The sequence below is a fragment of the Nocardioides rubriscoriae genome (genome assembly GCF_008087085.1).
GTDB classification, from domain to species: domain Bacteria; phylum Actinomycetota; class Actinomycetes; order Propionibacteriales; family Nocardioidaceae; genus Nocardioides; species Nocardioides rubriscoriae.
This window is the reverse complement of record NZ_VIYJ01000003.1, coordinates 1-55,723: the sequence shown is the minus strand read 5'-3', so window position 1 is coordinate 55,723 and position 55,723 is coordinate 1. Positions and strand designations below refer to the sequence as shown.

The 55,723-nt window shown below is 72.9% G+C and carries 51 protein-coding genes and 1 pseudogene (1 of these 52 cut by a window edge); 21 read left to right on the top strand and 31 right to left on the bottom strand.

From position 1 onward, the window contains the following. The 3 genes from FZC61_RS06830 to FZC61_RS06820 all read left to right on the top strand — a co-directional run. On the top strand, positions 1-1,123 hold the 3' portion of the coding sequence (locus tag FZC61_RS06830; RefSeq protein ID WP_148613423.1) for an acyl-CoA dehydrogenase family protein. Its footprint begins 53 nt before the window's first position; only the last 1,123 of its 1,176 coding nucleotides appear in the window; the start codon falls outside the window, past its left edge; it ends in the stop codon at positions 1,121-1,123. 198 nt (positions 1,124-1,321) lie between these two features. Beyond that, a complete protein-coding gene (locus tag FZC61_RS06825; protein WP_211357144.1) occupies positions 1,322-1,804 on the top strand; it encodes a nucleotidyltransferase domain-containing protein in 483 nt (160 codons plus the stop codon). Further along, entirely contained in the window at positions 1,801-2,196 is a 396-nt protein-coding gene (locus FZC61_RS06820; RefSeq protein WP_148613421.1) for a hypothetical protein, read from the top strand. Before FZC61_RS06825 ends, FZC61_RS06820 begins: the two co-directional genes overlap by 4 nt. A 73-nt stretch (positions 2,197-2,269) precedes the next feature. Here FZC61_RS06820 and purT read toward each other — a convergent pair whose 3' ends face one another. Next, on the bottom strand, positions 2,270-3,427 hold the full coding sequence (gene purT, locus FZC61_RS06815; protein ID WP_148613420.1) for a formate-dependent phosphoribosylglycinamide formyltransferase: 1,158 nt from the start codon (positions 3,425-3,427) through the stop codon (positions 2,270-2,272). Between the two features lie 23 nt (positions 3,428-3,450). Beyond that, positions 3,451-4,485: a zinc-binding dehydrogenase gene (locus FZC61_RS06810; RefSeq protein WP_148613419.1), complete on the bottom strand. Its 1,035-nt coding sequence runs from the start codon at positions 4,483-4,485 to the stop codon at positions 3,451-3,453. 54 nt (positions 4,486-4,539) lie between these two features. Here FZC61_RS06810 and FZC61_RS06805 point away from each other — a divergent pair, with 54 nt between their 5' ends. Genes FZC61_RS06805 through FZC61_RS06795 form a run of 3 tightly spaced genes read left to right on the top strand, consistent with a single transcriptional unit; the run spans position 4,540 to position 7,839 of the window. Further along, entirely contained in the window at positions 4,540-5,727 is a 1,188-nt protein-coding gene (locus FZC61_RS06805) for a cytochrome P450 (protein WP_211357143.1), read from the top strand. Further along, on the top strand, positions 5,717-6,811 hold the full coding sequence (locus FZC61_RS06800) for a TIGR03857 family LLM class F420-dependent oxidoreductase (protein WP_148613418.1): 1,095 nt from the start codon (positions 5,717-5,719) through the stop codon (positions 6,809-6,811). Before FZC61_RS06805 ends, FZC61_RS06800 begins: the two co-directional genes overlap by 11 nt. Then, on the top strand, positions 6,808-7,839 hold the full coding sequence (locus FZC61_RS06795) for a phosphotransferase family protein (protein WP_211357142.1): 1,032 nt from the start codon (positions 6,808-6,810) through the stop codon (positions 7,837-7,839). The genes FZC61_RS06800 and FZC61_RS06795 overlap by 4 nt, the downstream gene beginning before the upstream one ends. 25 nt (positions 7,840-7,864) lie before the next feature. Here the strand turns inward: FZC61_RS06795 and FZC61_RS06790 are convergent, their stop codons facing one another. Then, positions 7,865-8,221, bottom strand: a complete 357-nt coding sequence (locus FZC61_RS06790) for a YciI family protein (RefSeq protein WP_170286011.1) — start codon at positions 8,219-8,221, stop codon at positions 7,865-7,867. A 59-nt stretch (positions 8,222-8,280) separates the two neighbouring features. On the opposite strand from FZC61_RS06790, the gene FZC61_RS06785 reads away from it, so the two are divergent. Continuing rightward, a complete protein-coding gene (locus FZC61_RS06785; RefSeq protein WP_148613416.1) occupies positions 8,281-9,702 on the top strand; it encodes an amidase family protein in 1,422 nt (473 codons plus the stop codon). Here FZC61_RS06785 and FZC61_RS06780 read toward each other — a convergent pair. Continuing rightward, the gene (locus FZC61_RS06780) at positions 9,681-12,542 is read right to left on the bottom strand and encodes a fibronectin type III domain-containing protein (RefSeq protein ID WP_148613415.1); all 2,862 of its coding nucleotides are present in this window, start codon (positions 12,540-12,542) and stop codon (positions 9,681-9,683) included. The genes FZC61_RS06785 and FZC61_RS06780 overlap by 22 nt on opposite strands. A gap of 255 nt (positions 12,543-12,797) precedes the next feature. Between FZC61_RS06780 and FZC61_RS06775 the strand changes: the two genes are divergently transcribed. Then, positions 12,798-13,664 (top strand): patatin-like phospholipase family protein, encoded by an 867-nt coding sequence (locus FZC61_RS06775; protein ID WP_170286010.1) that lies wholly within the window; start codon positions 12,798-12,800, stop codon positions 13,662-13,664. Between the two features lie 198 nt (positions 13,665-13,862). Next, a complete protein-coding gene (locus tag FZC61_RS06770) occupies positions 13,863-14,153 on the top strand; it encodes a hypothetical protein (protein WP_148613413.1) in 291 nt (96 codons plus the stop codon). Between the two features lie 95 nt (positions 14,154-14,248). Here FZC61_RS06770 and FZC61_RS06765 read toward each other — a convergent pair whose 3' ends face one another. Together FZC61_RS06765 and FZC61_RS06760 are read right to left on the bottom strand one after the other, a co-directional pair. Continuing rightward, positions 14,249-14,905: a response regulator gene (locus FZC61_RS06765; protein ID WP_148613412.1), complete on the bottom strand. Its 657-nt coding sequence runs from the start codon at positions 14,903-14,905 to the stop codon at positions 14,249-14,251. Continuing rightward, positions 14,902-16,044 carry a sensor histidine kinase gene (locus tag FZC61_RS06760; protein WP_148613411.1) on the bottom strand — a complete coding sequence of 381 codons (1,143 nt, stop codon included), beginning with the start codon at positions 16,042-16,044 and terminating at the stop codon, positions 14,902-14,904. The genes FZC61_RS06765 and FZC61_RS06760 overlap by 4 nt, the downstream gene beginning before the upstream one ends. 132 nt (positions 16,045-16,176) lie before the next feature. Between FZC61_RS06760 and FZC61_RS06755 the strand changes: the two genes are divergently transcribed. Both FZC61_RS06755 and FZC61_RS06750 read left to right on the top strand, forming a co-directional pair. Then, positions 16,177-18,348: an MMPL family transporter gene (locus FZC61_RS06755; protein ID WP_148613410.1), complete on the top strand. Its 2,172-nt coding sequence runs from the start codon at positions 16,177-16,179 to the stop codon at positions 18,346-18,348. A 10-nt stretch (positions 18,349-18,358) separates the two neighbouring features. Next, positions 18,359-19,060 carry a dienelactone hydrolase family protein gene (locus FZC61_RS06750; RefSeq protein WP_148613409.1) on the top strand — a complete coding sequence of 234 codons (702 nt, stop codon included), beginning with the start codon at positions 18,359-18,361 and terminating at the stop codon, positions 19,058-19,060. 182 nt (positions 19,061-19,242) lie between these two features. Here FZC61_RS06750 and FZC61_RS06745 read toward each other — a convergent pair whose 3' ends face one another. Next, a complete protein-coding gene (locus FZC61_RS06745; protein WP_148613408.1) occupies positions 19,243-19,869 on the bottom strand; it encodes a hypothetical protein in 627 nt (208 codons plus the stop codon). Positions 19,870-20,381: 512 nt separating this feature from the next. On the opposite strand from FZC61_RS06745, the gene FZC61_RS06740 reads away from it, so the two are divergent. Continuing rightward, on the top strand, positions 20,382-21,179 hold the full coding sequence (locus FZC61_RS06740; protein ID WP_148613407.1) for an aldo/keto reductase: 798 nt from the start codon (positions 20,382-20,384) through the stop codon (positions 21,177-21,179). Positions 21,180-21,195: 16 nt separating this feature from the next. Here the strand turns inward: FZC61_RS06740 and FZC61_RS06735 are convergent, their stop codons facing one another. From FZC61_RS06735 to FZC61_RS06700, 8 genes are all read right to left on the bottom strand, one after another. Continuing rightward, positions 21,196-22,863 carry a formate--tetrahydrofolate ligase gene (locus tag FZC61_RS06735; protein WP_148613406.1) on the bottom strand — a complete coding sequence of 556 codons (1,668 nt, stop codon included), beginning with the start codon at positions 22,861-22,863 and terminating at the stop codon, positions 21,196-21,198. Positions 22,864-22,903: 40 nt separating this feature from the next. Then, positions 22,904-23,326, bottom strand: a complete 423-nt coding sequence (locus FZC61_RS06730) for a BLUF domain-containing protein (protein WP_148613405.1) — start codon at positions 23,324-23,326, stop codon at positions 22,904-22,906. A 20-nt stretch (positions 23,327-23,346) separates the two neighbouring features. Further along, entirely contained in the window at positions 23,347-23,730 is a 384-nt protein-coding gene (locus FZC61_RS06725) for a carboxymuconolactone decarboxylase family protein (protein WP_148613404.1), read from the bottom strand. Between the two features lies 1 nt (position 23,731). After that, complete coding sequence (locus FZC61_RS06720; RefSeq protein ID WP_148613403.1) at positions 23,732-24,562, bottom strand: NAD(P)-dependent oxidoreductase; 831 nt, start codon at positions 24,560-24,562, stop codon at positions 23,732-23,734. Between the two features lie 85 nt (positions 24,563-24,647). After that, positions 24,648-25,382, bottom strand: coding sequence for an SDR family oxidoreductase (locus FZC61_RS06715; protein ID WP_148613402.1), 735 nt, complete (start codon positions 25,380-25,382; stop codon positions 24,648-24,650). A gap of 79 nt (positions 25,383-25,461) precedes the next feature. Continuing rightward, entirely contained in the window at positions 25,462-26,916 is a 1,455-nt protein-coding gene (locus FZC61_RS06710; RefSeq protein ID WP_148613401.1) for an aldehyde dehydrogenase, read from the bottom strand. Beyond that, complete coding sequence (locus FZC61_RS06705; RefSeq protein WP_211357141.1) at positions 26,913-27,536, bottom strand: nuclear transport factor 2 family protein; 624 nt, start codon at positions 27,534-27,536, stop codon at positions 26,913-26,915. Before FZC61_RS06705 ends, FZC61_RS06710 begins: the two co-directional genes overlap by 4 nt. After that, the gene (locus FZC61_RS06700) at positions 27,533-27,733 is read right to left on the bottom strand and encodes a ferredoxin (protein ID WP_148613400.1); all 201 of its coding nucleotides are present in this window, start codon (positions 27,731-27,733) and stop codon (positions 27,533-27,535) included. The genes FZC61_RS06705 and FZC61_RS06700 overlap by 4 nt, the downstream gene beginning before the upstream one ends. Before the next feature lie 125 nt (positions 27,734-27,858). On the opposite strand from FZC61_RS06700, the gene FZC61_RS06695 reads away from it, so the two are divergent. Beyond that, positions 27,859-28,206, top strand: coding sequence for a GIY-YIG nuclease family protein (locus tag FZC61_RS06695; RefSeq protein WP_148613399.1), 348 nt, complete (start codon positions 27,859-27,861; stop codon positions 28,204-28,206). Positions 28,207-28,235: 29 nt separating this feature from the next. On the opposite strand, the gene FZC61_RS06690 is transcribed toward FZC61_RS06695, so the two are convergent. The 4 genes from FZC61_RS06690 to FZC61_RS22970 all read right to left on the bottom strand — a co-directional run bounded on the left by FZC61_RS06690 (position 28,236) and on the right by FZC61_RS22970 (position 34,608). Next, positions 28,236-29,579 (bottom strand): cytochrome P450, encoded by a 1,344-nt coding sequence (locus FZC61_RS06690; RefSeq protein ID WP_148613398.1) that lies wholly within the window; start codon positions 29,577-29,579, stop codon positions 28,236-28,238. Beyond that, positions 29,576-30,814 (bottom strand): cytochrome P450, encoded by a 1,239-nt coding sequence (locus FZC61_RS06685; protein ID WP_246142575.1) that lies wholly within the window; start codon positions 30,812-30,814, stop codon positions 29,576-29,578. Before FZC61_RS06685 ends, FZC61_RS06690 begins: the two co-directional genes overlap by 4 nt. Before the next feature lie 100 nt (positions 30,815-30,914). Continuing rightward, positions 30,915-33,323 (bottom strand): hypothetical protein, encoded by a 2,409-nt coding sequence (locus FZC61_RS06680; protein WP_148613397.1) that lies wholly within the window; start codon positions 33,321-33,323, stop codon positions 30,915-30,917. 43 nt (positions 33,324-33,366) lie between these two features. Further along, positions 33,367-34,608, bottom strand: a complete 1,242-nt coding sequence (locus FZC61_RS22970) for a hypothetical protein (protein ID WP_246142574.1) — start codon at positions 34,606-34,608, stop codon at positions 33,367-33,369. A gap of 165 nt (positions 34,609-34,773) precedes the next feature. On the opposite strand from FZC61_RS22970, the gene FZC61_RS06670 reads away from it, so the two are divergent. Next, positions 34,774-35,742, top strand: coding sequence for a haloalkane dehalogenase (locus tag FZC61_RS06670; protein WP_148613396.1), 969 nt, complete (start codon positions 34,774-34,776; stop codon positions 35,740-35,742). On the opposite strand, the gene FZC61_RS06665 is transcribed toward FZC61_RS06670, so the two are convergent. Then, positions 35,721-36,575, bottom strand: a complete 855-nt coding sequence (locus tag FZC61_RS06665; protein ID WP_148613395.1) for a helix-turn-helix transcriptional regulator — start codon at positions 36,573-36,575, stop codon at positions 35,721-35,723. The two genes, FZC61_RS06670 and FZC61_RS06665, sit on opposite strands and share 22 nt — an antisense overlap. A 100-nt stretch (positions 36,576-36,675) precedes the next feature. On the opposite strand from FZC61_RS06665, the gene FZC61_RS06660 reads away from it, so the two are divergent. From FZC61_RS06660 to FZC61_RS06645, 4 genes are all read left to right on the top strand, one after another. Continuing rightward, on the top strand, positions 36,676-37,458 hold the full coding sequence (locus tag FZC61_RS06660) for an SDR family NAD(P)-dependent oxidoreductase (RefSeq protein WP_148613394.1): 783 nt from the start codon (positions 36,676-36,678) through the stop codon (positions 37,456-37,458). Positions 37,459-37,674: 216 nt separating this feature from the next. Next, entirely contained in the window at positions 37,675-38,517 is an 843-nt protein-coding gene (locus FZC61_RS06655) for an SDR family NAD(P)-dependent oxidoreductase (RefSeq protein ID WP_148613393.1), read from the top strand. After that, positions 38,510-39,301 carry an Fpg/Nei family DNA glycosylase gene (locus FZC61_RS06650; protein ID WP_148613392.1) on the top strand — a complete coding sequence of 264 codons (792 nt, stop codon included), beginning with the start codon at positions 38,510-38,512 and terminating at the stop codon, positions 39,299-39,301. The genes FZC61_RS06655 and FZC61_RS06650 overlap by 8 nt, the downstream gene beginning before the upstream one ends. After that, on the top strand, positions 39,280-39,873 hold the full coding sequence (locus FZC61_RS06645; protein ID WP_170286009.1) for a 4'-phosphopantetheinyl transferase family protein: 594 nt from the start codon (positions 39,280-39,282) through the stop codon (positions 39,871-39,873). Before FZC61_RS06650 ends, FZC61_RS06645 begins: the two co-directional genes overlap by 22 nt. Here the strand turns inward: FZC61_RS06645 and FZC61_RS06640 are convergent. The 3 genes from FZC61_RS06640 to FZC61_RS06630 are packed head-to-tail and all read right to left on the bottom strand — an operon-like array spanning position 39,818 to position 42,476. Continuing rightward, positions 39,818-40,624: a hypothetical protein gene (locus FZC61_RS06640; protein ID WP_148613390.1), complete on the bottom strand. Its 807-nt coding sequence runs from the start codon at positions 40,622-40,624 to the stop codon at positions 39,818-39,820. The genes FZC61_RS06645 and FZC61_RS06640 overlap by 56 nt on opposite strands. Before the next feature lie 5 nt (positions 40,625-40,629). Then, a complete protein-coding gene (locus FZC61_RS06635) occupies positions 40,630-41,493 on the bottom strand; it encodes an ABC transporter permease (protein ID WP_148613389.1) in 864 nt (287 codons plus the stop codon). Next, complete coding sequence (locus FZC61_RS06630) at positions 41,490-42,476, bottom strand: ABC transporter ATP-binding protein (RefSeq protein ID WP_148613388.1); 987 nt, start codon at positions 42,474-42,476, stop codon at positions 41,490-41,492. Before FZC61_RS06630 ends, FZC61_RS06635 begins: the two co-directional genes overlap by 4 nt. Before the next feature lie 103 nt (positions 42,477-42,579). Between FZC61_RS06630 and FZC61_RS06625 the strand changes: the two genes are divergently transcribed. Together FZC61_RS06625 and FZC61_RS06620 are read left to right on the top strand one after the other, a co-directional pair. Then, the gene (locus tag FZC61_RS06625; protein ID WP_148613387.1) at positions 42,580-44,037 is read left to right on the top strand and encodes a DUF1254 domain-containing protein; all 1,458 of its coding nucleotides are present in this window, start codon (positions 42,580-42,582) and stop codon (positions 44,035-44,037) included. Further along, a complete protein-coding gene (locus FZC61_RS06620; RefSeq protein ID WP_148613386.1) occupies positions 44,034-45,668 on the top strand; it encodes a hypothetical protein in 1,635 nt (544 codons plus the stop codon). Before FZC61_RS06625 ends, FZC61_RS06620 begins: the two co-directional genes overlap by 4 nt. A gap of 20 nt (positions 45,669-45,688) precedes the next feature. Here the strand turns inward: FZC61_RS06620 and FZC61_RS06615 are convergent, their stop codons facing one another. The 6 genes from FZC61_RS06615 to FZC61_RS06590 form a co-directional block, all read right to left on the bottom strand. Next, positions 45,689-46,747, bottom strand: a complete 1,059-nt coding sequence (locus FZC61_RS06615; protein WP_148613385.1) for an LLM class F420-dependent oxidoreductase — start codon at positions 46,745-46,747, stop codon at positions 45,689-45,691. 100 nt (positions 46,748-46,847) lie between these two features. Next, on the bottom strand, positions 46,848-48,971 hold the full coding sequence (locus FZC61_RS06610) for a GAF domain-containing SpoIIE family protein phosphatase (protein ID WP_148613384.1): 2,124 nt from the start codon (positions 48,969-48,971) through the stop codon (positions 46,848-46,850). A 152-nt stretch (positions 48,972-49,123) separates the two neighbouring features. Further along, positions 49,124-49,825: a DUF1097 family protein gene (locus FZC61_RS06605; RefSeq protein WP_148613383.1), complete on the bottom strand. Its 702-nt coding sequence runs from the start codon at positions 49,823-49,825 to the stop codon at positions 49,124-49,126. A gap of 51 nt (positions 49,826-49,876) precedes the next feature. Further along, entirely contained in the window at positions 49,877-50,911 is a 1,035-nt protein-coding gene (locus tag FZC61_RS06600) for an NAD(P)-dependent alcohol dehydrogenase (RefSeq protein WP_246142573.1), read from the bottom strand. Next, positions 50,908-51,714, bottom strand: a complete 807-nt coding sequence (locus tag FZC61_RS06595) for a metal-sulfur cluster assembly factor (protein ID WP_148613382.1) — start codon at positions 51,712-51,714, stop codon at positions 50,908-50,910. The genes FZC61_RS06600 and FZC61_RS06595 overlap by 4 nt, the downstream gene beginning before the upstream one ends. Next, positions 51,714-52,757 (bottom strand): amidohydrolase family protein, encoded by a 1,044-nt coding sequence (locus FZC61_RS06590; protein WP_148613381.1) that lies wholly within the window; start codon positions 52,755-52,757, stop codon positions 51,714-51,716. The genes FZC61_RS06595 and FZC61_RS06590 overlap by 1 nt, the downstream gene beginning before the upstream one ends. 196 nt (positions 52,758-52,953) lie before the next feature. Between FZC61_RS06590 and FZC61_RS06585 the strand changes: the two genes are divergently transcribed. Beyond that, on the top strand, positions 52,954-54,414 hold the full coding sequence (locus FZC61_RS06585; RefSeq protein WP_148613380.1) for an AAA-type ATPase lid domain-containing protein: 1,461 nt from the start codon (positions 52,954-52,956) through the stop codon (positions 54,412-54,414). 10 nt (positions 54,415-54,424) lie between these two features. On the opposite strand, the gene FZC61_RS23910 is transcribed toward FZC61_RS06585, so the two are convergent. Both FZC61_RS23910 and FZC61_RS23905 read right to left on the bottom strand, forming a co-directional pair. Continuing rightward, positions 54,425-55,111 carry a PLP-dependent transferase gene (locus FZC61_RS23910; RefSeq protein ID WP_211357140.1) on the bottom strand — a complete coding sequence of 229 codons (687 nt, stop codon included), beginning with the start codon at positions 55,109-55,111 and terminating at the stop codon, positions 54,425-54,427. 79 nt (positions 55,112-55,190) lie between these two features. Then, positions 55,191-55,487, bottom strand: a pseudogene (locus FZC61_RS23905) (PLP-dependent transferase); the annotation flags it as partial. Positions 55,488-55,723 lie beyond the last annotated feature (236 nt).

Below are 55,723 nucleotides of genomic sequence, written 5' to 3'. Positions count from 1 at the left end.
GGTGCGCGACATCTGCACCCAGGAGCTCGCACCCCAGGTCGCCGAGGCCGAGGCCACCGAGACCTTCCCCCGCGACGTGTTCCGCATGCTCGGCAAGACCGGGATCCTCGGCCTTCCCTACCCCGAGGACGTCGGCGGCGGCGGGCTCTCCTACGAGGTCTACCTCCAGGTGCTCGAGGAGATTGGCGCGGTCTGGGCCTCGGTGGGCGTCGGGGTGTCGGTGCACGCGCTGTCCTGCTTCGGGCTCTACACCCAGGGCACCGAGGAGCAGAAGCAGCAGTGGCTGCCCGACATGCTCGCCGGCGACCTGCTCGGCGCCTACTGCCTGTCGGAGGCCCACGCCGGCTCCGACCCCGCCGCCATGCGCACCACCGCACGGCGTGACGGCGACGGCTACGTGATCGACGGCGCCAAGGCCTGGACCACCCACGGCGGCAACGCCGACTTCTACAAGGTCATGGCCCGCACCTCCGACGACGGCGCCCGCGGCATTTCGTGCTTCCTGGTCCCCGGCGACGCTCCCGGGCTGTCCTCGGACCCGCCCGAGCGCAAGATGGGCCTGACCGCCTCCCACACCACGACCATGCGCTTCGACGGCGTCCGCGTCCCCGCCGAGCGCCGCCTCGGTGCCGAGGGCGACGGCCTCAAGATCGCCCTGGCCGGCCTCGACGCCGGCCGTCTCGGCATCGCCGCCGTCGCCACCGGCCTGGCCCAGGGAGCGCTCGACCACGCCCTGGCCTACGCCCGCGAGCGCACCACCTTCGGCAAGCGCATCCTCGACCACCAGGGTCTCGGGTTCCTCCTGGCCGACATGGAGGCCACGATCCAGACCGCGCGCGCCACCACCTTGCACGCCGCCCGCCTGCGCGACGCCGGCCTCCCGTTCGGCCGCGAGGCGTCGGTCGCCAAGCTCGTCGCCACCGACGGCGCCATGAAGGTCACCACCGACGCGGTCCAGGCGCTCGGCGGCGCCGGCTACACCCGCGACTACCCCGTCGAGCGCTACATGCGCGAGGCCAAGGTCATGCAGATCTTCGAGGGCACCAACCAGATCCAGCGCATGATCATCGCCCGCTCGCTCGACAAGAAGACCGGCGGCGACGGGGAGATCAGCTCGCTCTGAACGACTACCTGTCGCATCGCTTGATGCGTGATGTAGTCATGTGACTGCTAAGATAGTCATATGGACTTCGCGCAACCGTTGAGCGCTCTCTTCCCGGGGGCGTCGGCTTCGGTGTTGACGGTCCTGCTGCGCACCCAGGTCCCCTTGTCGGGACGCCAGGTGCACGCGATGGTCGCCGACCGACACAGTCTGAGACCCGTGCAGGAGGCCCTGCACCGGCTGTCGGCAGCAGGCGTGCTCGAGTCCCAACGGGTAGGGGCATCAGTCATCCACCGGGTCGCGGACGACCACTACGCGATCGACCTGCTCCGGCGCCTCGCCGACCCGCTCGACGCGCTCCGCCGAACGGTCGCGACCTGGTCGCAGGACCTGCCGGCCGATCGGGTCGACTCCGTGCTGCTCTTCGGGTCCACGGCGCGCGGCGAGAGTGGCCCGACGAGCGACGTCGACCTGGCCGTCGTCGCAAGCGACCCCGACACCGACAACGAGCTCGCCACCACGCTGTCGGACCTGGTGAGCTCACGGTTCGGCAACGACTGCGACGTGCTCGTGTTCACCCCCGCCCAACTCGCCACGATGCACGCAATGGGAGAGCGCGTCGTCGTCGACATCATGCGTGACGGCATCGTGCTCCATGGTGACAAGCCGTCCTTCACTCGGACCGCCGCCGCGTCACGATGAGCACTGCAGAGCACCGCGCGACCGCCCGCGACTACCTGGACAAGGCGCGTCAGTTCCTCCTCGTCGCCGAGTCCGCCCTCAACGGCGCTGACAACGCGGCTGCCTCCAACGCGGTGCACGCCGGCATCAGCGCCAAGGACGCGATCTGCACAGTACTCAGCGGGCGCACCGCCAAGACCGACGACCATCGGCAGGCAGTCACCGAGCTCAGGACCGCACTCGGTCACCGACCGGAGGCAGCCGGAGCAGCGAAGGCACTGAGATCCCTTCTGTCCACCAAGACTCCGGCGCAGTACTCGAGCAAGCTCGTCGACCACACCAAGGCGAGCAAGGCGGTGTCGGACGCCGAGTTGCTCGTCGAGCTCGCTGCTCGCGTCCTGGCCGGGTCCTGACCGGGTCCTGACCGGGTGGGTGTCCTTGCTCGCACAGCTACTGACCAAAGTCGGCACACACCGTCAGCGGAGGTCAGCGCATGCTGACCCGTACGGCGGCCGCGGCCTCTCGCGCCCGCTCGCGCGCCTGGTCGATGGTGTCGCCCTGGGCGAGTGCGACGGCGAGCCGGCGTCCGGGGTGCGAGGTCGGCTTGCCGAAGACCCGCACCTGCGCGGTCGGCACCGCCAGCGCGGCGTCGAGGCCGGCGTACGACGGGGTGCCGGACTCGGTGCCGAGCACGACCGCGGAGGCCGACGGGGTGGTCACGGCGACGTCGTCGGGGCGCACCGGCAGGCCGAGGATCGCGCGCACGTGCAGCGCGAACTCGCTGGTCGGCTGGCTGATCATCGTGACCATGCCGGTGTCGTGGGGCCGGGGCGATACCTCGCTGAAGAGCACCTCGTCGTCGGCGGTGACGAAGAGCTCGACGCCGAAGAGGCCGTGACCGCCGAGGGCGGCGACGACGGTGCGGGCGATCTCCTCGCCGCGCTCGAGCGCGACGGCGCTCATCGGGTGCGGCTGCCACGACTCGCGGTAGTCGCCGGCCTCCTGCACGTGCCCGACCGGCGGGCACACGGTGATGCCGCCGGCGTGGCTGACGGTGAGCAGGGTGATCTCGTAGACGAAGTCGACGAAGCCCTCGACGATGACCGGCCGACCCTGCACCCGAGCGTTGTCGCGGGCGTAGGCCCAGGCGGTCAGCGGGTCGTCGCCGGGGCGCACCGTCGACTGGCCCTTGCCGCTGGAGCTCATCACGGGCTTGACCACGCACGGCGTGCCGATCTCGGCGACCGCGGCGACGTACTCTTCCTCGCTCGAGGCGAAGCGGTACGGCGAGGTGGCCAGGCCCAGCTCCTCGGCGGCCAGGCGCCGGATGCCCTCGCGGTCCATGGTCAGACGGGTCGCCCGGGCGGTCGGTACGACGTGGGTGCCGGCCTCCTCGAGGGCCAGCAGCGCCTCGGTGGCCAGGGCCTCGACCTCGGGCACCACGAGGTCGGGCTGCACCTCGTGGACCAGCGCGCTCAGCGCCTCGGGGTCGGTCATGTCGAGCACGCGGCGGTGCGGGGTGACGAGCATGGCGGGCGCGCCGTCGTAGCGGTCGGCGGCGACCACCTCGATGCCGAGGCGGGCAGCCTCGAGGGCCACCTCGCGGCCGAGCTCGCCGGAACCGAGGAGGAGCAGTCGCGTCATGGGGACAAGCCAACCAGATGGCGTCAGCGGGTGGGTTCGGCCACCGTCATCCCGGCCACCGTGGCCCGGTCGAGGTCGGGCAGCAGCGACGCCGCCTCCTCGAGCCCGACGGTGCGCTCGACGAGCAGCTCGGGTCGCAGCCGCCCGATCTCGATGAGCGCGAGCATCGCGGGGTAGTCGGCCGCGGCCATGCCGTGGCTGCCGAGCAGGTCGAGCTCCCACGCGATCACGCGGTCCATCGGCACCCGTGGGTGGCCCGCGACGGGCGGCAGCAGGCCGACCTGCACGTGTCGGCCGCGCCGGCGCAGGCTGTGGATCGCGTCGGCGCAGGTCTGCTCGCTGCCGACGGCGTCGACGGCGACGTGGGCGCCGCCGGTGAGGTCGGTGACGGCGGCAGGCACATCCACCCCGTCGGCGAGGACGACGTGCTCGGCGCCCAGCGTCGTGGCCACCGCGAGCGCCTCGGCGGTGCGGTCGACCGCGACGACCCGGGCGCCCAGGGCCCGCGCCACCATCACCGCGCTGAGCCCGACACCCCCGGCGCCGACGACCGCGACCCACTCCCCCTGGAGCACCCGCGCCCGTCCGACCAGCGCGCGGTACGCCGTCGCGAACCGGCACCCCAGGCTCGCCGCCGCGACGAACCCGACCCGCTCGGGCAGGGCCACGAGGTTGACGTCGGCGGCGTGGAGCGAGACGCGCTCGGCGTACGAGCCCCAGTGGGTGAAGCCGGGCTGCTGCTGGTCGGGGCAGACCTGCGCGTCGCCCGCGCGGCACCAGTCGCAGCGCCCGCAGCCGCAGACGAACGGCACGGTGACGCGGTCACCGACTCCCCACCGCTCGACCCCGGCGCCGGTCTCGACGACGACGCCGGCCAGCTCGTGGCCGGGCACGTGGGGGAGTGCGATGTCGTCGTGGCCGGCCCAGGCGTGCCAGTCGCTGCGGCACAGCCCTGTCGCGCGCACCTCGACGACCACCCCGCCCGGCGGGGCGACGGGGTCGGGCACCTCGCGCACCTCGGGTCGGGCTCGGACGGCGTCGACGACCACGGCTCGCACCCGGCGAGTCTCGCACCCTAGTCAGCTGGACACGTGTCCAGATACGTTGGACAGGTGTCCAGCCCCCCGATCGACCGCCTCCCGATCGACTACGACCCGACGGACGCCGCGCTCGACGTGGCGCCGTACGACGTGTGGCGGCGGATGCGCGACGAGGCGCCGGTCTACCACCACGAGCGGCTCGGCTTCTGGGCGCTGTCGCGCTACGACGACGTGGCCATGGCCCTGCGCGACACCGCGACCTTCAGCTCGGCGCACGGCAACGTGCTGGAGTTCCTCTCCGAGCAGGAGCTGCAGTCGGGGATGATGATCCTGACCGACCCGCCGGCCCACACCCGGCTGCGCTCGCAGGTCGCCCGCGCCTTCACCGTTCGACGCACCGCCCGGCTCGAGGGCGAGATCGCGGCGATCTGCGACGACCTGCTGGCGCCCTGGACCCCCGGCGAGCCCTTCGACCTCGTGCAGGACTTCGGCGCGCTCCTGCCGTCGATGGTGATGACCCGGCTGCTCGGCGTCCCCGAGGACGACGGCGAGCAGGTCCGCACGGTCATCGACACGATGTTCTACGCGCTGCCCGACGTCGGCATGTTCAACGACGTCGCCGGGGCCGCGATGGGCGAGCTCGACGCCTACCTCACCGACCTGCTCGAGCGGCGGGCCGCCCTTCCGGCCGACGACCAGGCCGACGACCTGCTGTCCGGCCTCCTGCGCAGCGACCTGACTCGGCGCGAGTGCGTCGAGTTCGCGATGCTCCTGGCGACCGCGGGCACCGAGACCGTCGGCCGCCTGATCGGCTGGGCCGCGGTGCTGCTCGACCAGCACCCCGACCAGCGCGCCCTCCTCGCCGCCGACCCGTCCCTGGTGCCCCGCGCCGTCGAGGAGCTGCTGCGCTTCGAGGGGCCCTCCCCGGTGCAGGGGCGCTGGACCAAGCGGGCGATGACCCTGCACGGCGTGACGATCCCGGCCGGCTCCAAGGTCCTGCTGCTCACGTCGTCGGCGGGCCGTGACGAGCGCGCCTACCCCGACGCCGACCGGTTCGACGTACGCCGGGTGATCGAGCACCACGTGTCGTTCGGCTACGGCGTCCACTTCTGCCTCGGGGCCGCGCTGGCGCGTCTGGAGAGCCGGGTCGCCCTGACCGCACTGCTCGCCCACCACCCGACGTGGGTGGTCGAGCACGAGCGCTCGGTGCGCGCCCACACGTCCACCGTCCGAGGCTGGGAGCACGTCCATGTCCACTGAAGCCCTGACCGAGCTGGGGTTCTACGGCCTGGCGGGCCACTCCGCCTCGCCGCGCGACCTGCTCGACGAGGTGCGCCTCGGCGAGCGGCTCGGCCTCGGCAGCGTGTTCCTCTCCGAACGCTTCAACGTCAAGGACGCAGGCGTGCTGGCGGGCGCCGCCGTGGCTGCGAGCAGTGCTCTCGGGGTCGGCACCGCCGCGACCAACCACTCGACACGCCACCCGCTGGTCACCGCGACCATGGCCACGACGCTGCACCGCATGTCGGGCGGGCGCTACGCCCTGGGCCTCGGCCGCGGGTTCGACCTGCTGTGGGACGTGATGGGGCTGCCGCGGATCACCTCGGCGCAGCTCGAGGACGCGATCGGCATCTACCGACGGCTCTGGCACGGCGAGGGGTTCGGCCACGACGGCCCGGCCGGCCACTACCCCTACCTCAGCCAGGACAGCTCCTTCGACGAGGACGTCCCGGTGATGCTCATGGCCATCGGCGACCGGTCGCTCGAGCTCGCCGGCCGGGTCGCCGACGCCGTCGTGCTGCACACCTTCCTCACCGACGAGACCCTCGCCCACTCGGTCGCCGTCGTACGCCGCGCGGCCGAGGAGGCCGGCCGCGACCCCGCCTCGGTGCGCGTCTGGGCGGTGCTCGCCACGGTCGAGGAGTCGATCCCCGAGGAGCAGCGGCTGCGCAAGCTCGTCGGGCGGCTGGCGACCTACCTCACCGGCTACGGCGAGGTCCTGGTCAGGGCCAACGGCTGGGACCTGGCCGACTACGAGCGCTTCCGCGGCGACCCGCTGGTGCAGGGCTACCCCGGCGCCTTCGACGCCATCGGCACGACCGACGAGCTGCTCCACCTCGCCGAGGTGCTGCCCGACGCCTGGCTGGCGGCCGCCGCGACGGGCTCGGCCGCGCAGTGCGCGCGCCGGGTGGTCGACCAGCTCGACGCGGGCGCCGACAGCGTGATCCTGCACGGCGCGACGCCCACCGAGCTGGCGCCGGTCCTCGAGGCCTACCGGGCGATCCGGCCCACCGCGCTGGAAGCATCGTCAGCACTGCCCGCCAACCCCGGCTGGGGCCGACGGTGATCGCGGGCGTCGACGACCTCGACGCGGCGTGGCTCTCAGAGGCGCTCGGCGCGAGCGTCGACACCGTCACCGCCACCCGGGTCGGCACCGGGCAGATGGGCGAGTGCCACCGGCTCACGCTGACCGGTGACGGGGTGCCCCCGAGCGTGCTGGCCAAGCTGGGCTCCGCCGACCCGGCCGCCCGCGCACTGGTCGGCGGCGCCTACCGCGGCGAGGTCCGCTTCTACGAGGAGATCGCGCCGACGGTCGCCATCCGGGTGCCGGCCTGCCACCACGCGGCGTACGACGAGGCGAGCGCGCAGGTCGTGCTGCTGCTGGAGGACCTCGTCGACCACGAGCAGGGCGACCAGCTCGCCGGCTGCACGCCCGGGCAGGCCCACGACGCGGCCCGCAACCTGGCGGGCCTGCACGGCCCGCGGTGGTGCGACGCGTCGCTGCTCGACCTCGAGGGCCTGAGCCTGAGCCAGCAGGAGGACGCCGACCTGCTCGCCGAGATCTACGCCCCGTCGGTCGAGCTCTACCTCTCCGACGCCGGTCGTGGGCTGTCGGCCGAGGACCAGGAGACCCTGCGCGCGAGCGCCGTGCGGGCCGGCCCGTGGCTGCTCGCGCGCGCCACCCGATTCGCGCTGGTGCACGGCGACTACCGGCTCGACAACCTGATGTTCCGCACCGACGGCGGGCCCGGCTGCGTGGCCGTCGACTGGCAGACCACGTCGCTCGCACCCCCGCTGCGTGACCTCGGCTTCCTGCTCGGCACCGGCCTCGACCCGAGCCTGCGCCGCGCCCACGAGGCGGCGGTCGTGGCGACGTACCACCAGGGCTTGCTGGGCCACGGCGTCACCGGCTACGACCTCGACGAGTGCTGGCTCGACTACCGCACCTCGATGCTGCAGGGCCCGCTCATCGCGGTGCTCGGCTGCGTCTACACCGGCCGCACCGAGCGCGGGGACCGAATGTTCGCCACGATGGTCGAGCGGTCGTGCGCCGCGATCCGCGACCTCGGGACGCTCGAGCTCGTGGGTGGGTGACGGCTCGTCGGTCGCCCGACTCCGGTCAGTCCTCGTCGACCGGACGGACCTCCACCACCGGGTGCACCCGGGTGAGCACCCGCGCCGCCTCGACGAGGGTGTCGAGGTCGTCGCAGGTGACGAGGAAGAAGCCCGCCAGCTGCGCGGGCCCCGCGGCGTGAGGGCCGTCGGTGACCACCGGGTCCGGCCCCGACCCGCGGCGCAGGGTGCGGGTCGCGCTGCTCGGGGCGAGGCCGGCACCGCCGGTGATCCGGCCGCCGGCGGCGGCCAGGAGGCGGGCGAACTCCGCGTCGGTGTCGTAGGTGACCTGCTGCGTGGCCTGGTCGGCAGCCTGCCACTCGACCTCGTCGTCGGCGGGGAACAGGACGACGTACGCGGGCATGGCGGGTTCCTTCCACGGGGGTGCGGTCGGCACCATCCGACACCACGTAGGTTCGCGGCGTGAAGCAGACGTCCCGCGAGCAGGTCGAGCACACCCTGGCCCGTATCGCCGAGATCGACCCCCACATCCGTTCCGTGTGCACTCTCGACCCCACGGCGCTGGACCAGGCCGACGCCTGCGACCGCGAGGCGGCCACCGGGGTGCGGGGCCCGCTGCACGGCCGGCCGGTGCTGGTGAAGGACAACATCGACACCGCCGGGCTGGCCACGACCGCCGGGTCGCTCGCGCTGGCGGCGGCCGACCCGCCGGCCGCCGACGCCCCGCTCGTACGCCGCCTGCGCGCGGCCGGGCTGGTCGTCGTCGGCAAGGCCAACCTCAGCGAGTGGGCCAACTTCCGCGACGACGAGTCGACCTCGGGCTGGAGCGGCTACGGCGGCCTGACCCGCAACCCCTACGCCCTGAACCGCTCGGCCGGGGGCTCGAGCTCGGGCAGCGGCGCGGCGGTCGGTGCGGGCCTGGTGCGCCTGGCCGTCGGCACCGAGACCGACGGCTCGATCACCTGCCCGGCGGCGTTCAACGGCTGCGTCGGGCTCAAGCCCACCGTCGGCACCGTCTCGACGCGCGGCGTCGTGCCGATCGCGGCGTCGATGGACTCCCCCGGCCCGATGACCGCGACCGTCGCCGAGGCCGCCGCCCTCCTCACGGCCATGGCCGAGACCGGCGTCGACTACGCCGCGCACGCGGTCGAGGGCCGCCTGGCCGGCAAGCGGATCGGCGTACCGCGCGCCCCGTGGTGGGGCTACTCCGCCGGCGCCGACGCCGCGGGCGAGGAGGCGCTGCGCCTGCTCTCGGCGGCCGGCGCCGTCGTCGTCGACGACGTCGACCTCGGCGCCCTGGCCACGGTCGGCTGGGACGACGAGCTCGCGGTGATGCTCGCGGAGTTCCCCGCCGGCCTGCTCGACTACCTCGCGACCCGCACCGGTGACACCCCGCGCACCGTGGCCGACGTCATCGACTTCAACCTGCGCCACGCCGACCGCGAGCTGTCGCGCTTCGGGCAGTCGCTGCTCGAGCGGGCCCTGACCGTGCCCGGCGTCAACAGCAGCGAGTACGCCGCCGCCCTGGCCCGCTGCCGCCAGGTCTCGCGCACCGACGGCATCGACCGCGCACTGGCCGCGCACGACCTCGACGCGCTGCTGACCCCGGCGTACGCCCCGGCCCCGCCGATCGAGACCGCTGACGACGAGCTGCTCGATGCCGGGTCGTGCTCGCAGCCGGCCGCCATGGCGGGCTACCCGCTGCTCACGGTGCCGGTCCAGCTCGCGGACGGGCTGCCCGTCGCGGTCGCGTTCTGGGGCACCGCGGGCAGCGAGCCCACGCTGATCGAGGCCGCCGCCGGCCTCGAGGCCGCCCGTGACCGCTCGCTCGGTCCGCTCCCCGCGCCCGACCTGGTCGCGGGTCAGGACCTGCCGGCGGGCTGAGGCTCCCTGCTCTCGACCACGAACGACCAGGAGATGGTCGTGCTGCCGTCGCCGGTGGCCCCGCAGGAACACTCGCCGATCCTCGACCTGAACTCGTAGGTGTCGGTGCCCTCGACCTGCCACCGGCAGGCGGTGGGGGTGCACCCGTCCAGCGCGGTCGTCGTGGCGTCGGAGCTGGCCAGCCTCGCCTGGTCGGGCGACCACCAGTAGCTGTTGGCCGCCAGGTTCTCGAGGTTGAGGTAGTAGACGTCGCTCTGCCACGGCTCCCAGCCGCACGACGCCGACCCGGAGTAGGAGTCCCGCAACGGCACCCGGGGGTACTCGTTGGCGTAGTCGGTGTCCCACGCCCCGAGCGACCACCACCACCACGTGTCGGTCCAGTCGCCCACCGGCAGGTCGTTCCAGCCGTAGCTGTAGTCGAGCAGGTCCGCCTGAAGTCCCTGGTCGGCCAGCGGGGCGGTCGCCACCCCGGACTGCCAGAACGCTCCCCCGAACTGCACCGGCCCGACGGTCTGCTGGGTCCAGGTCTCGCTGCAGCCGTAGCCGCTCCAGTGGTAGCCCTGCTGCGCGTCGTAGCTCCAGGAGTCGAAGACCATGGGCGCCTGCAGGAAGTCGCGCACGTCGGGGTCGCTGGCGAAGCGCGGCACCCAGTCACCACCGCCGTCGGCCACCCGCAACGACGCGGCGCTGGTCTCCGACGAGGTGGAGCTGTACGACGTCTCGGGGTCGGAGTCGTCGCAGTAGCCGTCGTTGTCGCACCCGCCCGACCAGCTCGACGAGACCTGCACCGAGCCGCTGGCGATGCGGTACTCCGCCGGGGCGCAGGTGCTGGGATAGGTCCAGGGGCTGCTGCCCCAGTCGGCGCTGCCGTTGAGGAACGGGACGTCCAACGACGTGGTGACCTCGTGGTCGCCGAGCCACGCCTTGGCCTCCAGCCCCACGCTGACGCTGCGCTGGGCGCTGACCTCGAGGCAGTTCTGCCCGAGGACCGCGGTGGCGTGGGCGTCCAGGGCCGTGAACGTCGCCTGCGCCCCCACCAGGGCACCGGCCTTGGGGTTGCCGCTGCCGATGCCGATCTCGATGACGGCGCCGATGTTGAGCGACAGGTCGCCGGCCACCGTCACGTCCGCGTGCGGGTCGATCGAGGTGACCAGGCGCCCGTCGATGTAGTCGTCGCCGCCGAGCCCGAAGTAGCCGTCGAACTCCGCACCGAGGCTCGCCGTGACCCCGACGCTCTCGTGCACCGTGCCGCTGACCCCGACCGACCCGGTCGGCTGGGCGGTGAGGACCATCGGCACCGGACCGGCCATGAACCAGATGGCGAGCTTGGGGAGGTCGAGCTCGCAGCCGGCGCTGCCCTCGATCGTTGCGCTGGCCTCGAGGTTGGCCACCACCCCGAACTCGCCGTCGAACGACGCCCCGACCGGGATGTTCTTGCCGAAGATCTCGGTCGTGGTGAGTGTGGCGTGCAGGTCGCCGTACGGGTCGAGGTCGCGGTCGATGGCGAGGGTGCCCTCGACACCGCTGTCGCAGGAGATGACGCCGCGGTCCGCGTCAGGTCCCCGCGCACCGGGCCCGGCCGGCCCGAGCCGCCGGCCCGGCAGCGACGCGAAGCTGGGCACGTCGATGTCGAGGTAGTCGAACGCGTCCGCGAGCCCGGCCGGCACGAGCGCGACCGATCGACCGTCGGCCGCGACGCTGCTGACCTTGCCCAGGTAGCCGGTCGGCAGGTCGGTGTCGGGCGGGAGCACCCAGCTCTGGCCGACCACCGGAGTGCGGCCCGCCGGCACGGAGACCGTGACCCGACCCGCGGCCGCACTGGTCACGACCTGGTCTGGGTCGGTGATCATCACCGTGGCCGGGTCGGTCACCACGGCTGCCGTCTCGCCCGAGACGACGACGGGAGGCGGGGTCACGACCGTCGACACCGGCCCGACCCAGCTGCTCGACCCGGGCGACTGGGCGAAGACGGAGTAGGTGACCGTCTGGCCCGCGATCACCTCTGTGTCGGTGGCGGTGAGGCCGTCGACCGGGACCGCGCTCCCGGCCGTCGCCGACGCCGGCGCGACCGTGCCGGGTGCCCGGCGTACGACGTAGACGGCGCCGTCCGCCGGTGCGGTCCAGGCGAGCTGAACCCGGGTCGGCTCGATCGCCGTCACGTGGAGGTCACGCACCGAGGGCACCGCGCTGTAGGCGACGGTCGCCGTCGCCGTACCCCCCGGGGCCACCGAGAGCACCGCTCTGTCGGCGATGCCGGCGTAGAGCGCTGACTCGCCGACCACGTCACGGGGCGCCACGCGCCAGCTCCCGGCCGGGACCGAGAGCCGCACGGTGGCAGACGTGCCCGCGGGGGGCTTGGTCGCGACCCGGGACTGGCTGCCCGACTGCAGGCCCACGGTCCCGGGCACGCCGTCGGGGGCGTCGATGACGAGCACGAGGGTCCCGGTCGACGCCTTCTTGGTGTAGCTGACGGTGAGCGCGCTGGTCCTGCCCGCACGGACCTGGACGACCTGCCTGGTCGACGAGCCGGCGTAGAGGGCCGAGCCGGCGCTGACCTGCTGCGGGGACACGCGCCACCGGCCCACCGGCACCTGCATGCGCACCCGGATCGTCGTGCCGCGGGCCGCCTTGGTGAACGTCCTGGTCTTGCCCGCTGACGTGAGCCGCACCTTGCCGGGCACCCCCGCCGGCGTCCTGATGGTCATCACCACGGTCCCGACCTTCGGCACCGCGGCCCTGGGGATCGGACCGGCGGCGGTGGCGGTCAGGTGGGTCACGCTGACCAAGGCCGTCAGCAGCGTGAGAGCGACGGCCCTGCTGAGCCAATGCCGAACGTCCATGACAGCCCCCCGTCATCACGTACCAGCTAGGCCCGAGAGGCGCGTGTATGTGACGAACGTAACACGATCTCGTCGCGTCGGCGGTGCCTGATTTCTGCCGTCCGGGAGGGCACCGTCGGCGGACCGGGCGCGGGCCTGACCCGGGCGGGTGGGTGAGGAATGGCCGGTCGGCGGCGCCACTGCCCTACAGAGGACCCGCGGACTGCCGATCCTCTCCTTGCACGACCCGACCAGAGCCAACCGGAGGTGAGCACGATGAACCGACCACGACGAGGCCGTCCCGCGACACCCCAGGGCAGCACCGGACGCCACATCTTCGTGCTCTCCGGAGGCGGGTCTCGCGGCGGTGCGCAGGTCGGCATGCTGCGAGCCCTGATGGGCGCCGGGATCGTGCCCGACGTGCTGGTGGGGGCCTCGGTCGGCTCGCTCAACGCGGCATTCGTCTCCCGCGCACCCACCCTGGACCGGGTCGACGAGCTCGCGGGGCTGTGGCGGGGCATGAGCGGGCGGACCCTCATGGGCCGCCGACACGTCGCCGCCCTCAACGTCGCCCTGCGCCGGCCCTACCTGTTCCAGCCCACGGCGCTGCGCACGCTCATCACGACGTGGGTCGGCGACGGCCGCATCGAGGAGCTGCCGACGCTGCTGCGGATCGCCACGACCGACCTGTCGACCGGACGCGCCGCCCACCACGACGTCGGCGACCTGACCGACACGATCCTGGCGTCCGCGGCCCTGCCCGCGGTGTTCCCTCCCGTCCACCTCCCCGGCCCCGACGGTCCGAGACTCCACGTCGACGCCGGCGTCTCGGCCAACATGCCGTGGGCCGGAGCCTTCGAGATCGCCCGGCCCGGCGACACCGTCTGGGGCCTCGACGTGACGCGGACGGCGCCGCTGCGGGTCATGCACAACCCGCTCGACGTCCTCATCGCCTCCCTCGTCGCGACCGTACGCCGCCAGGAGCCGCCCGCCGCCCCGGCCGGCGTGACGGTGCGGCACCTGCACCTCGACAACGACTTCGACTGCGGTCGCGTCTTCGACTTCAGCCACACCGGCACGTTGTTCCGGCTCGGCGAGCAGGCTGCGACCGCGGCGCTGGTCGCGACGGCTGCGGCGGCCTGAGCAGCAGTCGTCGGTCGGTTGATGGTCGCGGACGTGCGGCCCCGCCTGAGTCTTGCCCCCAGTGACGTCGAATTTTCGAGTCCGGGGCACATCAATGCGCCGCGAGTGAGATAGGACCAGTCCTTGGCCAAACCTCTAGTTGCTCTCGCCTGTGGTCTCTAGCAGCGGATACTGCCAGACTCGGTCTGGGAGGTTCTCATGACCAACTACACCCGCGCGGTCTATGACCACCTGCGCACACAGGGCGTTGTGGGTGGGCCCGAGTTCAAGACCGACATCCACCCGTGGCTCATGCACGAGTTCGACCTTGGTGCCGACGAGGCGCACTTAGTCCGCGCGCGAGTGATGCGCGAACTCAAGGAACGAGGAATGGTCGAGCGCATCAATATTCGTGGCAACCTACGGATCCTGACCGAGTACTACCCGGACCCGTGCAGCGAGCCCGACGGCAAGTTCGTCGACAGTGGCTTGAGACCCGTCGAGACGTGACCCACCCTGGCAGCGGTTGACGGACCTCGCGACTACATCGGCCCCCGGACCAGGCGCGGGCGAAGCGCGTGGCCGCAATTGACGCCTAACCGGCCCTACCCCCCGACCCGCCCGGTCTCGTACGCCCACATCGCGACCTCAACGCGGTTGCGGGCGCCAAGCTTGGTCATCAGGGCGGCGACGTGGGTCTTCACCGTGCTCAGGGTGATGTGCAGCTCGTCGGCGATCTCGGCGTTGGTGCGGCCGCGGGCGACGGTGAGGAGCACCTCCTCCTCGCGCTCGGTGAGCGGCTCGATCGGCTGAGCAGGCGGGGTGGCGCGCTCCAGGCCGGCCAGCGTGGTGAGCAGGCGGCGGGTGATGGTCGGTGAGATGAGGGCGTCGCCGTTGGCGGCCGCGTGGATCGCCTGGACCAGCAGCTCGGGCCCCGCGTCCTTGAGCAGGAAGCCGCGGGCGCCGGCCTTGAGGGCGCCGTGGACGTACTCGTCGAGGTCGAAGGTCGTGATGACCACGACGGCCAGGGGGTCCTCGACGCCGGGGCCGGCGAGGATGCGGGTGGCCTCGACGCCGTCGAGGCCGGGCATCCGGATGTCGAAGAGGCAGACGTCGGGGCGCAGCTCGCGGGCCACGGCGACCGCCTCGTGACCGTCGGTCGCCTCGCCGACGACCTCGATGCCGGGCTGGGCGTTGAGGATCATGGTGAGCCCGGTGCGGATCAGGGGCTGGTCGTCGGCGACGACCACCCGGATGGTCACCGCCGCACCTCGCGCGCCATCTCTCGCGGCAGGGTCGCCTCGACGGTCCAGCCGCCGAGCGGGTCCGGCCCGGCCTGGCAGGCACCGCCGAGCAGCCTGGCGCGTTCGGCCATCCCGAGCACGCCGTAGCCCACGCTCGTCGCGGGGCGGGCGGCCTGGCCGTCGTCGTGCACACGCAACCGTACGACGTCGACGTCGCCGGTGACCTCCACGCTGATCGCCGTGGGGTGCAGCGCGTGGCGGATCGCGTTGGTGACCGACTCCTGGCAGATCCGGTAGACCGCCGTCTCCACCGGTTGCGGCAGACCGGCGAGGTCGCCGCCGCGGTGCACCTGCACGACGTGGCTCATCCGGGTCAGCTCGTCCAGGTCGCCGACGCCTCGCTGCGGCGCGTAGTCGGCCGCCTCGCCGTCGCGCAGCACTCGGACCATCGTGCGCATCTCGTACAGGGTCCGCGACGCCTCCGCCTCGATCACCGCCAGCGCCTCGACCGCCGAGGCCGGGTCGGTGGCGGCCACCGCGCGGCCCGCCTGGGCCTGGATCGCGATGGCCGACACGTGGTGCGCGACGGTGTCGTGCAGCTCGCGGGCGAGCTCACCGCGCTCGAGCGCCCGGACCTGCTGCACCTCGCGCTGGCGCGCCACCGCGCGGTAGCGCATCGCGGCCCCGAGGGCGAACGACGCGACCAGCACGGTGGTGCCGCCGATCACGTCGCCGGCGGTCTCGCTGGTGGCGAGACCCACGACGGCCGGGACGGCGACGATCGCCGTACCGAGCAGGGCCTCGGGGCCGGACGCCCAGCGGTACAGGGCGTAGGGCAGCAGCAGCAGGCTGACCATGGCGTAGAGCATCACGTCGTCGGTGTCGCCGAGCAGCATCGGCAGGTGCAGCACCATCGCGCCGCCGAAGCCGACCGCGGTCGCCAGGAGCGGGTGGGTACGCCGCCACAGCAGGGCCGGGATCACCAGGACCGCGACCACGGTGGCCAGGGGCCGCGCCGGCACGTCGGAGCGGAAGATCGCCTCGCCCGCGGCCGCGACCAGCAGCGCGCCGACCAGGGTCCAGTCCCACCACGCCCGCGGCGGCGGGTCCGGGGCACGGGGCTCGGCGAGGACCGAGCGGATCGAGGCGGCGAGCACCGCTCCAGCCTAGAGAGCGGGAGCCCTCGTCGTACGGGTCGCGAGGAGGAGCCGCGTGTCGTCCTTTCGGCCGAGTCACCGCTCCCTCGAGGGCCCGATGTACGCCGGTCCGCGCCGGGCCACCGTGGAGGCATGTCGCACCTCCTCCACCGGCTCGGCCGGTCTGCTGCCACCCGGCCCTGGCTCGCCATCGGCACCTGGGCCGCGCTCGCGCTCGTCGTCATCGCCTCCTCGGTCGCCTTCGGGCGCGACCTCGAGGAGAGCTTCGAGGCCCCCGGCCTCGACTCCTACCAGGCGGCGCAGCTGCTCGCCGAGGCCCGGGCCGACGAGGGCGGCGTCACCGCCCACGTCGTCGTCGAGGCCGAGGACGCCGCAGCGCAGGTGGCGACCGTGGAGACCGCCCTCGAGGCGCTCCCACGCGTGCTCGGCACGACCAGCGAGGTCTCGCCGGACGGCACGATCGCGCTCGTGCGCGTGCAGTACCCCACGGTCGACCGGCTCGACGCCACCGACCTCGACCACCTCAAGGACGCCGTCGCCGACCTGCGGGACGACTCGTCGCTGACGGTGGACTCGGTGGAGGCCGGTGGCGACCTGTTCTTCGCGTTCGAGGAGGCCCCCACCGGGCTCGGCGAGGTCGCCGGGCTCGTCGTCGCGATGATCGTGCTGCTGGTCGCCTTCGGCTCCTTCGTCGCGATGGGCCTGCCGATCGGGATGGCGTTGTTCGGCCTGGTCGTCGGCATCACCTCGATGAAGCTGGTGACCTACCTGATCGACATCCCGGCGTGGGCTCCGCAGCTCGCGGCCATGGTCGGGGTCGGCGTCGGCATCGACTACGCGCTCTTCCTGGTCACCCGGCACCGCGAGAACCTCGCGCGGGGGATGCCGGTCGCCGAGTCGGTCGGCCGAGCCCTGGCCACCGCCGGACAGGCGGTGATCTTCGCCGGCGGCACCGTCGTCGTGGCGATCCTCGGGTTGCTCGTCGCCGGGATCCCGTTCGTGACCGGTGGCGGGGTCGCCATCTCCGCGATGGTGCTCGTGATGGTGCTCGCCTCGATCACCCTGCTGCCGGCCCTCCTCGGCCTGGCCGGGCACCGGATCAACGGGCGCCGACGACGCGACGACGACCGCGCGCACCGGCCGAGCACGAGCTGGTACCGGTGGGGCGCCCACGTGACCCGCCACGCGACGGCGTACCTCGTGGGCGCGGCGACCCTGATGGTCGCCCTGGCCACTCCCGTGCTCGCGCTCGACCTGGGCTTTCCCGACGACGGCACCAAGCCCGCGTCGAGGACCGAGCGCCGGGCCTACGACCTGATTGCCGACGGGTTCGGCGCCGGGGCCAACGGACCGCTGGTGGTCGCGATCGACATCTCCCGGGACAGGTCCGTCGTGGGCCCGCTCGCAACGGCCGTGGCCGCCGACCCCGGCATCACCTCGGTCGCCGAGCCGACCGTCGACCCCGAAGCAGGCGTGGCGACCCTGGTGGCGCAGCCGACCACGTCGCCCCAGGACGAGGCCACCCAGCAGACCATCGCAAGACTCCGCACGCAGGTGCTGCCGACGGTGCTCGACGGCACCGCGGCGACCGCCCACGTCGGCGGCCAGACCGCCACCTTCGCCGACCTCGGCGACCGGGTGCAGGAGCGGATGCCGCGCTTCGTGGCGGCGGTGCTGCTGCTGTCGTTCCTGTTGCTGACGCTGCTGTTCCGGTCGGTGCTGGTGCCGCTGAAGGCGGTGGTGATGAACGTGCTGAGCGTCGGCGCGGCGTACGGCGTGTTGGTGATGGTCTTCCAGTGGGGCTGGGGGGCCGGCCTGATCGGCGTGGAGTCGACGGTGCCGATCGTGTCGTTCATCCCGCTGTTCCTGTTCGCGATCCTCTTCGGGCTGTCGATGGACTACGAGGTGTTCCTGCTGTCGCGGGTGCGCGAGGAGTACCGCCGCCACGGCGACAACACCGGCGCCGTGATCGCGGGGATCGCCGGCACCGGGCGCACCATCACCGCGGCCGCGCTGATCATGGTGGCGGTCTTCTCGGGCTTCGTCCTGGGCAGCGACCCGGTGGTCAAGATGATGGGCGTCGGCCTGGCCACGGCGATCCTGCTCGACGCGACCGTCGTACGCCTGATGCTCGTCCCGGCCACCATGAGGCTGCTGGGCGATGCGAACTGGTGGCTGCCGCGCTGGCTGGACCGGCTCCTGCCGCACCTGGACGCCGAGCCGGCGGGCGAGCCGGTGGAGGAGCCGGTGGGGCAGTCGGTGGCGGTGCCGTCCTCGAAGGTCGGGCCACCAGCCGGGTCCTAGGATCGGCGGCATGACCCACGAAGAGAACGCCCGCCAGAACGTCACCTTCCCCAGCAACGGCGGCCACGCCCACGGCTACCTCGCCACCCCGGAGTCCGGCTCCGGCGCCGGCGTCATCGTGATCCAGGAGTGGTGGGGCCTGGACGACCACATCGTCGACGTCTGCGACCGCCTCGCCGCCGCGGGCTTCGTGGCGCTCGCCCCCGACCTGTACGGCGGCAAGGTCGCCCACGGCACCGACGACGCCGGCGCGATGATGACCGCACTGCCCGTCGACGGCGCCGCCCGCGACCTCGCCGGAGCGGTCGACTACCTGCTGGGCCACGACGCCGTGACGTCCAAGACCGTCGGTGCGGTCGGCTTCTGCATGGGTGGAGGCTTCGTCCTCATGCTCGCCGCGCAGCAGGGCGACAAGGTCAGCGCCGCCGTCCCCTACTACGGCGTCGGCCCGGCCGTGCCCGACACCTACACCGGCCTGACCGCCGCGGTGCAGGGCCACTACGGCGAGCGCGACGACTTCTACCCGGTCGAGGACGCCAAGAAGCAGGAGGCCCAGATCCGCGAGGAGTCCGGCGCCGAGGTCGAGTTCTTCTACTACGACGCCGCCCACGCCTTCAACAACGACACCGACAAGATGGGCACCTACTCCGCCGACGACGCCGCCACGGCCTGGTCGCGCACTGTGGAGTTCCTGGGCGCCAAGGTCCGCTGACCCCTGGTCGCCCATCGGCGAGGCCCTCCGCGGCGACATCGGCGCGTTCGTCGCGCTGTCGCGGAGGGCTTCTGCGTCCGACGACCGCCGGGGGCGATGCGCACCGCCGAGCCGGTCAGGCGAGCCTGGCGACGCGGATCCGCCCTCGCATACCGATGAGCGAGGGCAGCGTCCCGCTTCGATCAGGGGAACCGGAGTGACTGGACCAACTTGTCGAACGCGTCGTTGACAGGGGCTCGCGTGCTCGCATCGAGCTTCGGCACGAAGGTCAGCGCCTGGACGTTGACGAGCGCGCTCCCCTCAGTGAGCGTCGCCATTCTCCAGTAGTTCATCGAACCATCGGTCGCCTGGAAGGACAGGGTCGCCCCAGTGCCCTCGCCGGAGTCGGCTGAGACGGGACGTAGGTTGCTCAGGTCGACGTTCTTCGCACCGGTCTGTGTCAGCTGCCGCGCCATCTGCTTGTAGGTAGCAGGGGCGTCGTAGTCACTGGAGTCCGTGCCGTCTGCCACCGTGACGGCGACTGCGACCTCATCCCCCTCGGTCTGGTAGAGGCGCAGCTCCAGAGGCTGCCCATCAGGGGCCGGCTTGGTCGTGGCAAGTGGCTCGACCTGCTGGGGAAGGGAGAACGTGAGTCCGCTCGTGTCCAATACCGTCGCCCACCCTCGGCCCGAAGGGTCGGAGGCCAAGGAGGAGGGCGAGGGCGACTGAGGCGCGCTCTTCGCCTCGGTGGAGCTCGAATTCGCACTGCCGCAGGCACCGAGAAGCATCAGGACCGAAAGAGACACGGCCGCACCCGAGAGTCGATTCACGGCCCGAAGACTAAGCGCTCAGGACGGTCCGCGTACGTGCTTCATCCGAGACATCGCGCCCGACCATGACGCCAGGAGCGCTCCGCCCGACCGTTCCGCGCTGCGGGCACGGTCATGTCGATGGCCGGGCGGCCCGCGGCGAAGCCCAGGTCCTGAGGTGGCACTCGCGGGCGTTTGGTGCCCGTGACAGCCTGAGAGCGGTCGCAACCCTGCGACGACGACCCGAAGGAGCCCCCGTGGCCAGCCCGGATGCTGCATCGAACCCGAACCCGACTCCGGCCCGGTCGGCGGCCGCTGCCTCCCGCGACGCCAAGCCGGTGCCCATGACGGGCCCCGCCAAGACCGGGGGCGACCCCTTGAAGGCGTCGGGCAAGAAGCCCGACGCCCCGCTCGCGGAGCCGCCGGCGAAGCAGGACCCGCCCACGGCTGGGTGAGGTCGGCGCAGCTGAGGGTGATGCCTGGGATCACGAGGCCGGCCTTGGCCATCGGTGGTGCCTGGCTAGCATCGCGGCATGAGTGATGCCGCACCTCGGGTGCCCCACCACACCGCCGCGCTGAGCCAGGGCGCCACGATCCCGCTGCTCGGGTTCGGCACCTGGCAGATCAAGGGCGAGGACGCCGTACGGGCGACCGCGGCCGCGCTCGACAGCGGCTACCGCCACCTCGACACCGCGACGGTCTACGGCAACGAGGGCGAGGTCGGGCGGGCCTTGGCCGAGAGCGGCGTGGCGCGCGAGGACGTGTTCGTGACGACCAAGTGCCCGCCGATGCGCGCCGGGCAGGAGCTGGCGACGCTGCGCGAGAGCCTCGAGCTGCTGCAGACCGACCACGTCGACCTGTGGTTGATCCACTGGCCCGGCGAGGGGTCGGTCAACACCGAGATGTGGCGGGCGTTCGTCGAGGCCCGCGACGCGGGCCTGGCCAAGGAGATCGGCGTCAGCAACTTCGACCCCGCGCTGATCGACGAGATCACCGAGGCGACCGGGGTCAGGCCGGCGGTCAACCAGATCGAGTGGAGCCCGCTGCTGTTCGACGCCGAGGTGCTGGCGGCACACCTGGAGCGCGGCGTCGTCCTCGAGGGCTACAGCGCGCTGCGCGGCGGCACGCTCGATCACCCCGTGATCGTCGAGATCGCCGAGCGCCTCGGCCGGACGCCGGCGCAGGTCATCATCCGGTGGCACCTGCAGCACGGGGTGATCGTCATCCCCAAGTCGGTCCACGCCGAGCGGATCCGGTCCAACGCCGACGTCGACGGCTTCGACCTGTCCGACGACGACATGGCCGCGCTCGACGCCCTCGGTGGCGCCTGAGACAGGTCAGCGCGGGTCAGGACAGCCCGACGACCGTCCCGTCGGGGAGCAGGTCGATCCGGGACGCGGCCGGTACGGCGGGCAGGCCCGGCATCGTCATCACGTCGCCGCAGACGAGCACCACGAAGCCGGCCCCGGCGGCCAGCCTGACCTCCCGCACGTGCAGGTCGTGGCCGGTCGGTGCCCCGCGCAGGGTGGCGTCGGTCGAGAACGAGTACTGCGTCTTGGCGATGCAGACGGGCAGCTCGCCGTACCCGTCGGCCTGGAGCCGCTCGATGCGCCGCCGGGCCTTCGCGTCCCACGTGACGCCGGAGGCGCCGTACAGGCGGCGGGCCACGGTCGCCACCTTGTCGACCAGCGGCAGGTCGTCGGGGTAGGTGAGGGCGACCGTCGGCGGATCGGTCCCGTCGAGCAGGTCGAGCACGCCGCGGGCCAGCTCGGTGGCGCCCTTGCCGCCGTCGACGAAGTGGGTGGCCGGGTAGGCCTTCACGCCCAGCCCGGCGACCAGCTCGACGGTCCGGGCCACCTCGGCGTCGGTGTCGGTGGGGAAGCGGTTGAGCGCGACGACGCACGGGACGCCGAAGACCTCGCGCACGTTGTGCAGGTGTCGCTCGAGGTTGACCAGGCCGCGCTCGACGGCGTCGAGGTCCTCCCGGTCGAGGTCGGGTACGTCGACCCCGCCGTGGTACTTCAGCGCCCGGACCGTCGCCACCACGACGGCGGCGTCGGGTCGCAGGCCGGACGTGCGGCACTTGATGTCGACGAACTTCTCCGCGCCGAGGTCGGCGCCGAAGCCGGCCTCGGTGACGACGTAGTCGGCCAGCCGCAGCGCCGCCCGGGTGGCGACCACCGAGCTGCACCCATGGGCGATGTTGGCGAACGGGCCGCCGTGCACGAAGGCCGGGGTGTGCTCGAGGGTCTGCACCAGGTTGGGGGCTAGCGCGTCGCGCAGGAGCACCGCCATCGCGCCGTCGGCGTCGAGGTCGCGGGCGGTGACCGGCACCTTGTCGCGGGTGTGGCCGACCACGATGTCGCCGATACGGCGCTTGAGGTCGGCCCACGACTCGGTGAGGCAGAAGATCGCCATCAGCTCGGAGGCCACCACGATGTCGAAGCCGTCCTCGCGGGGCTGGCCCCCGAGCCCGACCACCGTGTGTCGCAGCGCCCGGTCGTTGAGGTCGACGACGCGCTTCCAGTCGACCGCCGCGACGTCGAGGCCCAGCGCGTTGCCGTGGTGGAGGTGGTTGTCGACCAGGGCGGCCAGCAGGTTGTGGGCGGCGGCGATCGCCGCGAAGTCGCCGGTGAAGTGCAGGTTGATGTCGGTCATCGGCACGACCTGCGCCCAGCCACCGCCGGCCGCGCCGCCCTTCAGGCCGAAGACGGGACCCATCGACGGCTCGCGCAGGCAGGCCATCGTCCGGCGGCCGAGCCCGCGCAGGGCGTCAGCGAGCCCGACGGTGGTCGTCGTCTTGCCCTCACCGGCCGGCGTCGGCGACATGGCCGTCATGAGGATCAGCGACCCGAGCGGGCGGTCCTCCAGCGACTGCAGGTAGCGCAGGTCGACCTTGGCCTTGTGGTGGCCGTAGGGCACGAGGTGGGCCGGGTCGATCCCTAGCTCGTCCTGGGCGACTCGGGCGACGGGGCGCAGCTCCGCGGCGTTGGCGATCTCGATGTCCGACAGCACTGCGCGAGGGTAATGCGACAGGCCCCCGCCCGGACCACCCTCAGCGCATGCTCTTCTTGAACAGCGTCAGCAGACGGTACGCCGACGCGGCCGGCAGGCCGGGCACCGCGTCGCGCTCCTGCAGGAACGGGTTGAACCCGTCGGGCCTCTCGACGTCGACGGGGCCCACGTCGCGGAACCCCATCGACCAGTCGGGGAAGGACCGCTCGGTGACCGGCTCCCGCAGCAGCTCGATCACCCCCCGGTGGCGCGGGTCGGCGCAGATCGTCTCGAAGGTCGCCTCGACCTCCGACGGTGGGCCCTCGAGGGCCTGGATGATGTTGCCGCCGCTGTAGAGCAGCATGCCCGTGAGCCCGCGTCGGTGGTTGCGCGGGCGCCAGCTCTCGAGCTGCTCGAGGAGCTGGGCGCCATCGAAGAGCGTGGTGGCCGAGCTGACGTAGGTCAGGGACAACAGCGGCTCCACGGCGCCAACCCTAGGGCGTCCTACCGGTTCGCGCGCCCAGTCTTGGCGATCGTGTCCTCGACCAACGAGTTGAGCCGGGCACCGTGCGGCCAGCCGGCGTAGTGGCAGACCATGATCACGATCTCGCGCAGTGCGTCGGCGTCGAGGTCGCCGGACGACAGCGCGGCCGGCACCTGGATGCCGAGCACGTCGTGCTGGCCGGTGCCGGCGAGCATGCCGATCAGCAGCAGCCGACGGTCACGGTCGGAGAGCCCGGGGCGTTGCCAGACGTCGCCGAAGAGGTGGTCGGCGGTGTAGGCGAAGAAGTCGCCGGTGCCGTCGGTCATCTCGAAGCCGTAGACCTCCTCCATCTTCTCCAGGCCACGGCGGCGCTGCTCGGGGAGGTCGGCGAACTTGTCGGTCATGTCAGAGTCCTAGTCCGGTGCGCAGGCGGGTCAGGGCCAGGTCGGCCAGGGGCACGTCGACGCCGAGCTCGTCGGCCAGCGCCGTGGCGAAGCGCAGGTCCTTCTCGCCCAGGTCGGCGACGTGGGTGAAGACGGCGTGCCAGAAGTCGTCGGCCGCGATCGGCGCCGTCGTGTCGCGCCACATGATCGCTCCAGGGCCGCCGGTGATCGCGTCGGTGTGGCGTACGACGTCACCCAGGTCGGTCAGGCTGAGCCCGGCCGCCTCGGCGAGGCGCTGCGCCTCGGTGACGGCGGTGAAGGCCACGAAGTGCATCAGGTTGCGGGCCAGCTTCATCCGGGTGCCGGAGCCGACGGGCCCGGCGTGCACCACCTTGCTGCCCATCACCTCCAGGGCGGGCCGCGCGGCGGCGTACGCCTCGTCGGACCCGCCGACCATGATCGCCAGCGTGCCCTCGGCGGCGCCCATCGGTCCGCCGGAGACGGGGGCGTCGACCAGCAGGACGCCGTGGCGGGCCGCGGTGTCGGCGAGGTCGGCGGGCGTGGCGGGCGCGACGGTGGAGTGGATGACGACGGTCTGGCCCTCGCGACCGGCACCGAGCACCTCCCCGAGCACGTCGCGGACCTGGTCGTCGTCGCGCACCATCACGCACACGACGTCGACCGCCGCGGCCAGCTCGGCCACCGACGCGGCGGACGTGGCACCGGCGGCGACCAGCTCCTCGACCGGCGCCGCTGCGACGTCGTGGACGAGGAGGTCGAGGTCGGAGGCCGCCAGCTGCAGCGCCATCGGCTTGCCGATGTTGCCGAGGCCGACGAAGCCGACGGTGGTCATCGGGCGGAGCCCGGTCGTGTGGTCGCTGCGGGGGTTTCGAGGCTCGTCGCTAGCGCTCCTCGCACCTCAACCACCGAGGGGGTGGTCATGCGCGGAACGTCTGTCCGCCGTCGACGGCGATGATCTGGCCGGTGATCCACGAGGCCTCGTCGGACAGCAGGAACAAGCAGGCGCCGACCATGTCGTCGACCGTGCCCATCCGCTTGATCGCCAGGCTCTGCCGCACGATGTCCTTGGCCGCGTCGCCGGCCTGCACCCGCGTGGCCTCGGTGTCGGTCGGGCCCGGCGCGATGGCGTTGACCCGGATCCCCTGCCCGCCGAGCTCGTGCGCGAGCTGCTGGGTCAGGCCGTTGACGCCGACCTTGGCCAGGCCGTAGAAGCCGGAGTAGAGGTAGGCCGCGGTCGAGCTCTGGTTGACGATCGCGCCACCACCGCGCCCCGCGATCGAGCGGTAGCAGGCCCGGGTCATCACCAGGACGCCGTCCATGTTGACGCTCATGAACTTCCGGTAGTAGTCCCAGTCGACGCTGATCAGCAGGTCGAACTCCATCGTCCCGTAGATCGCGGCGTTGTTGACCAGCAGGTCGATCCCGCCGAACGCCGCCGTGGCCACCTCGACCATCGCCTCGGCCGACTCGTGCGACGACACGTCGGTGCGCACGAACAGCCCGCCGATGTCGGCTGCGACCTTCTCGCCGGCCTCGACGCTGACGTCGGCCACCACCACCGACGCCCCCTCGGCGGCCAGCGCCCGCGCGTAGGCCTCGCCGATGCCCTGCGCCGCGCCCGTGACGACCGCGACCTTGCCCTCGAACCTCATGTGCGTCTCCTGGTCAGGTGGTCTCGTGACGGTTGCTGCGCAACCTCCTCGACCTCCGTGTGGTGGTGGTGGGTGGTTGCTAGGCCGGGAAGGCCAGGGTCTTGGTCTCGAGGTACTCCTCGAAGCCGGCCACGCCCATCTCGCGGCCGACGCCGGACTGCTTGTAGCCGCCGAACGGCGCGTCGGGGCTGAACCACACGCCGCCGTTGACCGCGAGCGTGCCGGTGCGGATGCGCGCCGCCACCGCCGTCGCACGCTCGAGGGAGGCCGAGTCGACCGAGCCGGACAGTCCGTACGCCGAGTCGTTGGCGATGCGCACCGCGTCGTCGTCGCCGTCGTGGGCGATCACGACGAGCACGGGGCCGAAGATCTCCTCCTGCGCCAGGCGCGAGGAGTTGTCGAGCCCGGCGACGACGGTCGGCTCGACCCAGAAGCCGTCCTGGTCGATGACCGAGCCCCCGGTCGCGAACCGGCCGCCCTCCTCGACGGCGAGCCGCAGGTAGGCCTCGACCCGGTCGCGCTGGACGGCCGAGATGACCGGTCCGCAGATGGCGCCGGGGTCCTCGGGCGACTTCGCACCGATCGACTCCATGGTCGCCGCCGCGACCGACACCGCCTCGTCGTACCGGTCACGTGGCACGATCAGCCGCGTCGTGATCGCGCAGCCCTGGCCTGCGTGGATGCATGCGGCGAAGGCGGTCGCGCCGGCGACCGCGGCCACGTCGGCGTCGTCGAGGGCGATCGCGGCGGACTTGCCGCCGAGCTCGAGGAAGACCTTCTTGAGCGTGGGTGCGGCGGCGGCCATGATCGCGCGGCCCGTCGCGGTGGAGCCGGTGAAGGAGACCATGTCGACCCGCGGGTCCGACGACAACTCCGCGGCGACCTCGTTCGACGACGGCGTGACGACGTTGAGCACGCCGGGCGGCAGGTCGGTGTGCTCGGCGACCAGGCGGCCCAGCTCGCAGGCCACCCATGGGGTGTCGGGCGCCGGCTTGAGCACGACCGTGCAGCCGGCGGCCAGCGCCGGGCCGATCTTGGCCAGGTTGATCTGGGTCGGCACGTTCCATGGCGTGATCGCCGCGACCACGCCGACCGCCTCGCGGCGTACGGTCCGGCGGCTCGCGATGCCCATCGGCGAGGCCACACCGAGGTCGGTCTCCCAGGCGTAGGTCTCGGCCAGGTCGGTGACCCACCGCAGCCCGTCGACCGGTACGTCGAACCCGGCGGCCCCCATCATGAAGTCGGGCATGCCGACCTCGGCGCGGGTCAGCGCCCGGAACTCGTCGGCGTGGTCGAGCAAGGCCTGGTGGAGCTGGCGCAGGCAGCGCACCCGCAGCGCCACGTCGGTCGACCAGTCGGTCTCGTCGAAGGCCCGGCGTGCCGCGGCGATCGCGGCCTCCACGTCGTCGGCGCTGCCGTCGGGAGCCCGGCCGATCTCGGCGCCGGTGGCGGGGTTGAGGATCGGGTAGGTCGTGGCCGCACCGACGAGCTTGCCGTCGACGAGCTGCTGCGGGGGCGGGGGCAGGGTGCTCACGAGCGGGTCTCCTCGACTGTGATCAGGTAGTGGCCGGCCTCCACCGGCGGCGGCCAGACGCTCGAGGGCAGGTCGGCGTGGTGGTAGTGCCCGGGCACCCCGTGACCGGCGACCGACATCCGCTCGAGCAGCGTGTCGGGGGCCTTGCCGGCCTTCATGATCTCGACGAACGTGTGGGCGGTCGACGGCATGTCGAACCAGTCGCGCTGCCAGGCGAACTTGAGCATCCCGTCGTCGGGCCCGCCCACCTGCCGCTCGACCCCGAACCACGACCCGCCGATGCCGAGGATCTCGAACTCCTGGCCGGTCCGGTCGTCGACGATGCCCGACTTCTGCTTCCAGAACCCCACGATCATCGCGTTCTTCTCGTCGATCACCGACGCCTGGTAGTCGTAGTGCCAGCCGTCCAGGCCGTCCATCTCGATGCCGATCGCCCAGTCGCGGATCTGGTCGCGCCCCACGGCCATGAAGTGCTCGTCGGGGCTGTACATCCAGCCGTACGACGCGTCCTCGGCGTACCACTCGGCCATCACCCGCCAGTCACCCTGGCGCTCGGCCTCCCGGTTGATCGCCAGCCAGCTCTGCCAGAACTCCTCGATCTCGATCCTGGTCAGGCTCATCGGTCCTCCTCCACGGCCAGCGCCATCGCTGGGCAGTACTGCACCGCGGCCGCGACCTGCGCCCGCTGGGACTCGTCGGGGTGCTCCTGCAGCACCACCACCCGGTCGGCCTCGCCGTCGTACCCGAACACGTCGGGCGCCTCCCCGGTGCACATCTGGTGGCCCTGGCACAGGTCGAGGTCGGCGGTGACCTTCATGCGGCACTCCCCACGGTGGTTGAGGTGCGAGCGAAGCGAGCCTCGAAACCACCTGGCTGACGCTCATCTCCACAGGCCCGCGATCGCCGGTTGCCGCCAGCAGCCCCGGCGTCCGAGGTCCCGGCATGGCCTGGACCTACATCCTCATCTGCAGCGACGACAGCTACTACGTCGGCAGCACCGTCGACCTCGAGCGCCGGCTGCGGGAGCACAACTCCCCCGACCTGGGCGCGACCTACACCCGACGGCGACAGCCGGTGCGGCTCGCGTGGGCCGCTCAGTTCGACTCGGTCGCGGCAGCGTTCGCCTTCGAGAAGCGTGAGCAGGGATGGGGGCGCAAGAAGCGTGAGGCCCTCATCCGCGGCGAGTACGACGAGCTCGTCGCGCTCGCGCGTCGCGAGGCGGTCCAGGACCGCGAGGCTGCGGCACAGGTTGGCAGGGACGGGCCTGGAGGCCTCGAGGCTCGTCGCTAGCGCTCCTCGCACCTCGACCACCGTGGGGCTCATCGGGCCCTCCGGCGGTAGCGGACGCGACAGGGCTGGGCGAGCTGGATGACCATCTTGGAGACGTCGTCGCGGTAGTCCTCGGACGGCTGGGTCATCTCGAAGGTGTAGTCGCGCAGCAGGACCGAGAAGATCGCCTTGAGCTGCATCATCGCGAAGGCGTTGCCGACGCAGCGGTGCTTGCCGGCGCCGAAGGGGATCCAGGTCCAGCGGTTCTGCAGGTCGGCCTGGTGGCCGTCGAGGTAGCGGCCGGGGTCGAAGGCGTCAGGGTCGGGGAAGTCCTCGGCGATCCGGTTGGACACCCGGGGCGAGGCCGCGACCATGGTGCCCGGCGCGATGGTGTGCCCGGCGAGCTCGATCTCCTCCTGCACCACGCGCAGCAGGATGACCAGCGGCGGGTGCAGGCGCAGGGTCTCCTTGAGCGCCGCCTCCAGCCGCGGGATCGAGCGCAGGGCCTGGAACGACACGTCGGACCCGTCGGCGTAGAGGTCATCGAGCTCCTCGACGATGCCGGCCAGCACGTCGGGGTGGCGCATCAGCTCGATGAGCGCCCACGCCGCGGTGCCCGAGGAGGTGTGGTGGCCCGCGAACATCATCGAGATGAAGATGCCGGTGATGTAGTCGGCCGTCATGTCGATCGAGATGAGGACGTCGAGCAGGTCGCGCTCCTCGCGCGGCACGGTCCCACGCTCGACGCGGCGGTCGATGATGTCCTGCACGAGCGCGACCAGGGCCTCGCGGGCGGTGTCGCGGACGCGGAACGACTCGATGTCGAGGTAGGGGTCGACGTAGGCCAGGGCGTCGGTGCCGCGCTCGAGGTCGTGGTAGTGCTGGGCGAAGCGCCCGTCGAGCTCCTCACGGAAGGGCCTGCCGATCAGGCACGCCGACGTCGTGTAGATGGTGAGCTCGGCGAAGAAGTCGAGCAGGTCGATCTCGCCGCTGTCACCCGGTTCGTCGCCCCAGTCGGCGACCATCCGGTTGATCTCGGCCTCGATGGTCGCGGCGTGCCCGCGCATCATGTCGCCCTTGAGGGCCTGGTTCTTGAGCATCTGCTGACGCTCCTCGGGCGAGGCGTCGAAGACGACGCCCTGGCCGAAGATCGGCGTCATGAAGGGGTAGGCCGCCGCCTGGTCGAGGGTCGAGTCGGGCGCGCGGAAGAACTGCTCGTTGGCCTCGGCCCCGCTGACCAGGACGACGTCGCGGTCGGCGAGACGGAAGCGGCCGATGTCGCCGCACTCGTCGCGCACCCGCTGGAACAGCGCGATCGGGTCGACGCGCATCTCGGCGAGGTGGCCGTGGCCGTCGTCGGGGACGGCGTACGACACCTCGGGGATGGCGGTCATGCAGACCTCCGGTGGACGCGGATCGGCAGGCTCGCGAAGCCCCGCACGTTGGTGGAGTGCACCCGCACCGACCGCTCGGTGTCGACCTCGACGCGGTCGACGCGGCGGACCAGCTCGTCGAGCACGATGCGCGCCTCGAGCCGGGCGAGGTTGGCCCCCAGGCAGTAGTGGCGCCCGCCGCCGAAGCTGAGGATCTGGCCGAGCTCGGCCTTGTCGCGACGCACGTCGTACGCCGCCGGGTCGCTGAAGACCCGCTCGTCGCGGTTGGCCGACCCGAGGGACACCAGCAGCTTGGCGCCGGCCGGGGCGGTGCGGCCGTGCAGGTGGACGTCGGCGCGCAGGTGCCGCGCGAGCAGCTGCGACGACGTGTCGTGGCGCAGCGTCTCCTCGACCCACGGCACCAGCAGGGCGTCGGGGTCGGCGAACACGGCGGTCATCTGGTCGGGGTGGGCGGTCAGGTGGTGCAGGGCGTTGCCGAGCAGCTTGGTGGTGGTCTCGTTGCCGGCCACGACCATGAGGAAGAGGAAGGCGATGATCTCGCCGTCGTCGAGCCGGTCGCCGTCGACCTCGGCGGCGAGCAGCGCCGAGGTGAGGTCGTCGCACGGCTGTCGCCGGCGCTCGGCGAGCAGGTCGGCGTAGTAGCCGAAGAGGGTCATCGCCGCCTCCATGCCGGCCGGGGGCACGTCGTGCAGCCCGTCCTCGCGGTGGACCAGCAGGTCGGAGAGGCGGCGTACCTCGTCGCGGTCGGCCTCGGGCACGCCCATCATCTCGGAGATGACGTCCATCGGGAGCCGGCCCGCGAGGTCGGTGATCCAGTCGAGCTCGTCACCGTCAGCGAGGGCCGCGTCGAGGTAGCGGTCGGTCAGGCCCTGCACCTGCGGGGCCAGCTCGCGCACGCGGCGCGGCGTGAAGGCCCGCGAGACCAGCGACCGGACGCGGGTCTGCTCGGGGGCGTCGAGCGCGAGGAACGACATCACCCGGTGGGCGTCGGGGTGCCACGACGAGGCGTCGAGGCTCACGCCCATCCGGTTGGAGTACGTCGCGTCGTCGCGCAGCGCGGCCGCGACGTCGGCGTGGCGCGAGAGCACCCAGAAGTCGTGGACGGGGTTGTGGTGCAGCGGGTCCTCGTCGCGCAGCCGCTGGTAGACGGGGTAGGGGTCGTCCTGGGTCGCGTAGTCGTAGGGGTCGAAGACCAGCCCCCGACCCACCGACGATTCGGACACCTGACTGGACACGTGTCCATTCTGTCTCAACCGGGTGCGTTGTCAAGAGAGCACGGAGCCCGGCCACGCGTGTGCGTGACCGGGCTCCGAGGCTCGAGGGTTGAGTGGCGCGTCAGCCGACGGTACGACGCTGCCGCGCCACGACCTCGCCCGCGCGCACCCACGTCAGGACGACGACGTGACGGCCCGGGCGCAGGGCCGCGCCGAGGGCGAACCGGTCGCTGCCGTGGCGGGTGACCACCGAGGTGGTGTCGACCCGGCGTCCGTCGACGGTCAGGACGACCCGGTCGTCGGCGCGGCCCGGGCACCCGTCGGCCGAGACCGAGGCGGCCGCCGGGCAGCGGTCCTGCTTGTCGAGCGTGCCGTCGCCGTCGGTGTCGGGGCAGCCGGCGCCGGCGCTCGGACCGGCGAGGAAGCGACAGCGGTCGGCGACGTCGGGCACGTGGTCGTGGTCGCGGTCGGCGCGCACGGTGGTGACCTTGGAGGACAGCGAGTAGGTCACCGCGCCCAGGACCTGCTGGGGGTCGACGGTGATCGACAGGTCGCGACGCGCCCACGGCACCGTCACGACGACCTTGCCGCTCTCGGCGACGACCCGCTGGCCCGACCCGCCGTTGACCGAGAGCCCGAGCGTCGACGCCGGGTCGTCCCACGTGAGCGTGGTGGTCACGGTCGCCTGCCGGGGCACGGGCAGCGACAGGTAGTCGCGGCTGTCGACGACGCTGACCAGGCCGACGCCCAGGGTGCTGTCGGACGGCACGAAGGTGCTGTCGCCCGGGGCCCGCAGCGTGACGGTGCGGGTCGTGACCCGGTCGGCCACGGGGGCGTCGCGGGACTCGGGGGCCATCGGCGGGGCGGCCAGGGCGAGACCGCGGGCGTCGGGCACGGCGTCGGTCGTGGTGATCCAGTCGTTGGCGCGCGCGTGCAGCCCGGTCTCGGCGAACACCGTGTAGGGAGCAGTGATCTGCTGGTCGGCCAGGTAGTCGCGCCGCAGGTGGAAGGTGACCTGGTTGTTCGCGAAGTCCCAGCGGGCGGTGCCGGCCGGCAGGTAGTAGCCGGTGCCGTTGTCCATGACCACCGGGACCCCGTCGGTGGTGCCGGTGCCGATGAAGGAGTCGAAGCGGCGGCCCGACACCAGCAGGCTGTACGCCGTCACCGACCCGGCCTGCGCGACCGGCCACAGCCGCGAGACCGACATCGTGGCGTCGACGGCTTGCCGGGTGACCTTCACCTTCACGCCGGTGAGGTCGGTGATCGGCGTGATCGAGTCGGACGTCGCGTCGGCGGCGGTGCCGACGAAGGCGGTCGGGCGGGTGCCGAGCGGCACCCGGGACGCCGTACCGGTGACGCGCAGGCGGCCGTCGCGCACACCGGACCGCCAGGCCAGTCGGGGTCGGGTGGTGTCCCTGGCCTTCGGCACGAAGTCGCCGTAGGAGCCGGGCACGAGGCTGTTGCTCGGCTGCGGGCAGTCGCCGGGCTCGCCGGTCGGTGAGGCGTAGTGGTGGTCGTCGGGGTGCTGCACCTGGAACGCGTTGGCGCCGTCGCCCTCCGGGTCGTTGGGCTCGAGGTGGTCGACGGCGGTGACCTTGCCGTCGCCGTTGACGTCGAGGTAGTGGCTCATCCGCAGGGCGAAACCCTCGACGTCGAGGGTGGAGACGCACTTGCTGATCCCGGGCGGGTCGGTGCTGTAGGCCATGATGTCGTTGGTCGGCGTGGGGCCCCAGGGCCCGTCGGCACCGTCGCCCACGTGTCCCACGGTCAGGCAGTGGCCGAACTCGTGGCTGATCAGGTCGAAGAGCCCGAAGAAGTCCGAGGCGCCGGGCACGGGGTCGACCGCGCCGTTGACGGCGAAGCACACGTTGCCGCCGACACCGCCGCAGTCCTCGACGTAGACGCCACCGTTCTCGCCGCCGTGCTGCTCGAAACCCTGCTTGTGCTGCCAGGCCGCCATGCTGAACGGGTCGGCCACCCGGGCGCACGGCAGGCCCTCGCCGTCGGTCACGCCGAGCTGCGAGACCAGGTTGGACGGGTCGACGCCGATCCCGATGCCGCCGACGGGGTTGCTGGCGACGACCACGATCTCGGGGTCGACCAGGTCGAGCGGCGCCAGCAGCGCGCCCGCCGGGTCGACGGCCACCTCGTGGGTGCGGATCCTCATGTCGAGCCCGCGGTCGAGCCAGCCCAGGTCCATCTGGTCGGCCAGGTAGTGCAGGCCGGCGTTCCACATCTGCACCGCCTGCTCGGCCTGGCGCAGGTCGCGCTCGGCCGCCGGCGAGACCGGCACCAGGATGTCGACGTCGACCTGGGGGCTGTCGAGCGCGTTGAGCCCGACCTTCATGTGGTAGCAGTGGTTGTCGGGGTTGAGCGGGTCACGGTCGAGCACACAACCGGCCGGCAGGTCGGCCTTGCCGTAGTGCGGGCCGACGTAGTCGTCGGACGGGCTGCTCTGGGCCGCAGGGGTGGCGAGGCCGAGCAGCGCGAGCAGCAGTCCGAGGAGGACCAGGAGCGGGCGACGGATCATCACGACCGCTCCAACGAGCGTGTGCGACCGAGGTGACGCGGCCTCAGACCACCGTGAGCGGTAGCGCCCGTCGCGGCTCGAACTCCCACGCGACCCCGGTCGAGAAGCGGGTGACCGCGACCTCGTCGGCCACCGGACGCGCCTCGCCGACCACCACGGCGGCGCGCCACTCGTCGGCGTCGCCGCTCACCTCGACCGAGAAGCGCGGGTCCACCGCGTGCACGGCGGCGTTGAGCGCGGCCGTCCAGCCCGGTCCGAGCAGGCCGAGCCAGCCGCCGTCGTCGTGGGCGGGCGAGCGGCGCACGACGAGAGCCCCGTCCTCGACCCGCGCGTCGACGTACGCCGTCGGGCCGAGCATCGGCAGCAGCCGCAGGACCTCGAGCGCGGCCGTCTGGTCGCTGCCGAGACCCAGGCTGGAGCGCAGGCGGGCGGCGGCGACACCGGCGATCCCGACGAGCTGCTTGCGCAGGATGCTCGTCAGCTGCTCGGCGTCGGCCGCCCGGGCCCGCACGGCTTGGGCGAACGACAGGTCGAGCAGCTGCATCTGCAGGCAGAGCTCGTCGGCGATCCGCACGAGCGCGGAACGGGAGAAGTCCTCGGCCGGGAAGTCCGACATCACCGGCCCGGTGTAGTCGGCGTGGCCCTCGTCGGTCGGGTCGATCGGCGCGAGAGCAGTGCTCGCGGCGACACTCGCCTCGATCGCGGCGAGGCCGGGCAGGTCCTGCGCCTCGGGGTGCTCGTCGGCGATGACGATCGTCCAGTGGCAGACCTTGCCGCCGCGCGGGGCGTCGTACGGCGGGCGGTGCAGGGGGCGTATCTGCGCGCGCCGGTGGGTGGCGACGGCGGTGGCGTCGAAGGTGGGGTCCTCGATGTCGTGGCACATTGCGCGCACGTAGTCCTCGCCCATCGGCGCCACGTCGGCGAGCGCGCCGCAGTGGTCGAGCCAGAACTCCCCGTGCCGGGCGTCGAGCACCTTGAACCGGAAGTCGAGGAACTGGTGCGGTGCCCCGATGTCGAGCTGCAGCCCCTTGAAGATGGTCGGCACGTCGTCGCCGACGAACCCGAGCGCCCGCTGCATCCGCCGGGTGTAGACCGGACTCGCGCAGCCCCACTCCTCGATCGCGATCTGCGCCATCTGCTCGCGGCCGAACGCCGAGATGCACCACGCCATGCCGGACCGGTCGATGAGCTGGCCGATCAGCAGCAGCTCGCGCACCAGGCGGGCGAGCTCGTCGCGGGTGAGGTCGGCGTACTGCGAGCAAGGGATGGACAGGTGATCAGACACGTGTCCAATGTAAGTGGCGGATCGAGCTCGGCGCCACCGGTTCGTATTCGGACTGGCACAACGGGGCGACACGCCGACGGACGGGCGGTCTCGCCCGGCGTGTCGTCCCACTGTGCACGTCCGAGTACGAGCGCGTCCCCGAGTCAAGGCGCCACACTGTCGCCCGTGACCGACGACGCCGTCCTGCGCACGCCCGACGACCGGTTCGTCGACCTGCCCGACTTCCCGTTCGCACCGCACTACGTCGAGGTCGCGGCCGACGGCGTGCCGGGCCTGCGGATGCACCACCTCGACGAGGGTCCGGCCGACGGCCCGGTGGTGCTGCTGCTGCACGGGCAGCCGACGTGGTCCTACCTCTACCGCCACGTCGTGCCGGTGCTCGTCGACGCGGGGCTCCGGGTGGTCGCCCCCGACCTGGTCGGCTTCGGTCGCTCCGACAAGCCGGCACGCCACACCGACTACACCCTGCAGCGGCACGTCGACTGGGTCCGCTCGTTCGTGGCCGCCCTCGACCTGCACGACGTCACCCTGGTCGCGCAGGACTGGGGCGGGCCGATCGGGTTCAGCGTGCTGGCCGCCGAGCCCGACCGGTTCGCCCGCGTCGTGGCCGCCAACACGATCCTGCACACCGCCGACCCCTCGCTCGCGGGACGGCTCACCTGGGCCCTGCACGGCGAGGGCGAGTCGCGGGTGGTGATCGAGCAGGCCCTGGTCGACTACCTCCTCCACACGCAACGCGCGCCGGAGCTCCGGGCGAGCGACTTCGTGGCCGTGAGCGCCAAGGAGCCGCCGTCGGCCGCCGTGCTGGCGGCGTACGACGCACCGTTCCCGGACCAGCGCTTCACCGCCGGGCTGCGCCAGATGACCGCCCTGCTGCCGCTGACGCGGGGCGACGTCGGCGCCCGGATCGGGCGACGCACGATGCGCGCGCTCGAGGCCTGGGACAAGCCGTTCGTGACGGCGTACTCCGACGGCGACCCGGCGACGCGGGGCTGGGACGCGGTCTTCCAGGAGCGGGTGCCGGGCGCGCGGGGTCGCGACCACGTGACGATCACCGGCGCGGGTCACTTCCTGCAGGAGGACGCGGGCGCCGAGCTCGGCCGGGTGGTCGCTCAGGTCGTCGCGACGACCTGAGCCCAGGAGGCCAGCAGGGGCAGAGCCTGCGCGCTCGCCGACCCCGGCTCGACGGTGTAGACGATCAGGCGCTGCTCGGGGTCGTGCGGGGTCGTGAGGGCCTCGATGCCGAAGCTCAGCGGCCCGAAGGCCGGGTGGGCGATCTGCTTGGCCACCGAGGTGCGGTCGGTGACGCCGTGGTCGTCCCACCACCGGGCGACGTCGGGGTCGTGGGCGCGCAGGTCGGCGACGAGCTCGGCCAGCCGACGGTCGTGGGGGTGCCGGCCGGTCTCGTAGCGCAGCGCGCCGACGGCGGCCGCGGCGAAGTCGGCCCAGTTGACGATGCGCTCGCGCGCCCCCGGGTCGAGGAAGAGCCAGCGCAGCAGGGAGTCCCCGGGAGGCAGCGTCGTCCCCAGCACCGCCGGCAGCAGGGCGTTGCGGGCCAGCACCTCCCCGCGGCGACCCAGCAGCAACGTGGGCACGTGGTCGAGCGTGGTCATCAGCCGCAGCAGCCCCGGGTCGGCCTGCTGCTGCGACTCCCACGTGGCGTGCGCGCGGCGTCGTACGGCGGGGGCGGCGAGGTCGCGCAGATGTGCGCGCTCGATGTCGTCGAGGCGCAGCGCGCGGGCCAGCGCGTCGAGGACGTCGACGGTCAGCGTCTGCTGGCGACCCTGCTCGATGCGGCTGTAGTGGTCGGCACTGAGGCCCGCGAGCACCGCGAGCTCCTCCTTGCGCAGCCCGGGCACCCGGCGGGGTCCGGGGAAGGCGTCGATCCCGGCCTGAGCCGGGGTCAGCCGGTCGCGCCGGGAGCGGAGGAACGCCCCCAGGGCGGAACGGTCTGGTCGAGCGGGCACCCGGCCAGCCTACGAGCGCCCCGCCCGGGCTGCCTGGTCACGCCGTGCCCCGGCAGCACTCACCCTGGTGCCGGCTCCCGCGGACCGGTCGACTTGCGGCATGACCACCACCGACCCGTCCCTGTCCCTCGCCGGCCGCCGCGCCGTCGTCACCGGCTCCACCAGCGGCATCGGCGCCGCCACCGTCCGCCTCCTCGCCGCCCGCGGCGCCCACGTCGTCGTCACCGGCCGCGACAAGGCCCGCGGCGACACCGTCGCCGACGACGTACGCCGCGAGGGCGGGTCGGCGGTGTTCGTGCCGTCGGAGCTCACCGGCTCGCCCGACGCCCTGCGCGACACGGCGCGGGCCTGGTCCGACGCGCTCGGCGGCCCCATCGACCTGCTCGTGCACAACGCCGCCCTCTGCCCGCCCGTGGACACCTTCACCCTGACCGACGCCGACCTCGAGGCGACCCTGGCCGTCAACGTGCGCGCCCCGCACGTGCTGACCGCCGCGCTCGCCCTGCCGATGATCGAGGCAGGTGGCGGCGCGATCGTCGTGATCGGCTCGTGGATGGCGACCGTCGGCCACGCGTTCGTCGGCCTCTACTCCGCCACCAAGGCCGCCGAGGAGCAGCTCGCCCGCAGCTGGGCCGCCGAGCTCGGCCCCCGCGGCGTCCGCGTCAACACCGTCTCCCCCGGCGCCACCTGCACCCCGATCAACGCCGACGCCGACGCCGACGAGGTCGTCGCCCGGATGACCGCCGGTACGCCCGCCGGCCGCCCCGGCACCCCCGACGAGATCGCCGCCGCGGTGGCCTGGGTCGTCTCGGACCAGGCCGCCTACGTCCACGGCACGACCATCGCCGTCGACGGCGGCATCACCGCGACCCGCACCGCCTGAGCCCTCCGACGTACGACGCCCCACACGTCGGTCGAAGAGCTCCCGCTGGGGAACGTCACGAGAGCACCCCGTGCACCTGCGGCCGCATGGTCTCGTGACGGTTGCTAGCGCAACCTCCTCGACCACCGTGGGGTGACGGCGTCGTGCGTCGTGAGGTGACGGTCGTCGTACGACGTCACCCCGACGGGGTGGTCACCCCACCCCTAGGCTGGCGCCATGAGCGAGCAGACGATGACCGGCAGGACCGTGCTGGTGACGGGGGCCAGCGACGGCATCGGGGCCGAGGCGGCCAAGGTGCTGGCGGGCAAGGGGGCGACGGTCCTGGTGACCGGGCGCTCGGCCGACAAGCTGCGGCCGGTCGCCGAGGCCGTCGGCACTGAGCCGCTGGTCGCCGACTTCTCCCGCCTCGACGACGTACGCCGCCTGGCCGCCAAGGTGGCCGAGCGGGTGCCGACGCTCGACGTGCTGCTCAACAACGCCGGTGGCACGTTCTCGCCGTCGAAGAAGACGCACGACGGCCACGAGCCCAACTTCCAGGTCAACCACCTGGCGCCGTTCCTGCTGACCAACCTGCTGCACCCGCAGCTCAAGGCGGCGGGCTCGTCGCTGGTGGTCAACACCTCGAGCATCGGCAACCTGATGGGCAAGATCGTGCTCGACGACCTCGACTACGAGCACCGGCGCGCGATCGAGTTCCCGGCCTACGGCACCGGCAAGCTGATGAACATCGTCTTCACCCGCGGCATCGCCCAGCGCTGGGCCGACGACGGCATCGTCTCGGTGGCCGTGCACCCGGGCCCGGTCGGCAGCTCGTTCGGCCGCGACTCGTGGATCGTCGGGCTGCTCTACCGCTCGCCGCTCAAGCGGTTCGCGACCATCAGCGTGCCCGACGGGGCCGCCCCGCTGGTCGCCCTGGTCGAGCGCGGTCCCGACCCGGCGATCGACGGCCACTACTTCAGCCGCTTCACCGACAACGGCCGCGAGAACAAGCAGGCCCGCGACCCGAAGATCATCGACGGCCTCTGGGAGCGGTCCGCAGCGCTGGTCGGCCTTGCCTGAGGGCCACTCGATCCACCGACTGGCCGGCCGGCACCACAAGCTCCTGGTCGGCAGACGGGTGTCGGCGAGCAGCCCGCAGGGTCGGTTCGCCGAGGGCGCCGCGATGATCGACGGCCAGGTGCTGGCCGCCACCGACGCGTGGGGCAAGCACCTCTTCCACCGCTACGACGACTACTGGCTGCACGTCCACCTCGGCCTGTTCGGCCGCTACCCCGACGGGCGCGGCGAGCCGCCCGAGGCCCGCGGGGCGCTGCGGCTGCGCCTGACCACCGGCGACGCCTGGGCCGACCTGCGCGGCCCCACCGCCTGCGAGCTGCTCGACGACGCCGGCCGTGACGCGCTGCTCGAGCGGCTCGGGCCCGACCCGCTGCGCCCCGACGCCGACCCGGCCCCGGCCCGCGCCCGGCTGGCCCGCTCCCGGCGCACGGTCGGCGAGCTGCTGCTCGACCAGGCCGTGCTGGCGGGCGTCGGCAACGTCTACCGGGCCGAGATCCTGTTCCGCCACGGCGTCGACCCCCTGCTGCCCGGGCGCGACCTCGACCCCGCCGTGTTCGACGCGATGTGGCACGACCTGGTCGTGCTGATGGACGCCGGCGTGCGCGCCGGGCGCATCGTCACCACCGAGCCCGACGACCGCGAGCGTCCGCACGGACGGCCGCGCCGGGCCGACTCCACCTACGTCTACGGCCGGGCCGGGCAGCCCTGCCGGCGCTGCCTGACCGTCGTACGACGGGCCGAGCTCGGGGCCCGGACCCTCTTCTGGTGCCCGGTGTGCCAGGCCTGACGCGCACCGCGGTCGCCGAGACCGGAGGGGAGGACGGCCGTCGGGCCGCCCGCACCCTCGCCCGGCGCCTGGTGACCGAGGCCACCGGGCACGCCGACGTGCGGTTCACGCAGGTCTGCGCGCAGTGCGGTGGACCCCACGGGCGACCCACGGTGGTCGGCGGCGACGCGCACGTCGGGTGGTCGCACACCGCGGGGCTGGTGGCCGCCGTCGTCGCCGACGCCCCCTGCGCGATCGACGTCGAGTCGCTCCCCCGCGTGCGCGAGCGCGACCTGCCGCTCGACCTGCTCGCCACCGACGAGCGGGCGTGGGTCGCAGCGCAGCCCGACGCGGCGCGCGCGTTCGCCGAGCTATGGGTGCGCAAGGAGGTACTGGTCAAGCTCGGCGAGGTCACCCTCGACGAGGCGCTGGGCCTCGACGTGCTGGCCGCGCTGTCCGGCGAGCCCGTGCTCGGTCACACGCTCGTGCCGCTCGACGTGACGCCGTACGACGCCGTGGGCGCCTGGGCGGTCGCGGCTACTGCACCGGCAGCGTCGACCCCGACGACGACGCGTAGCCGGTCGCGGGGGTGAGGGTCAGCTCGACCTCGGTGGCGCCGGCCGGGGATGCGGTCGGGAAGTGCAGCATAGTCGTCGACTCCTCGGTCATCTCGTAGGGGACGGTGCCGAGGGTGGTCGAGCCGGCCGTGAGCGTGGCCGTGCCGACGCACCCGTCGGCCCCGGTGCCGCAGCCGAGCTGGACGCCGACCCTGCCCCGGGCGTCCACGGCCGCGGTGGTGCTGATGACGCTGGTGACCGACGGGAAGGTGTGGCCGGTCGGGGTGTCGTCGCCGCCCGGGTCGAAGCAGCCGTCGAACTCGAAGGCCGGGTTGGAGACCTCGCGGCCGCGTGTGTCGGTGAGCGTGAGGTAGCCGGTGAGCTTGGACGGTCCACCCGCGGTGTAGCAGTCGTTGGAGTGCACGTTGAGCTCGAACTTGCCGTAGCCCTCCGAGGGCATCGGCACGTTGGTGTCGGTCCAGCTCATCAGGCACACCCAGGTGGAGCCCGGGCCGACGTCGGCGCTCTGGGCGCCGCCCTTGTCGCACATGGCCTGCGCGTCCAGCGAGGCCGGCGTGACCCCGGTGTGGCCGAGGAGGCGCGCCTGCTCGGCGTAGACGTTGGCGAAGACGACGGGCAACGAGCGCTCGAGACGGGCCCGGGTGACGGTGCTGGAGCCCGGGCCGCCGTTGGCCGCGACGGCGATCGCGCCGAGGCCGACGACCGCGAGCAGCACGGCGAGGGCCACCCCGACCGCGCGCGGGGTGAGGGAGCGGAGCGTGGTCATGGCGGTCAGCCTCCGGTGATGTCGCGACGGCGGAGCAGGACGTACGCGACGGTGAGCGAGACGACGACCCACACCCCGCACACGACGACTCCCTCGACGAGGGGTCCGGTGAAGCGCGGCGCCGTCAGCAGCCCGTGCCACGACTCGAACGACGTGGTCAGCAGGAACGGTCGCAGGCCCTCGATGCCGCCGAGCGAGCCGACCAGCTGCATCACCATGGCGACGACCACCGGCGCGGCGATGCCGACGGCGGGGTTGCGCGACCAGACCGACAGCAGGATCGCCAGGGCGGTGAAACCCAGCGTCGGCGCCAGGACCGTGGCCCAGCTCGCCGAGACGAGCGCGAGCGCCGACGCGCTGGGCACGGTCTGACCCGAGAGGCCGATGACGGGCTGGTGGCCCACGATCAGCAGGGCGGCGGCGATGGTGGAGGCGGCCAGGACCACCAGCACCAGCACGGCGAACGCGCCCGCGACCAGGGTCTTGGCCCAGAACAGCAGGCCGCGGCCGGTCGAGCGGGTGAGCACCGTCTTCCACGTGCCGTGCTGGTCCTCGCTGGCGAAGATGTCGCCGGCGACAATCGCGGTCAGCAGCGGCAGCACCCACTGTGAGGCGAAGCCGAGCACCAGCAGCGCGAGCGCGAAGCCGTTCTCGGTGGCGAACCTCCCGAAGAGCGAGTCCTTGGGCGGGCGCGACTGCGCGCCGATGACCATCACGACCGGGACGGGGCCGAGCAGGGCGCCGAGCAGGACCGCCCAGGCGCGCTTCTGGTGGCGCAGCTTGCGGGTCTCCCACCGCACCACCCCGCCCAGGCCGGGACGGACGGCGGGTGGGGTCGTCACGGCTACCGTGGGGGTCGTGGTGCTCATCGGGCCCCCGTCGTGGCCCCGGCGGGCCGGCCGGCGGCGCCACCGTCCGGGTGGGCCCGGTCGTCGGTTTCGGGCTCGTCGGTGAGCATGAAGAACAGCGCCTCCAGCGGGGTGCGGGTCGGCACGAGGGCCCGCAGCGCGATGCCGCGCGCGCACAGGTCGGCGACGTACGCCGCCGCGTCGGTCTCGGTGGCGGTGACCACGAGACCCAGGTCGTCGCGCAGGTCGACCTGCACGCGTGGGTGGTCGGCGGCGACCAGCAGGGCACGGTCGTCGGCGTCGGTGCGCAGATCGTAGCCCGGCGCCGGGGCCATCGCGCGCAGGTCGGTGATCGAGCCGTGGAAGGCGACCCGGCCGCGCGTCATGATCGTGACGTTGTCGCAGATCTCCTCGACCTCGTCCATGTGGTGCGAGCTCAGCAGCACGGTGAGGCCGCTGGCGGCCAGGCGCTTGACCAGCGCCCGCATGTCGCGGATCCCGGCAGGGTCGAGGCCGTTGGCCGGCTCGTCGAGCACCAGCAGCCGGGGCTCGCGCAGCAGGCTGGCCGCGACGCCGAGCCGCTGCCGCATGCCGTAGGAGTAGCCGCCGACCTCGAGGTCGACCCGGTCACCGAGGTCGACGAGCTCGATGACCTCCTCGAGCAGCCCGGGCCGGACCCCACCGTCGAGCAGCACGAGGCCCTCGAGGTTCTGCCGCCCGGTCAGGTAGGGGTAGAACTTCGGGCTCTCGATGAACCCGGCGACGCCGTCGAGGACGGCGACGTCGTCGTGCTCCCAGGTGCGTCCGAAGACCCGGATCGTGCCGTGGTCAGGACGGATCAGGCCGAACAGCATCCGCAGGAATGTCGTCTTGCCGGCACCGTTGGGCCCCAGGACGCCGTACACCTCCCCCTGGGCCACGCGCACGGTGATGTCGTCGACGGCCCGTACCGTCCCGAACGTCTTGCTCACATCGGTCGCCTCGACGGCCAGCACGTCAGTCACCTCGGGGACGGTAACGACGCCAACCTGCGCGCAACCTGAACGCGTCCCCGCGCTGGTGCCTAGGATGACGCCGGTCCAGCACTCGTCCCAGGGGGAGGTCGCGATGCGACGCAGGTCCGTCGCGGTGGCGCTCGCGCTCGTGGCCCCGTTCCTGGCCGCGACCACCTCACCCGCCCCGGCCTCGGTCCCGGCCTCGGTCCCGGTGGCGGTCACGGCCGCGGTCCCGCCCGACCCGGCGACGGCCCTGGTCCTGGGCCAGCAGGCCTACGACTACGGCTTCCCGCTGCTCGAGTTCCTCCGGGTGCGCCGCGAGGAGACCAGCGTGCGCTGCCCCGACGCCGTCGGCAACGCGCCCGTCAACTCCTTCTCCCACGCGCGCCGGTTCGCCGACGCCTCGTTCCGCGACGTCGTGGCGGTCAACACCGACACGCTCTACTCGATCGCCCAGCTCGACCTGGGCCGGGGCCCGGTCGTCCTGCGCCATCCCGACATGGGCCGGCGCTACTACAGCTTCGCGATGCTCGACCCCTTCACCAACGTCATCGCGACCCCCGGCACGCGCGAGGACGGCGGGCGGGCCGGCGCCATCCAGGTCCGGTGGAGCGGGAACCCCGGCCCCCGCAGCGCGGCGCGCGACCGGGGGGTCACGCGGGTCGTGACCTCGGCCTACCGGAGGGTCTGGGTGATCGGGCGGACCCTCGCCACCGACCGCGCCGACCAGCGCCGCGCCTACACGCTGATGAAGCGCTACTCCCTCACGCTGCCCGACGGCACCCGGCGTCGCTTCCCCGACGGCTGCCGACCCGGCGCACCGGAGGAGCACCCCACGCCCACCACCGGCCCGGCCTTCGTGCGCCGGCTCAACGCGGCGCTCGCCCACAACCCGCCCCCGCGCCGCGACCGGCCGCTCCTGGAGCGCCTGCGCCCCTACGGCATCGGGCCCGGGCTGTCACCGGAGCGGGCCGGTCTCGACCCGCTCACCCTGCGGTCGCTCTACGCCGGGATCGAGGCCGGGGCCGCGACCCTGCTCACCGCGACCAAGGGCGACGCGCTGGCCACGGCCGTGCGCCACGACGGCTGGTACGACCCGCCCGACGACATCGGCGACTACGGCACCGACTACCGGTTCCGCGCCCAGATCGCCGCCGCCGGCCTCGGCGCCAACACGCGGGCCGAGGCGACGTACCCCGTCGGCGTCACCGACGGCCACGGCGTCCTCTACACCGGCACCCACCGCTACCGGCTCACCTTCGCACCCGGCGAGCTGCCCCCGGTGCGCTACTTCTGGTCCCTCACGATGTACGACGCCGACGGCTACCTCGTGCCCAACGCGGACGACCGCTACTCCGTCGGCCCGAGCCACCCGCCCCTCGTACGCCGGCGCGACGGCTCCGTCGTCATCGCCGTGCAGCGCACCGAGCCCACCGGCACGCGCGTCAACTGGCTGCCCGCGCCCTCCGGCCAGTTCCGGCTCAACCTGAGGCTCTACGGCCCCCGCAGGGCAGTGCTCACCCGACGGTGGACGCCACCCCCCGTCCAGGACCTGGGAGTGTCCCGATGATCCCGTTACCCACCCGCCGGCACCTCGCCGTCCTCGGCCTCGTGGGCGCAGTCCTCGCCAGCGGGCCCGCCGCGGCCACCCCCGCACCGACCGCCGCGCCACGCGCCGAGGCCCCCACCTGCCGTACGCCGGTCGGCCGGCACGAGCCCCCGTGCAATCCCCACGTCGCCGAGTCGGGCTGGGGCGGCAGCCACCGCAACTCCTACGCGTCGGGCTCGTCGCCCTACCCGGCGCCCCACCGCGGAGACGCCGTGACCCGTGACCGGGTCGCCCTCCCGGGCTCGCCGTCCGCGACGCCCATCTCGGTCGCCTTCTCCTCCCCCTACCGCGACGGACGGCGGGTGGCGTGGATGTCGACGGTGACGCCGTCGGCGATCCACAAGGTCGACACCCGCACGGGCGACGTCATCGACTCGGTGCTGCCGGTGCCCACCTCGCAGTCGAGCTTCAGCATCTCGGGCGCCTACAACCTCCTCGACCGCGACGACCACCTCTTCGTCGGCCTGGCCGACGCGATCGAGGTCTACGGCGACGCGCAGGTCGGCCGCCGGACCTCGCCGATCGCACGCCTGGCCCGGCTCCGGCTGCCCGCCCGGGCGCTGTGCGGCAGCGACGACCGGCTCGTCGGGATCACCATGACCTACGACGGCCACGTCGCCTTCGCCACCGAGCGCGGCGTGGTCGGCGTCGTGCCCCGACGGCTGGGCCGCTTCGATCGCGAGCACCTGCGCACCCTCAACCTCAACGCCGGCCGGTGCGACCAGCCCGACGGGCGGGTCCAGGTTGTCTCCAACTCCATCTCCACCGACGAGGGCGGTGGCATCTACGTCGTCAGCTCCAAGCGGATGAACCGCGTCCAGTGGAACGGGAAGCGGCTGTCGCTGAGGTGGAGCGCGGGCTACAACGTCGGCCCCCCGCCCAGCGGCGTACGGCTCGGCGCCGGGTCGGGCTCGACCCCGGACGTCATGGGCACCAGCGCCGACCGCGACCGCTTCGTGGTGATCACCGACGGTGGTCCGCTGATGAACCTGGTCCTCATGTGGCGCGACGAGATCCCCGCGGACTGGAAGCCGGTCGCGCCCGGCAAGAGCCGGCGGATCGCCTGCGAGGTGCCGGTGACCTTCGGCGACCCGTCGGCGACCCGCACCATCTCCGAGCAGTCGGTGCTGACCAGCGGCTACTCCAGCGTCATCGTCAACAACAGTCTGCGCGACGAGAGCGTGCTCGACCTCGTGCCGGCGCGGATCCGGCCGCTGGTGGCCGCCGAGCTGGGCGGCGATCCCCGGCAGGCGCCGCACGGCATGGAGCGCATCGACTGGCACCCCCGCACCCGCACCTGTTCGGTCACCTGGGTCAACGAGACGGTGTCGATCCCCAACGCGATCCCCACCCTCAGCACCGAGTCCGGCCTGATCTACGGCCAGGGCCAGCGACGCGGGGTCTGGGGGCTCGAGGGCGTCAGCCTGCGCACCGGCCGGGTCGTGCTGCACGAGGTCTCGGGCCCGACCCCGGCCGGCAACTCCTTCTACGCCGCCACCGAGGTCGGCCCCGACGGCGACGTCTGGCAGGGCACCAGCGGCGGCATCGACGTCTACCGCGGGCCGGACCGACCCGGCCCGCGGCTGCGCTGACCGGTCCGGTACAGCCGGGGTCAGGACCCGGCGACCACCGCGTCGCGCAGCTCGGCCAGGCGGGCGACGTCGCGCACCCGCGCCTCGGGCGTCTCGGCGACCGGGTTGAGCAGCAGCGTGGTGACCCCGGCGGCGGCGAGCGCCTCGAGCTGGCGGGTGACGTCGTCCTCGGTGCCGATCAGCGACACCGCGCTGACCAGGTCGTCGGGCACGGCCGCGGCGGCGTCGGCCTTGCGGCCGTCGAGGTAGAGGTCCTGGATCTCGGCGGCCTCGCTCTCGTAGCCGTAGCGGCAGGCGAGCTCGTTGTAGAAGTTCTTGCCACGCGCACCCATGCCGCCGATGTAGAGCGCGAGCTGGTTGCGCACCGAGGCGATCGCGGCCGGGTCGGGCTCGCCGAGGGCGAAGCTGATCTGCAGCTGGATGTCGAGGGTGCCCAGTGCCGGGTCACGCTTGGCCAGCCCCGCCTGGAGCGACTCGCCCCAGGCCTCCTGGGCGCGGCCGGGGTGGAAGAACAGCGGCTGCCAGCCCTCGGCGATCTCGGCCACGAGGGCGACGTTCTTGTGGCCCAGCGCGGCGACCGAGATCGGGATCCGCTCGCGCAGCGGGTGGTTGATGAGCTTGAGCGGCTTGCCCAGGCCCGTGCCCCGGTCGGCGGGCAGCGGCACCTGGTAGTGCTTGCCGTCGTGCACGAGCGGCTCGCGCCGCCACACCTGGCGGCAGATCTCGACCACCTCGCGGGTGCGACCCAGCGGGGCGTCGTACGGGACGCCGTGGAAGCCCTCGACGACCTGCGGGCCCGACGCGCCCAGGCCGAGCGTGAACCGGCCGTCGGACACGAAGTCGAGGCCCGCGGCGGTCATGGCGAGCAGCGCGGGGGTGCGCGAGTAGATCTGCAGGATGCCCGACATGATCTCGACCTCGCGGGTGCGGGCCGCGATGTAGCCGAGCTGGCTGACCGCGTCGAACGAGTAGGCCTCGGCGACCGCGACCAGCTCGAGCCCGGACTTTTCGTAGTCGACGAGCTGCTCCACGGTGGCCTCGAAGCCGCCTGCGTAGTCGAGGATCATGCCGAGCTTCATGTACGGGTTCCTTCGTCCTGGGGCTGGTCGGTCCTCGCAGCGTACGAGAGGCCCGCTGCGACCAGGTCCGCGCCCGGGTCCGTGCCTGGGTCGCACAGGACTAGGGAGCGTCGGGCGACCCGGGCTCGTAGCTGAGCAGCAGCAGGGCGAGGTCGTCGTCGAGCCGGTGCCCGGCGGCGGCCGTCAGCGCCGAGAGCAGGTCGTCCAGCGCGGTCGCCAGCGGTGCGCCGGCCACGGCCGGGAGGAGGTCGTGGGGGTCGATGAAGGCACCCGCCGAGGTACGCGCCTCGATCAGGCCGTCGGTGTGCAGCAGCAGCCGCTGCCCGGGCTCGAGCCGCCCCGTCCTGACCACGGGCAGGACCCCGAGCCCGAAGCCGAGCGGCGGCGCGTGGGACAGCTCGAGCGTCTCCACCCGGCCACCGGGGCCGAGCAGGACCGGGGCGGGGTTGCCGCACGACACGATGCAGTAGCGGCCGTCGTGGGCGACGTCGACGAACACGCCGGTCACGAACTCCTCGTCGTCGTGCAGGTAGGGCAGGAGCCTCACGTCGACCTCGCGCGCGAGCTCGGCCGGGTCGTCGACGCCGGCGGCCGCGGCCCGGAACGCGCCGAGGACGACGGTGGCCGTGCGTACGGCGGCCAGCCCCTTGCCCCGCACGTCGCCCACGAGCAGACGCACCGTGGTCGGGGTGGTGACCACCTCGTAGAGGTCGCCCCCGACCTGGGCCTCGACCGTCGCCGAGTGATAGCGCGCCGCGATCGCGAAGGGCCCCACGCGCTCGGGAGGCGTGGCGAGGATGGCTCGTTGCGACGCCTCCGCGATGCGGGTGACGCCGGCGAGACGCGCGGACTGCTGCTCGAAGGCCGCGGCGGTCCCCAGCGCGACCCCGACCCGGCTGGCGATCTCCTCGACGAACACGACGTCCTCGTCGGTGTAGCTGCGCCCTGACTCGGCGTGGATCAGGGTCACCGCGCCCACGACGCCCTGACGGTCGCTCAGGGGCGCGACCACGGCGCTGGCGACGCCGAGGCGCCGCAGCAGCGCGCGGTGCTCGTCGTCGACGGCTGCGGCGTCGACCAGGTCGGCCGGGACGAAGGGGTAGATCTCGCTGCGCCCGGTCCGCACCACGTGGGGAGCCCAGCTGGTCAGGTCCATGTCGGTGGGGAAGGCGTCGCGCAGCTCGTTGGCCCGCCGCGTCGTCGCGTCGTCACGGTGCCGGATGGTCACCGTCTCGAGCCGGCCCTCGCGCAGCAGCTGCACCATGCACCAGTCCGCGAACCGCGGGACGAGGAGCCGTCCCACCTCGGCAACGGTGTCGGCCGTGCTCAGGCTGCGCGACAGCGTCAGCGACGCCTCGGCCAGCAGGGCCGTGCGCTGGGTGGCCGCGTCGCTGGCCTGCAGCTCACGGGCGCGGACCACGGCACTGGTCAGGGCGGTGGCGACCGAGTGGAGGAAGCCCTCCTCGGCGCGGGTGACGAGTCCGACCGGGAAGGTCAGGGCGAGCACCCCGAGGACCTGGCCGCCCCGGTGCAGGGGCAGCACGTGCAGGCTGCGGTCGGCCGGGTAGTAGCCGGCCAGGTCGGGGAAGGCCGCGACGATCTCGGAGCGCGAGTGGTAGTGGAGGTCGACGCGCTCGCGAGCAGCGACCGCCCCGGGCAGGTCGCTGGTCAACGGGACCTCCTGGAAGCGGTCGGCGCCCGAGCCGGCCCGACCGTGCCACGTCACCGATCGCAGGACCCCGTCTGCGTCGAGGGAGAGGTACATGGCCGAGGTGGCGCCCAGGGTGTCGGCCGTGTGCCCGACGAAGCCCTCGGCGACGTCCTTGACCGTGCGCGCGCCGGTGAGCTCGAGGGCCAGGGCGTCCAGGACCCGCTGGGCCACGGTGGTGATGCGGATCAGCTGCGCGCGCCGATGACCGTTGGCCGCGGCGGCCGCCACCGCGACGCCGCACAGCAGCACGCACACCGCGAGCCGCGCCGCCCACTCCGGGGAGCCGAGGTTGTCGTTCCACACCCCCGAGGCGACCGACGTCACCGTGGCGAGCGCCGCGACCCCCGCCGTCTGGCGCCAGCTGGCCCGCATGCCTGCGACCACGGCAGCACCGGCGTAGACCCCGTTGATCTGCCGGTCGATCGTCAGCTCGGCGACGACGAGCACCGCGAGGACGACGACGCCCGTCCACCACCAGTGGCGCTCGACCGCGCCGCTCGGTGCGCTCCACACGGTGCCGCCCCCGCTCGTGAGGACCGCCGCTCGTGCGGCGGCCGGTGGCGGGACGTGAGGTGCCCCGTCGTCGAGAATGATAGGGCGGCTCGTCCCCGACGACACAGGTAATCGGCAGGGCCGGCCTGGGTCAGGTGGGCCCCGTGCGCACCTCAGGCGGCGGTGACGTGGGTGGTCGTCGTCGCGGGCTCCGGCTGGGTCTCCCCGGACGAGGGCGTGACGAGTGCGGTCAGCTTGACCGACAGCAGGCCGAGCACACAGCCGCACAGCAGGCTGACGGTGATGTTGAGCCACACGAAGCCGTACGGCGTGGAGATGACGCCGCCGAAGGCACCGGCGCCTGCGGTGGTCGGGTCGGCGAGGCTGGTCAGGCTGTTGCCGATGCCACCGCCGTCGGGGGCCCAGTAGTCCAGGCCGGTCGCGGTCCACCAGAAGAAGACCGACGCGAACGCCCCGAAGGCCGCCGGCACGTAGTGCCAGTCCCCCAGGGCACTCATCAGGACCAGCACGACGGCGAAGACCCCGACGAAGAGCGCGATCGCCCAGAAGTCGGGGAGGTCCGCGGTGGCCGAGGACGCCGCCATCGCGCCGAGCGCAGCGAGGCCGCCGACGACGGAGGCGATGGCGACCTTGACGAACGCGGCCATGTCGGCCCCGGCCGCGAAGAAGAACCCCCACGCCACGAAGGCCGCCGGGACCACGAGGTGGAAGTTGCTGGGCAGGGCCAGGCCGTTGCCGAGGTCACCGTCGGTGACCCAGTGGAAGGTGAAGTTGAGCGCGACGTCGGTCCACGCGACGGCGAGGACGCCGATGACGAGGGCCAGCGGGACGGTTGACTTGAGACGGTCGAGCATGACGGTTCTCTTCTCTGCTGGGTGTCTGCGGGGTGGGTGGGGCGTGGACCGTCAGGGCACGAGGATCGCCCGACCCCGGACCCGGCCGGCGTCGAGGTCGTCGATGGCTGACTGGAAGTCGTCGAGGCGGTACTGCGCGGTGTGCAGGGTGACGGCGCCGCGCGCGGCGAGGGCCATCAGGTCGCACAGGTCGTTGTAGGACCCGACGAGGTTGCCGATCACGTTCTTCTCCGACGAGATCAGGTCGATCGTGGGCACGACGACGTCCTCGCCGTAGCCGACGACGTGGTAGTCGCCGGCCTGCCGGGTCATCGCGAGCCCCTGGGCGGTGGAGCCGCCCTCGCCGACGAAGTCGAGGACCACCTCGGCCCCGAGGCCGCCGGTGAGGTCGAGGACCTCCTCGACCTGCTTGCCCTCGGCGACCACGCCGTGGTCGGCGCCGATGCTCAGGGCGAGCTTGGTGGCGTCGGGGTTGCGGTCGACCACGATGATCTCGGCGGGGCTGAGCGCCTTGAGCACCTGGATGCCGATGTGGCCCAGGCCGCCGGCGCCGATGACGACGCACCGGTCGCGCGGGGTCAGCCGACGCGCCGCCTTGGCCACCGCGTGGTACGCCGTGAGGCCGGCGTCGGCCAGGGCCGCGACGTCGGCGGGCTCGAGGCTGTCGTCGAGCCTGACCACGGAGCGGGCCGAGGTCTTGAGGTACTCGGCGTACCCGCCGTGGGTGTCGATGCCCGGGAACTGGTTGCTCTCGCAGTGCACGTCGTCGCCCGAGCGGCACGCGCGGCACAGGCCGCAGGTGATCAGCGGGTGCACGATCACCTTGTCACCCTCGGCGACGTTGGTGACCGCGGCGCCGACGGCGTGCACCCAGCCGGCGTTCTCGTGGCCGATCGTGTAGGGCAGCGCGACCTGCGACTTCTCGGCCCACTGCCCCTCGAGGATGTGCAGGTCGGTGCGGCACACGCCGGCGCCGCCGATCTTGACGATGACGTCGAACGGCCCGGTTGGTTCGGGGACGGCGACCTCGGTCATCTGCAGGTCCTGGTGGTAGCCGACGACCTGGACGGCCCTCATCGTGCTCATGCGATCTCCTGGGTGTGGGGTGCGGGTGTGTCCGACGGCGGGGTGAAGAGGGACTCGGGGCTGAAGAACGCCGCGTCGGCCCGAGGGGCCTGGTCCTGCTCCGAGCCGGGGTAGCGCGTCTGCAGCAGGCCGCGGCAGAAGTGGGCGTTGCCGTCGATCGAGATGCGCGTCGACCGCGCCCGGCGCAGCGCCATCGGCACCTGGTCGGGCGGGTAGGTCACGCCGTGCGCGTCGACGAGGACCGGCGCCTGCGGGTGGTTGCCCAGCCCGATCGCCGTACGCCGCCGCAGCAGCGACGCGGTGTGCTCGTCGTCGGGCAGGTCGGCGAGGACGACCGTGCCGACCTCGGACTCGGGCAGGTCGGGCCGGGCCCGGAGCAGGGCGGTGAGCACCCGCTCCATGGCCGCCGTGTGGGCCTTGCGCTGGAACGTCGCGCGCAGCTCGTCGAGGTCCTGGTCGGCCTCGTGGCGGAAGGTCCCGACGTAGCCGGCGTCGGCGGCCAGGCCCCGGTTGATGATCTCGGAGTCGTGGTGGTCGTCGAGCTCCACGACGACGTGGGTGACGCCTGCGAGAGCAGTGATCGCATCCTTGGCGTCGGAGGCCATCAGGTAGGCGAAGTTGGGCGCGCAGAACGACGTGGGCAGGCGCAGGTGCACCTCGACGAGGCCGTCGTCGACCCGCACTGACCGGACGAACCCGAGGTCGGTGATCGGCTCGTCGAGCTCGGGGTCGATCACGACGTCGAGCGCCCGGCGTACGGCGTCCTCGGTGAGGGCCGGGGCCCCCAGGGCGGTCGCCGTCATCACACGTGGGCCAGGTCGGCCCGCTCGGGCTCGCGGGGCCCGGTGGCGGTCTCGTCGGCGTTCGGCAGCTGCAGGTGGGCCGGCACGGCGATGTCGTACATCTTGGCCGCGTTGAGACCGAGGATCTTCTTCTTCTGGTCGGTGGTGATCGGGCCGTACTCGGTCATGTCCTCGGGGATCTGGAAGTCGACGAACGCCTCGACCAGCCAGCGCGGCGTCCACAGGGCGTAGTCGGAGGCGAACTGGATGCGGTCCTCGCCGATCCAGTAGAGGAGCTCGCCCATGATCTGGGCGAAGTAGCGCGGACGGGTGTGGATGAACGGCATCGCGACCGCGAGTCCGCCGTGCACGTTGGGCTCCTGGGTGGCGATCCAGCAGAAGTCCTCGAGCCGCGGCAGGCCGCAGTGCTCGACCACGAAGTTGAGGTCGGTGAAGTCGGTGGCCACGTGGTCGATGTCGGCGACGTCGAAGGCGTCGCGGTCCAGGGGGCGGATCGTGGGGCCCTTGTGGATGTGGATGTTGCGGATGCCGAGGTCGCGGCACGCCTCGAGGTAGCGCATCGCCCACGGGTCGGTGAGCTTGTAGCCGCGCGAGTCGCCGTGCCACTCGGCGGTGTAGAGCTTGACGCCCTTGAGGTTGAACCGCTCGGCGTCGGCGTGCAGCTGCTCGAGGCCCTGCTCGCCGTTGCGGGGGTCGAAGCAGTGGTTGTAGGTGAGCTTGTCGGGGTGCGCGGCGGCCAGCGCCGACGCCTCCTCGGTCTGCCCGAAGCCCCGGTGGTAGAACTCGCCGAGGTAGGCCGGCTGGAAGATCGCGTGGTCGACGTAGCCGTCCTCGAAGAGGTCCTTCATCAGGCGGGTGCCGCCCTGGTAGAGGTACTCCTCGTAGGTCCACTTCTCCGACTCGGGCGACAGGTTGGCGTGGTAGTCGTAGAAGCAGTCGATGAACTGCTTGCCGTGGATGTTGCGCTGGTTCTCCGGTCGCGCGTCCCACAGGGCGATGTGGGCGTCGACGATGAAGTAGCTCTCGCCGTTCTTGGTGTACATCCTCAGGTCCTCCGTCCGAGAGTGACGGGCGTCACTCGCCGTGGCGAACGTAGGACCGCTCCAGCCCCCCGCAACCCGCTGCGGCGTCTCAATCAGAGACGCCGCGCCGTCTCAATCTGAGACGGCGACCGACCCGGGGCCGTCCGCGCCGGATGTAACGTGGATCACAGGTTGCAGGAGCGGATCGGAGGTCGGCGTGCACGAGCACCCCCTCCCCCAGCGCGCGCAGGTCCACGACGCACCGGTCGCCGCGATCCCCAGCCGGCTGCTGGCCTCCTGGCAGCGCAGCGAGGACTACGGCGTGTCGCTGGAGGAGATCCAGCCGGTCTTCACCGGCACCCTCGACGACGAGTCGCTGTTCTTCCAGTGCGGCAAGGAGGTGCTCGCCGACCTGCACCGCACCCTGGCCTCCGAGCCGGTCAGCCTGATGCTCACCGACGCCGACGGCCTCGTGCTCAACCGGATGAGCGGCGACACCTCGTTGCTGCGTGCGCTCGACGCGGTCCACCTGGCGCCCGGCTTCTCCTACTCCGAGCGCGAGGCCGGCACCAACGGCCTGGGTCTCGCGCTGGCCGACCGCGCGCCCAGCCTGGTGCGCGCCGAGCAGCACTACGCCCTGAGCCTGTGCACCTACACCTGCGCGGCCGCGCCGGTGCTCGACCCGCTCACGGGCCGGCTCGAGGGCGCGGTCAACCTCACGACCTGGTCGACGTCGTCGAGCGAGCTGCTGCTGGCGCTGGCCCAGTCGGCGGCCGGCAGCACCGCGTCGCTGATGCTCGCCCGCGCCCAGGGCCACCGCCCCCGGCAGACGCCGCGCGGCGAGGTCTTCCGCGTCGAGGCGCCCCGGCTCGAGCCCGGCGCCGGCAGCCTCGACGACCTGTCCCCGCGCTGGAACGAGACCCTGCAGGAGGCGCTCGTCGCGCTACGGGCCGGCCGGGTGGTCGCCGCCGTCGGCGAGCCCGGCTGCGGCCGGGCGACCCTGCTCGCGCAGGCCGAGCGCCACCTGCGCCCGCGCGACCGCATCCTCGCTGCCCGCGCCCCGGCCCCGCAGGACGCCGAGGCCTGGCTGTCGCTGTGGACCCCCGAGCTCACCAAGGGCCACACCGCCGTGGTGGTGCGCGACGTCGACGCTCTGCCCGCCTGGGCCGCCGAGCGGCTGCGCGACCTGGTGCTCGCCGCCGGCGACGCCGCGATCTCGATGACCGCCGAGCGCTTCGAGGACATCCCCGCAGCCCTGCGGCCGCTGGTCGAGACCGTCGTGCAGGTGCCGTCGCTGCGCGAGCGCCCCGCCGACGTGACGCCGATCGCCCACCAGGTCGCCCGCCGGGTCCGCGGCCGCGACGTCGCCCTGACCCCGGCCGCCGAGCGCGCGCTGCACGACCACGCCTGGCCGGGCAACGTGGCCGAGCTGGTCGAGGTCGTCCGCAGCGCGGCGACGCGGACCGACCTGATCGACGTACGCCACCTGCCGCCGTCGGTGCTGTCGGGCACCACCCGGCGCCTGTCGCGCATCGAGGCCTTCGAGCGCGACGAGATCATCCGGGTCGTCACCCAGCCGGGCACCTCCATGAAGGAGGCCGCCGACGAGCTCGGCATGAGCCGGGCCACGATCTACCGCAAGATCGCCCACTACGACATCCACGTCCCGCGGGCCTGAGCAGCGAGCGTCATCGGCGGACGCCGGTGGGCGCCTCCACGGACTCGAGGGCGTGGAGCACGTCGTGCACCACATCGGCCGTGGCCTCGATGCCGACGCTGAGCCGGATGAACCCGGGGTCGATGTCGTCGCCTCCCCACCGGGCCCGTCGTTCGGCGGTGCTGTGCACGCCGCCGAAGCTCGTGGCCGGGATGACCAGCAGCAACGCCCCGAGCCACCGCTCGGCGGCGTCCTGGCCGGCCAGCGTGAAGGACAGGACGGGACCGAAGTAGCGAAGCTGCGACGCGGCGAGCGCGTGGCCGGGGTCGGAGAGCAGCCCGGGGTAGCGACAGGCACTCACGGCGGGGTGCTCGGCGAGCGCGAGGGCCACGGCGAGCGCCGTCGCGCTGGAGCGCTCGAGGCGTACGTCCAGGGTGGCCAGGCCCCGGTGCGCCAACCACGTCTCCATGGGCCCCGGGACGGCACCGGTACGGGTCCGCTGGGCACGCAGCAGCTCGGCGTCCTGCGGGTCGCGCGCCGCGACGTGGCCCAGGAGGAGGTCGGCGTGCCCGGCGACCGCCTTGGTGTCGCTGCCGAGCGAGAAGTCGGCGCCGAGCACCAGGGGCTTCTGCGCCAGGGCGGTCGCGGTGGTGTTGTCGACGACGACGGACGCACCTGCGGCGTGGGCCGCCCGGATCCAGTACGCCAGGTCGTGCACGTCCAGACCCGGAAGGTGGGCGACTCCAACCAGACCAGGCGCGCCCCGGCGAGCACGGAGGGTCGTGCCGGGTGAAGTCGGCCGTCCGCACCTCGACACCCAGGGGTGCCAGGTGCTCGAGGGCGTGGGCCCGGATCGTGTAGTAGCCGTCGCGGGGCAGCACCAGGCAGTCACCCGGTCGCAGCGTGGCCCCGAGGACCGCGACCGCGGCCGCCATGCCCGAGGCGAAGGCGACGACGGGCCCGCCCTCCAGGGCCGCGAGTGCGGCCTCGTAGGCCGACCAGGTCGGGTTGCCGAACCGGCCGTAGCCGAGGTCGGCGCGCCCCGGCTCGACGACCGCCGGGTCACCCAGGTGCCGGTAGGTGGACGCGAACACGGGACCGGGCAGGAACGGGTCGCCCTGAGCGGTCACCGGCGAGCCGTGGACCACCAGGGTGGCGTCGTCGTGCACCGTCACCTCACCGCTCCCCGGCCCAGGCGGGGTCCCAGCCGTCGACCTCGTCGGCGCTGCGGGAGGCGGGGCCGGTGTAGACCGCGGAGGGGCGGATCAGGCGGCCGGTGCGCTTTTGCTCCAGGATGTGGGCCGACCAGCCGCCGGTGCGCGCGCAGGTG

What these genes read in the sequence shown, in the direction of transcription:
- FZC61_RS06820 (WP_148613421.1), top strand. Translation starts at nt 1,801, where the DNA reads ATGAGCACTGCAGAGCACCGCGCGACCGCCCGCGACTACCTGGACAAG.
- purT (WP_148613420.1), bottom strand. Translation starts at nt 3,427, where the DNA reads ATGACGCGACTGCTCCTCCTCGGTTCCGGCGAGCTCGGCCGCGAGGTG.
- FZC61_RS06800 (WP_148613418.1), top strand. Translation starts at nt 5,717, where the DNA reads ATGTCCACTGAAGCCCTGACCGAGCTGGGGTTCTACGGCCTGGCGGGC.
- FZC61_RS06790 (WP_170286011.1), bottom strand. Translation starts at nt 8,221, where the DNA reads ATGCCCGCGTACGTCGTCCTGTTCCCCGCCGACGACGAGGTCGAGTGG.
- FZC61_RS06780 (WP_148613415.1), bottom strand. Translation starts at nt 12,542, where the DNA reads ATGGACGTTCGGCATTGGCTCAGCAGGGCCGTCGCTCTCACGCTGCTG.
- FZC61_RS06775 (WP_170286010.1), top strand. Translation starts at nt 12,798, where the DNA reads ATGAACCGACCACGACGAGGCCGTCCCGCGACACCCCAGGGCAGCACC.
- FZC61_RS06770 (WP_148613413.1), top strand. Translation starts at nt 13,863, where the DNA reads ATGACCAACTACACCCGCGCGGTCTATGACCACCTGCGCACACAGGGC.
- FZC61_RS06755 (WP_148613410.1), top strand. Translation starts at nt 16,177, where the DNA reads ATGTCGCACCTCCTCCACCGGCTCGGCCGGTCTGCTGCCACCCGGCCC.
- FZC61_RS06750 (WP_148613409.1), top strand. Translation starts at nt 18,359, where the DNA reads ATGACCCACGAAGAGAACGCCCGCCAGAACGTCACCTTCCCCAGCAAC.
- FZC61_RS06740 (WP_148613407.1), top strand. Translation starts at nt 20,382, where the DNA reads ATGAGTGATGCCGCACCTCGGGTGCCCCACCACACCGCCGCGCTGAGC.
- FZC61_RS06725 (WP_148613404.1), bottom strand. Translation starts at nt 23,730, where the DNA reads ATGACCGACAAGTTCGCCGACCTCCCCGAGCAGCGCCGCCGTGGCCTG.
- FZC61_RS06720 (WP_148613403.1), bottom strand. Translation starts at nt 24,562, where the DNA reads ATGACCACCGTCGGCTTCGTCGGCCTCGGCAACATCGGCAAGCCGATG.
- FZC61_RS06715 (WP_148613402.1), bottom strand. Translation starts at nt 25,382, where the DNA reads ATGAGGTTCGAGGGCAAGGTCGCGGTCGTCACGGGCGCGGCGCAGGGC.
- FZC61_RS06705 (WP_211357141.1), bottom strand. Translation starts at nt 27,536, where the DNA reads ATGAGCCTGACCAGGATCGAGATCGAGGAGTTCTGGCAGAGCTGGCTG.
- FZC61_RS06700 (WP_148613400.1), bottom strand. Translation starts at nt 27,733, where the DNA reads ATGAAGGTCACCGCCGACCTCGACCTGTGCCAGGGCCACCAGATGTGC.
- FZC61_RS06695 (WP_148613399.1), top strand. Translation starts at nt 27,859, where the DNA reads ATGGCCTGGACCTACATCCTCATCTGCAGCGACGACAGCTACTACGTC.
- FZC61_RS06690 (WP_148613398.1), bottom strand. Translation starts at nt 29,579, where the DNA reads ATGACCGCCATCCCCGAGGTGTCGTACGCCGTCCCCGACGACGGCCAC.
- FZC61_RS06680 (WP_148613397.1), bottom strand. Translation starts at nt 33,323, where the DNA reads ATGATCCGTCGCCCGCTCCTGGTCCTCCTCGGACTGCTGCTCGCGCTG.
- FZC61_RS06660 (WP_148613394.1), top strand. Translation starts at nt 36,676, where the DNA reads ATGACCACCACCGACCCGTCCCTGTCCCTCGCCGGCCGCCGCGCCGTC.
- FZC61_RS06655 (WP_148613393.1), top strand. Translation starts at nt 37,675, where the DNA reads ATGAGCGAGCAGACGATGACCGGCAGGACCGTGCTGGTGACGGGGGCC.
- FZC61_RS06640 (WP_148613390.1), bottom strand. Translation starts at nt 40,624, where the DNA reads ATGACCACGCTCCGCTCCCTCACCCCGCGCGCGGTCGGGGTGGCCCTC.
- FZC61_RS06635 (WP_148613389.1), bottom strand. Translation starts at nt 41,493, where the DNA reads ATGAGCACCACGACCCCCACGGTAGCCGTGACGACCCCACCCGCCGTC.
- FZC61_RS06625 (WP_148613387.1), top strand. Translation starts at nt 42,580, where the DNA reads ATGCGACGCAGGTCCGTCGCGGTGGCGCTCGCGCTCGTGGCCCCGTTC.
- FZC61_RS06620 (WP_148613386.1), top strand. Translation starts at nt 44,034, where the DNA reads ATGATCCCGTTACCCACCCGCCGGCACCTCGCCGTCCTCGGCCTCGTG.
- FZC61_RS06615 (WP_148613385.1), bottom strand. Translation starts at nt 46,747, where the DNA reads ATGAAGCTCGGCATGATCCTCGACTACGCAGGCGGCTTCGAGGCCACC.
- FZC61_RS06605 (WP_148613383.1), bottom strand. Translation starts at nt 49,825, where the DNA reads ATGCTCGACCGTCTCAAGTCAACCGTCCCGCTGGCCCTCGTCATCGGC.
- FZC61_RS06600 (WP_246142573.1), bottom strand. Translation starts at nt 50,911, where the DNA reads ATGAGCACGATGAGGGCCGTCCAGGTCGTCGGCTACCACCAGGACCTG.
- FZC61_RS06595 (WP_148613382.1), bottom strand. Translation starts at nt 51,714, where the DNA reads ATGACGGCGACCGCCCTGGGGGCCCCGGCCCTCACCGAGGACGCCGTA.
- FZC61_RS06590 (WP_148613381.1), bottom strand. Translation starts at nt 52,757, where the DNA reads ATGTACACCAAGAACGGCGAGAGCTACTTCATCGTCGACGCCCACATC.